The sequence below is a fragment of the Paractinoplanes ferrugineus genome (assembly GCF_016862195.1).
Classification (GTDB): domain Bacteria; phylum Actinomycetota; class Actinomycetes; order Mycobacteriales; family Micromonosporaceae; genus Actinoplanes; species Actinoplanes ferrugineus.
This window is the reverse complement of the sequence record NZ_BOMM01000049.1, coordinates 54560-110184: the sequence shown is the minus strand read 5'-3', so window position 1 is coordinate 110184 and position 55625 is coordinate 54560. Positions and strand designations below refer to the sequence as shown.

The 55625-nt window shown below is 68.1% G+C and carries 58 protein-coding genes, 1 tRNA gene and 1 pseudogene (2 of these 60 running past the window's edge); 32 read left to right on the top strand and 28 right to left on the bottom strand.

Features of this window, described 5'->3' with window-relative positions:
- A protein-coding gene (locus Afe05nite_RS26675; RefSeq protein ID WP_239118213.1) for an NYN domain-containing protein crosses the window boundary here: on the bottom strand, nt 1-586 show its 5' portion. It extends 239 nt beyond the left edge of the window; 586 of the gene's 825 nt are visible here — the first part of the coding sequence; its start codon is at nt 584-586; its stop codon lies off the left edge, out of view.
- Between the two features lie 306 nt (nt 587-892).
- Here Afe05nite_RS26675 and Afe05nite_RS26670 point away from each other — a divergent pair, with 306 nt between their 5' ends.
- The 16 genes from Afe05nite_RS26670 (at nt 893) to Afe05nite_RS26595 (ending at nt 15946) form a co-directional block, all read left to right on the top strand.
- The gene (locus tag Afe05nite_RS26670) at nt 893-1186 is read left to right on the top strand and encodes a pilin (RefSeq protein WP_092544575.1); all 294 of its coding nucleotides are present in this window, start codon (nt 893-895) and stop codon (nt 1184-1186) included.
- A gap of 6 nt (nt 1187-1192) precedes the next feature.
- Nucleotides 1193-2089, top strand: coding sequence for a conjugal transfer protein TrbL family protein (locus Afe05nite_RS26665; RefSeq protein WP_203819950.1), 897 nt, complete (start codon nt 1193-1195; stop codon nt 2087-2089).
- Nucleotides 2086-2976 carry a PrgI family protein gene (locus Afe05nite_RS26660; RefSeq protein WP_203819949.1) on the top strand — a complete coding sequence of 297 codons (891 nt, stop codon included), beginning with the start codon at nt 2086-2088 and terminating at the stop codon, nt 2974-2976. Before Afe05nite_RS26665 ends, Afe05nite_RS26660 begins: the two co-directional genes overlap by 4 nt.
- Nucleotides 2973-4724, top strand: coding sequence for a VirB4 family type IV secretion system protein (locus Afe05nite_RS26655; RefSeq protein WP_203819948.1), 1752 nt, complete (start codon nt 2973-2975; stop codon nt 4722-4724). The genes Afe05nite_RS26660 and Afe05nite_RS26655 overlap by 4 nt, the downstream gene beginning before the upstream one ends.
- Nucleotides 4721-7189 (top strand): type IV secretory system conjugative DNA transfer family protein, encoded by a 2469-nt coding sequence (locus Afe05nite_RS26650; protein ID WP_203819947.1) that lies wholly within the window; start codon nt 4721-4723, stop codon nt 7187-7189. The genes Afe05nite_RS26655 and Afe05nite_RS26650 overlap by 4 nt, the downstream gene beginning before the upstream one ends.
- A gap of 206 nt (nt 7190-7395) precedes the next feature.
- On the top strand, nt 7396-8253 hold the full coding sequence (locus Afe05nite_RS26645) for a replication-relaxation family protein (RefSeq protein WP_203819946.1): 858 nt from the start codon (nt 7396-7398) through the stop codon (nt 8251-8253).
- Between the two features lie 325 nt (nt 8254-8578).
- Nucleotides 8579-9280, top strand: a complete 702-nt coding sequence (locus Afe05nite_RS26640) for a hypothetical protein (RefSeq protein ID WP_203819945.1) — start codon at nt 8579-8581, stop codon at nt 9278-9280.
- 90 nt (nt 9281-9370) lie between these two features.
- On the top strand, nt 9371-9958 hold the full coding sequence (locus Afe05nite_RS26635) for a hypothetical protein (RefSeq protein ID WP_239118212.1): 588 nt from the start codon (nt 9371-9373) through the stop codon (nt 9956-9958).
- Nucleotides 9959-10096: 138 nt separating this feature from the next.
- The gene (locus tag Afe05nite_RS26630; RefSeq protein WP_203819943.1) at nt 10097-11464 is read left to right on the top strand and encodes a helix-turn-helix domain-containing protein; all 1368 of its coding nucleotides are present in this window, start codon (nt 10097-10099) and stop codon (nt 11462-11464) included.
- 73 nt (nt 11465-11537) lie between these two features.
- Complete coding sequence (locus tag Afe05nite_RS26625) at nt 11538-12092, top strand: DprA-like winged helix domain-containing protein (protein ID WP_203819942.1); 555 nt, start codon at nt 11538-11540, stop codon at nt 12090-12092.
- A gap of 73 nt (nt 12093-12165) precedes the next feature.
- Nucleotides 12166-13155, top strand: coding sequence for a DUF932 domain-containing protein (locus Afe05nite_RS26620; RefSeq protein ID WP_203819941.1), 990 nt, complete (start codon nt 12166-12168; stop codon nt 13153-13155).
- An 86-nt stretch (nt 13156-13241) separates the two neighbouring features.
- On the top strand, nt 13242-13646 hold the full coding sequence (locus Afe05nite_RS26615; RefSeq protein WP_239118211.1) for a hypothetical protein: 405 nt from the start codon (nt 13242-13244) through the stop codon (nt 13644-13646).
- A complete protein-coding gene (locus Afe05nite_RS26610; RefSeq protein ID WP_203819940.1) occupies nt 13646-14086 on the top strand; it encodes a hypothetical protein in 441 nt (146 codons plus the stop codon). The genes Afe05nite_RS26615 and Afe05nite_RS26610 overlap by 1 nt, the downstream gene beginning before the upstream one ends.
- A 27-nt stretch (nt 14087-14113) precedes the next feature.
- Complete coding sequence (locus Afe05nite_RS26605) at nt 14114-14332, top strand: hypothetical protein (RefSeq protein WP_203819939.1); 219 nt, start codon at nt 14114-14116, stop codon at nt 14330-14332.
- A 185-nt stretch (nt 14333-14517) separates the two neighbouring features.
- Nucleotides 14518-14847: a hypothetical protein gene (locus Afe05nite_RS26600; protein WP_203819938.1), complete on the top strand. Its 330-nt coding sequence runs from the start codon at nt 14518-14520 to the stop codon at nt 14845-14847.
- A gap of 85 nt (nt 14848-14932) precedes the next feature.
- Nucleotides 14933-15946, top strand: coding sequence for a VldE C-terminal domain-containing protein (locus Afe05nite_RS26595; protein WP_203819937.1), 1014 nt, complete (start codon nt 14933-14935; stop codon nt 15944-15946).
- A gap of 71 nt (nt 15947-16017) precedes the next feature.
- Here the strand turns inward: Afe05nite_RS26595 and Afe05nite_RS26590 are convergent, their stop codons facing one another.
- Entirely contained in the window at nt 16018-17280 is a 1263-nt protein-coding gene (locus Afe05nite_RS26590; protein WP_203819936.1) for a pentapeptide repeat-containing protein, read from the bottom strand.
- An 863-nt stretch (nt 17281-18143) separates the two neighbouring features.
- Here Afe05nite_RS26590 and Afe05nite_RS26585 point away from each other — a divergent pair.
- Together Afe05nite_RS26585 and Afe05nite_RS26580 are read left to right on the top strand one after the other, a co-directional pair.
- The gene (locus Afe05nite_RS26585; protein ID WP_203819935.1) at nt 18144-18362 is read left to right on the top strand and encodes a hypothetical protein; all 219 of its coding nucleotides are present in this window, start codon (nt 18144-18146) and stop codon (nt 18360-18362) included.
- Nucleotides 18359-18799: a hypothetical protein gene (locus tag Afe05nite_RS26580; RefSeq protein WP_203819934.1), complete on the top strand. Its 441-nt coding sequence runs from the start codon at nt 18359-18361 to the stop codon at nt 18797-18799. Before Afe05nite_RS26585 ends, Afe05nite_RS26580 begins: the two co-directional genes overlap by 4 nt.
- Here the strand turns inward: Afe05nite_RS26580 and Afe05nite_RS26575 are convergent.
- The 5 genes from Afe05nite_RS26575 to Afe05nite_RS26555 all read right to left on the bottom strand — a co-directional run bounded on the left by Afe05nite_RS26575 (nt 18784) and on the right by Afe05nite_RS26555 (nt 23899).
- Nucleotides 18784-19767 (bottom strand): hypothetical protein, encoded by a 984-nt coding sequence (locus tag Afe05nite_RS26575; RefSeq protein WP_203819933.1) that lies wholly within the window; start codon nt 19765-19767, stop codon nt 18784-18786. The genes Afe05nite_RS26580 and Afe05nite_RS26575 overlap by 16 nt on opposite strands.
- Before the next feature lie 2 nt (nt 19768-19769).
- On the bottom strand, nt 19770-20420 hold the full coding sequence (locus tag Afe05nite_RS26570; protein WP_203819932.1) for a hypothetical protein: 651 nt from the start codon (nt 20418-20420) through the stop codon (nt 19770-19772).
- Entirely contained in the window at nt 20417-20965 is a 549-nt protein-coding gene (locus Afe05nite_RS26565) for a hypothetical protein (RefSeq protein ID WP_203819931.1), read from the bottom strand. The genes Afe05nite_RS26570 and Afe05nite_RS26565 overlap by 4 nt, the downstream gene beginning before the upstream one ends.
- Before the next feature lie 576 nt (nt 20966-21541).
- A complete protein-coding gene (locus tag Afe05nite_RS26560; RefSeq protein WP_239118210.1) occupies nt 21542-22552 on the bottom strand; it encodes an acyl-CoA desaturase in 1011 nt (336 codons plus the stop codon).
- Nucleotides 22553-22663: 111 nt separating this feature from the next.
- Nucleotides 22664-23899: an MFS transporter gene (locus Afe05nite_RS26555; RefSeq protein WP_203819930.1), complete on the bottom strand. Its 1236-nt coding sequence runs from the start codon at nt 23897-23899 to the stop codon at nt 22664-22666.
- A gap of 162 nt (nt 23900-24061) precedes the next feature.
- Here Afe05nite_RS26555 and Afe05nite_RS44035 point away from each other — a divergent pair.
- A pseudogene (locus tag Afe05nite_RS44035) lies at nt 24062-24604 on the top strand (MGDG synthase family glycosyltransferase); the annotation flags it as partial.
- Nucleotides 24605-25204: 600 nt separating this feature from the next.
- On the opposite strand, the gene Afe05nite_RS44030 reads toward Afe05nite_RS44035, so the two are convergent.
- From Afe05nite_RS44030 to Afe05nite_RS26540, 3 genes are read right to left on the bottom strand one after another with little or no spacing between them, the layout of a single operon-like run.
- Nucleotides 25205-26017, bottom strand: a complete 813-nt coding sequence (locus Afe05nite_RS44030) for a glycosyltransferase (RefSeq protein ID WP_239118209.1) — start codon at nt 26015-26017, stop codon at nt 25205-25207.
- The gene (locus Afe05nite_RS26545) at nt 26014-26796 is read right to left on the bottom strand and encodes a hypothetical protein (RefSeq protein WP_203819928.1); all 783 of its coding nucleotides are present in this window, start codon (nt 26794-26796) and stop codon (nt 26014-26016) included. Before Afe05nite_RS26545 ends, Afe05nite_RS44030 begins: the two co-directional genes overlap by 4 nt.
- Nucleotides 26793-28025: a sensor histidine kinase gene (locus tag Afe05nite_RS26540; protein ID WP_203819927.1), complete on the bottom strand. Its 1233-nt coding sequence runs from the start codon at nt 28023-28025 to the stop codon at nt 26793-26795. Before Afe05nite_RS26540 ends, Afe05nite_RS26545 begins: the two co-directional genes overlap by 4 nt.
- A 118-nt stretch (nt 28026-28143) precedes the next feature.
- On the opposite strand from Afe05nite_RS26540, the gene Afe05nite_RS26535 reads away from it, so the two are divergent.
- The 3 genes from Afe05nite_RS26535 to Afe05nite_RS26525 all read left to right on the top strand — a co-directional run bounded on the left by Afe05nite_RS26535 (nt 28144) and on the right by Afe05nite_RS26525 (nt 29381).
- Entirely contained in the window at nt 28144-28341 is a 198-nt protein-coding gene (locus Afe05nite_RS26535; RefSeq protein ID WP_203819926.1) for a hypothetical protein, read from the top strand.
- A gap of 204 nt (nt 28342-28545) precedes the next feature.
- The gene (locus tag Afe05nite_RS26530) at nt 28546-28788 is read left to right on the top strand and encodes a hypothetical protein (RefSeq protein WP_203819925.1); all 243 of its coding nucleotides are present in this window, start codon (nt 28546-28548) and stop codon (nt 28786-28788) included.
- Between the two features lie 263 nt (nt 28789-29051).
- Nucleotides 29052-29381 carry a hypothetical protein gene (locus Afe05nite_RS26525; RefSeq protein WP_203819924.1) on the top strand — a complete coding sequence of 110 codons (330 nt, stop codon included), beginning with the start codon at nt 29052-29054 and terminating at the stop codon, nt 29379-29381.
- Nucleotides 29382-29451: 70 nt separating this feature from the next.
- On the opposite strand, the gene Afe05nite_RS26520 is transcribed toward Afe05nite_RS26525, so the two are convergent.
- The 12 genes from Afe05nite_RS26520 to Afe05nite_RS26465 form a co-directional block, all read right to left on the bottom strand.
- Complete coding sequence (locus tag Afe05nite_RS26520; protein WP_203819923.1) at nt 29452-30741, bottom strand: hypothetical protein; 1290 nt, start codon at nt 30739-30741, stop codon at nt 29452-29454.
- 160 nt (nt 30742-30901) lie between these two features.
- Entirely contained in the window at nt 30902-31612 is a 711-nt protein-coding gene (locus Afe05nite_RS26515; RefSeq protein ID WP_203819922.1) for a prepilin peptidase, read from the bottom strand.
- Nucleotides 31609-34362 (bottom strand): AfsR/SARP family transcriptional regulator, encoded by a 2754-nt coding sequence (locus tag Afe05nite_RS26510; protein WP_203819921.1) that lies wholly within the window; start codon nt 34360-34362, stop codon nt 31609-31611. The genes Afe05nite_RS26515 and Afe05nite_RS26510 overlap by 4 nt, the downstream gene beginning before the upstream one ends.
- Nucleotides 34363-34376: 14 nt before the next feature.
- Nucleotides 34377-34808, bottom strand: a complete 432-nt coding sequence (locus Afe05nite_RS26505; protein WP_203819920.1) for a pilus assembly protein TadG-related protein — start codon at nt 34806-34808, stop codon at nt 34377-34379.
- Nucleotides 34805-35305, bottom strand: coding sequence for a pilus assembly protein (locus Afe05nite_RS26500; RefSeq protein ID WP_203819919.1), 501 nt, complete (start codon nt 35303-35305; stop codon nt 34805-34807). The genes Afe05nite_RS26505 and Afe05nite_RS26500 overlap by 4 nt, the downstream gene beginning before the upstream one ends.
- An 8-nt stretch (nt 35306-35313) precedes the next feature.
- Nucleotides 35314-35721 carry a TadE family protein gene (locus Afe05nite_RS26495; protein ID WP_275407513.1) on the bottom strand — a complete coding sequence of 136 codons (408 nt, stop codon included), beginning with the start codon at nt 35719-35721 and terminating at the stop codon, nt 35314-35316.
- On the bottom strand, nt 35718-35912 hold the full coding sequence (locus tag Afe05nite_RS26490; protein WP_203819917.1) for a hypothetical protein: 195 nt from the start codon (nt 35910-35912) through the stop codon (nt 35718-35720). Before Afe05nite_RS26490 ends, Afe05nite_RS26495 begins: the two co-directional genes overlap by 4 nt.
- An 89-nt stretch (nt 35913-36001) precedes the next feature.
- A complete protein-coding gene (locus Afe05nite_RS26485; RefSeq protein WP_203819916.1) occupies nt 36002-36910 on the bottom strand; it encodes a type II secretion system F family protein in 909 nt (302 codons plus the stop codon).
- Nucleotides 36907-37731: a type II secretion system F family protein gene (locus Afe05nite_RS26480; protein WP_203819915.1), complete on the bottom strand. Its 825-nt coding sequence runs from the start codon at nt 37729-37731 to the stop codon at nt 36907-36909. Before Afe05nite_RS26480 ends, Afe05nite_RS26485 begins: the two co-directional genes overlap by 4 nt.
- Nucleotides 37732-37734: 3 nt before the next feature.
- Nucleotides 37735-39063 (bottom strand): TadA family conjugal transfer-associated ATPase, encoded by a 1329-nt coding sequence (locus Afe05nite_RS26475; RefSeq protein WP_203819914.1) that lies wholly within the window; start codon nt 39061-39063, stop codon nt 37735-37737.
- A 7-nt stretch (nt 39064-39070) separates the two neighbouring features.
- Entirely contained in the window at nt 39071-39763 is a 693-nt protein-coding gene (locus Afe05nite_RS26470) for a CpaE/TadZ family protein (protein WP_203819913.1), read from the bottom strand.
- Nucleotide 39764: 1 nt separating this feature from the next.
- Nucleotides 39765-40418, bottom strand: a complete 654-nt coding sequence (locus Afe05nite_RS26465) for an SAF domain-containing protein (protein WP_203819912.1) — start codon at nt 40416-40418, stop codon at nt 39765-39767.
- A 799-nt stretch (nt 40419-41217) separates the two neighbouring features.
- Between Afe05nite_RS26465 and Afe05nite_RS26460 the strand changes: the two genes are divergently transcribed.
- The 3 genes from Afe05nite_RS26460 to Afe05nite_RS44975 all read left to right on the top strand — a co-directional run bounded on the left by Afe05nite_RS26460 (nt 41218) and on the right by Afe05nite_RS44975 (nt 44947).
- A complete protein-coding gene (locus Afe05nite_RS26460; RefSeq protein WP_203819911.1) occupies nt 41218-41811 on the top strand; it encodes a hypothetical protein in 594 nt (197 codons plus the stop codon).
- Nucleotides 41799-42659, top strand: a complete 861-nt coding sequence (locus Afe05nite_RS44025; protein WP_239118208.1) for a hypothetical protein — start codon at nt 41799-41801, stop codon at nt 42657-42659. The genes Afe05nite_RS26460 and Afe05nite_RS44025 overlap by 13 nt, the downstream gene beginning before the upstream one ends.
- A gap of 647 nt (nt 42660-43306) precedes the next feature.
- Nucleotides 43307-44947, top strand: coding sequence for a recombinase family protein (locus Afe05nite_RS44975; protein ID WP_369077028.1), 1641 nt, complete (start codon nt 43307-43309; stop codon nt 44945-44947).
- On the opposite strand, the gene Afe05nite_RS26440 is transcribed toward Afe05nite_RS44975, so the two are convergent.
- Together Afe05nite_RS26440 and Afe05nite_RS26435 are read right to left on the bottom strand one after the other, a co-directional pair.
- A tRNA-Val gene (locus Afe05nite_RS26440) sits at nt 44904-44978 on the bottom strand. The genes Afe05nite_RS44975 and Afe05nite_RS26440 overlap by 44 nt on opposite strands.
- Nucleotides 44979-45031: 53 nt before the next feature.
- Nucleotides 45032-45433 (bottom strand): TIGR02611 family protein, encoded by a 402-nt coding sequence (locus Afe05nite_RS26435; RefSeq protein ID WP_203819910.1) that lies wholly within the window; start codon nt 45431-45433, stop codon nt 45032-45034.
- A 276-nt stretch (nt 45434-45709) separates the two neighbouring features.
- Between Afe05nite_RS26435 and Afe05nite_RS26430 the strand changes: the two genes are divergently transcribed.
- The 4 genes from Afe05nite_RS26430 (at nt 45710) to Afe05nite_RS26415 (ending at nt 47963) form a co-directional block, all read left to right on the top strand.
- Nucleotides 45710-46141, top strand: coding sequence for an SsgA family sporulation/cell division regulator (locus tag Afe05nite_RS26430; RefSeq protein WP_020514863.1), 432 nt, complete (start codon nt 45710-45712; stop codon nt 46139-46141).
- Between the two features lie 195 nt (nt 46142-46336).
- On the top strand, nt 46337-47191 hold the full coding sequence (locus Afe05nite_RS26425) for a helix-turn-helix transcriptional regulator (RefSeq protein WP_203819909.1): 855 nt from the start codon (nt 46337-46339) through the stop codon (nt 47189-47191).
- Nucleotides 47192-47256: 65 nt separating this feature from the next.
- Nucleotides 47257-47712: an RrF2 family transcriptional regulator gene (locus Afe05nite_RS26420; RefSeq protein WP_203819908.1), complete on the top strand. Its 456-nt coding sequence runs from the start codon at nt 47257-47259 to the stop codon at nt 47710-47712.
- Between the two features lie 77 nt (nt 47713-47789).
- A complete protein-coding gene (locus tag Afe05nite_RS26415) occupies nt 47790-47963 on the top strand; it encodes a DUF4236 domain-containing protein (RefSeq protein ID WP_203819907.1) in 174 nt (57 codons plus the stop codon).
- Here the strand turns inward: Afe05nite_RS26415 and Afe05nite_RS26410 are convergent, their stop codons facing one another.
- Nucleotides 47964-48836 carry a hypothetical protein gene (locus tag Afe05nite_RS26410; protein ID WP_203820055.1) on the bottom strand — a complete coding sequence of 291 codons (873 nt, stop codon included), beginning with the start codon at nt 48834-48836 and terminating at the stop codon, nt 47964-47966.
- A gap of 91 nt (nt 48837-48927) precedes the next feature.
- Between Afe05nite_RS26410 and Afe05nite_RS26405 the strand changes: the two genes are divergently transcribed.
- Nucleotides 48928-50676, top strand: coding sequence for a fibronectin type III domain-containing protein (locus tag Afe05nite_RS26405; RefSeq protein ID WP_239118206.1), 1749 nt, complete (start codon nt 48928-48930; stop codon nt 50674-50676).
- 190 nt (nt 50677-50866) lie between these two features.
- On the opposite strand, the gene Afe05nite_RS26400 is transcribed toward Afe05nite_RS26405, so the two are convergent.
- A complete protein-coding gene (locus Afe05nite_RS26400; protein WP_203819905.1) occupies nt 50867-51448 on the bottom strand; it encodes a TetR/AcrR family transcriptional regulator in 582 nt (193 codons plus the stop codon).
- Between the two features lie 101 nt (nt 51449-51549).
- Between Afe05nite_RS26400 and Afe05nite_RS26395 the strand changes: the two genes are divergently transcribed.
- Together Afe05nite_RS26395 and Afe05nite_RS26390 are read left to right on the top strand one after the other, a co-directional pair.
- A complete protein-coding gene (locus Afe05nite_RS26395) occupies nt 51550-52014 on the top strand; it encodes an SRPBCC family protein (RefSeq protein WP_203819904.1) in 465 nt (154 codons plus the stop codon).
- 105 nt (nt 52015-52119) lie between these two features.
- Nucleotides 52120-53685 (top strand): GGDEF domain-containing protein, encoded by a 1566-nt coding sequence (locus Afe05nite_RS26390; RefSeq protein ID WP_203819903.1) that lies wholly within the window; start codon nt 52120-52122, stop codon nt 53683-53685.
- 23 nt (nt 53686-53708) lie between these two features.
- Here Afe05nite_RS26390 and Afe05nite_RS26385 read toward each other — a convergent pair whose 3' ends face one another.
- Nucleotides 53709-54449, bottom strand: coding sequence for an endonuclease/exonuclease/phosphatase family protein (locus Afe05nite_RS26385; protein ID WP_203819902.1), 741 nt, complete (start codon nt 54447-54449; stop codon nt 53709-53711).
- Nucleotides 54450-54451: 2 nt separating this feature from the next.
- Nucleotides 54452-55625: the 3' portion of a phosphatase PAP2 family protein gene (locus tag Afe05nite_RS26380; RefSeq protein WP_203819901.1), read on the bottom strand. The gene runs 284 nt beyond the window's last position; 1174 of the gene's 1458 nt are visible here — the last part of the coding sequence; its start codon lies off the right edge, out of view — the gene reads right to left on this strand; its stop codon occupies nt 54452-54454.

Here is a 55625-nt window from a genome sequence, read left to right as displayed (position 1 = left end):
CGGCGGTCACGGCGGGTCTGGCGGCCGGTTCTACCTCGGCGACGACGGTGCCCCAGAACTTGTATTCCGAGCACACCGACACCAGTCGCTGGCTGGCGGTGGCTTGCGTGCCGACTCCGACGACGTGTTTGCCGAACCCGCGCAACCGGTGAACCAGTGGCGAGTAGTCGCTGTCGCCGGTGACCAGGATGAACACGTCTACGTCGGGATGGGTGATGAGGACTTCCATCGCGTCAACGGCCATGCGGATGTCGGCGGCGTTCTTCCCGGCGACGCCGTGGTGGGCAATTTGGACGAGATCGACGCCGTTGTTTGCCAATGCTGGCTGATACCGGCCGAATCCGGTGTTGGCCCAGTCGGCGTACGCCTTGCGAATGGAGGCGTTGCCGTAGAACCCCCGGCACAGGTGGGTCAGCGCCTTCGCAGGGATCGGTTCGCTTTGTCCTGGGAGACCCTTGCCGGCGCCGCAGACCAAATTCTCGAAGTCGATGAACACCGCCACCCGAGCCTCGGGCGAGTACCGCGTCAACGGCGGTGTCCGCATCCATCGGTCGAGCGATCCCTGCCTGGGGGTCACGTCGTCCATAAGCGCGCCTTCCCGTGCGTTCCGGATGTCTATCCGTGCTGACCGATCGTGTCAGCTCGTGACAGGAGTGGCACGAGTTCGATCTACCTGACAGCGCGGATCTGGGCGGTGCATGTCATCCACGGCATGCCCGCCCGGTGGGGACCACCCCGGCGGCGAGGCCCGATGGTCCGGCACGGCTGGCGCGGCGCACTGACACCGCAACCTTCGCGACACGCGAGGAGGAGCGCCCCCACCGGACCTCATACGACCCTTCGCCCCGGTCCCCATCGCGGCGGCCCCGCAGAACTCCTGTGGAGCCTCGCGATGCACACCAGTCTCACCCTTCTGTCCCTTGCCGCTGCGGCTGACGTGCCGCTGGCGGCGGCGAAAACCATCCCGCAGGTCATCGACGGCATCACCGGTTGGATCATGGGCATCATCGCGGTCGTCGCGACGATGTTCCTGGTCATCGGCGGCCTGCGCTACATGGCCGCCGGAGGCGATCCCGCCCAGGTCGAGCAGGCCAAGGGCAACTTCAAGTCCGCTCTGATCGGCTACGCGCTGGCGGTCTTGTCCCCGGTGGTCCTCGATGTGCTGCAAAGCATCCTCGGCGGCTGACCGATCATGACCGACTGGCTGATGGACGGCCTGGTCAGCTGGCTCGCTGAGAAGGTCGTCGACCTTCTCAGCGGGCTACTGGCCCTGCTGGCCTCAACACTGTTCGTATCGCCGGACGTCACCGTCCTGCCGCAGGTCACGTCGATCGCCGGCAAGAGCGCGCTGGTCGTCGACTCCTGCTTCGTTCTCGCCATCATCGCCGTGGGCATCGCGACCATGACCGGTGACTCGGTCCAGATTCGCTACGGCATCAAAGAGCTGATCCCGCGCTTGGTCGTCGGGTTCGTGCTCTCCGCGTTTTCCGTGCCGCTGACCGGCCAGCTCATCACCATCGCCAACGCGCTCACGACCTCCATGAGCGGCACCACGGCACCGACCACGGAGACCGTCGACTTCGTCAAGGCCCGCATCAACGCGGCGTTGGACGACGACGGCAGTGCGCTGCTGATCGCCATCATCGGCCTGCTGATCGTCGTGCTGATGGCCATGCTCATCGGGAGCTGGTTCGTGCGTGTCGGCGTGCTGCTGGTCCTGGCCGGGATCGCGCCGGTGGCGCTGGCCTGCTACGCCACCCCGTGGACCCAGGGCGTGGCCGACCTGTGGTGGCGCTCGCTCGGCGGCTGCCTGGCCACCCCGGCGCTGCAAGCCGTCGCGTTCACCACCGGCATCGACATGGTGATCAATCCGGACTCGAACCTGCCGATCGTCCTGGGAGTCAAGGGTTCGGACACGTTCAACCTGGTGCTGGTCGTCGTGATGCTCTGGCTCACGATCAAGATTCCGTCGCTGGTAGGCCGCTACGTAACGCGTAAGGGCTCGCCCAACATCGGCGGCTTCCTGCTGCGGGTCGTGGTCATGCAAGGCGTCGCCCGCCGTATCCCCCTGCTGCGGGGTGGGCGATGAGCAACGAGGACACCACGCCGCGCGCGGTGGTGCCGGCGAACGTCTCTGAACCGGACCGCATCGCCTTCGGGCTGACCTTCCGGCAACTCGCCATCATCGGCGGCCCTACCCTGGCCGGATTCGGCACCTACCGCACCTACGGCCCGCTCCTGCCGCCTGCGGCCTGGATCGCCGCCGGGATCATCGTGTTCGCCGTCGCAGTGGTTCTGGCCATCGGCCGCCGCGACGGACTGCCACTGAACGTGTGGCTGAAGCACGGCTTCACGATGTCGCACAGCCCGCGCACTCTCACCCCCGGACAGCCGAGAGCCAGCTCGGTCGCCGCCATGGCCGGCAAACCGAGCATCCCGGCGCCGCTGCGCTCCCCGGTCACGAGCATCAGCCCGCCCGGAGTGCTCACCAGCGAAGGCACCGCGAAGGTGCTCATCGCCTGCGGCACCACGAACATCCACCTGCGCACCGGCGGCGAGCAAGGCGCGCTGCTGGACGGGTTCGGCCGGTTCCTCAACTCTCTGACCGGCCCGGCCCAACTGCTCGTCGCCGCGCAACGGCATGACCTGAGCGTGTACGCGCAGGCGACCGCCGACTTCGCGCCGCGCCTGCCGCACCCGGCGCTGCAGACCGCTGCCGACGACTACGCCGGGTTCCTGCTCGACCTCGACGCCGAGCGTGATCCGCTGCGCCGCCAGGTCCTCGCGGTCGTCACCGGCGAGCACGCCGCCGACGCCGCGGTACGCGCGCTGTCCGGCCTCGGCGTCGAAGCCGCCGCGCTGGACGGGCCGGCCGTCGCCGCGGCCCTGGCGGGCGCCGTCGACCCCTTCAACCCTCCAGCGCCTGGCCCCCGCGCGGTGCCCGGCGCCCCCATCACCGTACGGAGCACACCGTGAGTCTGTTGAAGTCCACGAAAAACGTCACCGCCGCCGACGGCATACCGTCCCCGGCGGCACTGTCGGTCACCCCGGCACACGTCAAGGTCGGCGACGGCTACGCCGCGACCTTCGTCGTGTGCGGCTACCCGGCCGAGGTCGGCCCGGCCTGGCTCGACCCGCTGCTGTCCTACCCCGCACGGGTCGACGTCGCCGTCCACATCACCCCGGTCGCACCCCAATTGGCCGCGCCGATGCTCAAACGCCAGCGCGCCCGGCTCGAATCGTCACGCCGCCTGGACGCCGATTCCGGCCGCCTCGGTGACCCCCTCATCGAGGCGGCGGCCTCCGACGCCGCCGACCTCGCCGAACGGGTCGCCCGGGGCGCGGCGAAGCTGTTCGACACCGGCATCTACGTCACCATCCACGCCCGCGACCTCGACGAACTGCGTACCGTCACGGCGGGGGTGAAGTCAGCTGCTGCGTCCGTGCTGCTGGACCTGCAACCAGCCACGTTCCGCCATCAGCAGGGCTGGATCTCCACCCTGCCGATAGGCGTGGACCCGCTACGGATGCGGCGCATCCTCGACACCACCGCCCTCGCGGCGGCGTTCCCGCTCGCCTCGGCCGATCTCGCCGCCCCCGCCCCTGGAACCGTGGCCGCACCCGACGGCGTGCTCTACGGGGTGAACACCACCAGCAACGGGGTGCTGCTGTGGAACCGGTGGACGCAGGACAACCACAACAGCGTGGTGCTGGCCCGGTCCGGGGCCGGGAAGTCGTACTTCGTCAAGCTGGAAGTCCTGCGCAACCTGTACCAGGGCACCACCGTGTCGGTCATCGACCCGGAAGACGAGTACACACCGCTCGCGGAACACGTCGGCGGCACGGTCGTGCAACTCGGCCTACCCGGGGTCCGGGTCAACCCCCTCGACCTGCCCGCCGACGACCGGCCCGACACGCTCACCCGGCGCGGCCTCTACCTACACACGCTGATCTCCGTCATGCTCGGCGCGACCCCGCCGCCGGCCGAACGAGCCGCCCTGGACCGGGCCATCACCACCACCTACGCACACGCCGGGATCAACGCCGACCCAACCACCTGGAGTAAACCCGCCCCGCTGCTGCGCGACCTCGCCGCGACGCTGGCCGAGGACACCGATCCGGCCGCCGCGCAACTCGCCGCACGACTCGCCCCGTGGACGGTCGGAAACTTCTCCAGCCTGTTCGACGGCCCCACCACCGCCGCCCCGGGCGGCCACCTCGTGGTCTGGTCACTGCGGCACCTGCCGGACGAACTGCGCACGGTCGGCACGCTGCTGGCGCTGGATGCCATCTGGTCGAGCATCGACGCTCCGGCCACCAGCGGACGCCGGCGGCGACAACTCGTGGTGGTGGACGAAGCCTGGCTTCTGATGCGCGACGGCGAAGGCGCACGGTTCTTGTTCCGGATGTCCAAGGCTGCCCGCAAGCGCCTCGCCGGGCTATGCGTGATCACCCAGGACGCCGCCGACGTCCTGTCGACCGATCTCGGCCTGGCCGTGGTCTCCAACGCCGCGACCCAGGTGCTGATGCGTCAGTCCACCCAGTCGATCGACGCCGTCACCGAGGCATTCGGCCTGACCGCCGGGGAGGCACGGATGTTGTTGGCCGCGTCGCGCGGAGAGGGCCTGCTCGTTGCTGGCCGATCACGGATCCCGTTTCGAAGCGTCGGCTCGGCGGCCGAACACCGGATTGCCGTCACGGGGATCGGCGAGGTGACCGCATGATCACCGCACCGACCTGGCCCACGCACCTCGCGCAGTGGGTCGTGGCGCGGCCGTGGCTCGGGTTCGTCGCCGCCGCGATGATCGTCGCGGCGGTGTTCGGCCACGATCAACTGCTCAACTGGCGGCACCGACGGTTCGTCACCGGCGCTCGCTGGGTGACGATCGCCGCGCCGCCGGAGGTCACCGCCGAGGCCGCCGCCGCGTTCTGGACCACCCTGGTTGGCGTCCTCACGCCGTCGGTGTGGCGACGCCGGATCTACGGCTACCCGCATGTCGGCTGGGAGTACACGTGGACCGGCCGCGCCCTGGCGATCCGGGTGTGGGTGCCCGGCACCGTGCCGCCCGGCGCGGTCGAAGCCGCCGTCCGCGCGGCCTGGCCCGCAGCGACCCTCACGGTCGAAGACGCGGAAGCACCGATCCCCGCCGAGGTGGGCGAGCAGGCGGGCGGAGCGCACTGGCCGCAGCACGCCGACGTGCTGCCGCTGCGCGTGGAGCACGCCGCGGACCCGTTGCGGGCGCTGTTGTCAGCTGGGGCCGAGGTCTGGCACCGCGAATACGCGTGCGTGCAGGTGCTGGCCCGCCCGGCATCGGCCCGCCGCGTGCGGGCAGCCCGCCGATCGGCGGCCACTTCAACCAACCATCCGCATGGGCGGCCCGACCCGGCGACCCGCGCCGCCGCCGGGGCGGCCCGGCTGGCGATCGAGCCGCTGCTGTGGTTGCTCGAGGTCTTCCTTCCCGGCCCGTCGCGGACCCGTGCCCCGGCGCACACCACAGCGGCGCGGGCGGCCGAGCGGGACCCGGTCGCCGGGGCCGAGGCGCGCACGGTGGTCGAGAAGGCCGTGCGGGTGCCGCACTTCGAGATCGCGATCAGGTTCGCGGTCGCCGTACAGCCGGACAAGAATCCGCCAACGCCGCAACGGGCCGAGGATGTCCGGCGGCGGCTGATCGGGCTCGGGCACACGATCGCCTCGGCTGCCGCCGCGTACACCGGCCCGAACCGGCTGCGCCGGATGAAGATGCCGCACCCGGTTGCCACCCTCTCCGGGCGGCGCCTGAGGCGCGGGTTTCTGGCCACCGTGCCGGAGCTCGCGGCGCTCGCCGCGCTGCCGCAGGACCTTGCGGTGCCCGGATTGGATCGGGCTCGGGCCAAGGCGGTGCCGGCGCCAGTACAGGTCCCCAGCGGTGGCCGCGGTGTGAAGATGCTGGGCCGCTCGCAGGTCGGGCATCACAAGGTCGGGCTCAAGGTAGTCGACTCGCGGCAGCACATGCACGTGGTCGGCAAGACCGGCGTCGGCAAGTCGACCTTGCTGCTGAACCTGATCCTCGGCGACATCAAGGCCGGTCGCGGGACCGTGGTCATCGACCCGCGCGGGGATCTGATCAACGACATCCTCGACCGGCTCCCGGCCTCCTACGCAAGCCGCATCCACATCATCGATCCGGACCAGGAGAACCCGGCATGTTTCAACCCCCTCGATGACCAGGGCGACGCCCATCTGGCCGTGGACAACCTGGTCGGGATCTTCGCGAAGATCTTCCAGGGCCAGTGGGGGCCGCGCATGGACGACACCATGCGCGTCGCCTGCCTCACCCTGATGCGGCACGCCAAACCCACGCTGAGCCTGGTGCCTTCGCTGCTGCAGGACCGGCAGTTCCGCGGCCGGTTCACCCAGGGCCTCGACGACCCGGACGGGCTCGGCGGATTCTGGCTCTGGTACGACGGCATCAACGAGCAGTTCCGCGGCCAAGTCATCGCCCCGGTCCTCGCGCGACTGAGGGCGTTCCTGCTGCGGGATTTCGTCAAGAACGTGATCGGCAACGCCCACAGCTCGTTCGACATGGGCAAGGTCCTCGACGGCGGGGTGCTGCTGTGCCGGCTACCGAAAGGGCAACTCGGTGAGGAGACCAGCCGGATCCTCGGCTCCCTGATCGTCGCCCGGGTCTGGCAGGCCGCCATCGCCCGCGCCGCAACCCCCGAAGACCAGCGCAAGGACGCCACGTTGTACGTGGACGAGGTGCAGAACTTCCTCACCCTGCCGGGCTCGGTCGGCGACATGCTGGCCGAGGCGCGCGGCTACCGGCTCGGCCTGGTCATGGCTCACCAGGACCTCGCCCAGCTACCGAAGGACGTCGCCGCGGCGATCAGCGCGAACGCCCGCACTAAGGCGATCTTCAACGTCGACCCGGCCGACGCGCGGGAGTTGTCGCGGCACACCAAACCCGAGGTGGACGAGCACGACCTCGCCCACCTTGACGTGTTCACCGCCGTGGCCCGGGTGCTGGTGGACAACCGGGAACTCCCAGCCTTTACCTTCGTCACCAACCCGCCGCCGGAACCCGACGGGGAGCCGACCGCGATCCGGCAAACGTGCGCCGCCGCGAACACGCCCGCCGGGGAGGAGCCGCCGATGCAGCAGTTGGCTCGCACGGTGATGAAGCGGCGTATGACCGACCGGGACCGCTGACCACCGGCTGCGTTCGGGGGCTCGTCCGGGTGCGGCATCGGGGGCTCGTTTGGGGGTGTCTGCGACACGAGACCCCAGACGAGCCCCCTGTCCGTCGCCTGTCAGGTACCTGAGCTGGGCAAACCCGGCCACCGGCGACCCCAATGTCAAGATCCACACGTCCAGACTCCCTACAGGGTGTCCTTCTCCCACCGGGGGTGACGTCTATGCCGCTCTCTCGCACGGCCAGCCTGCTGTCCATCTATCCCCACATCACCAGCCGTGACCGGCTCCTGCTCCAGCTCCTCGACGACCACCAGGTCCTGACCACCGGCCAGATCCACCGCCTGCTGTTCACCGCGCGGCGCACCTGCCAGATCCGGCTCAACGAGCTGGCCGCCCTCGGCCTGATCGAACGGTTCCGGTTCTCCCGCGACGGCGGCGGCAGCCAGCCGTGGCACTGGACGCTCGGCCACAACGGACACCGCTTCCAAGCCGCCGCCCACCAACGGCCCGAGCCCACCGCCCGATCAAGCAACCAGACCGTGCAACGGCTGTCGGCAAACCCGCATCTGACCCACCTCGTGCTGACCAACGAGTTCTTCGTGCGTCTGAGCGAGCACGCCCGCCGGCACGACGACGCCCGGCTCGACCGGTGGTGGTCCGAGCAGGTCACCCACAACCAGTTCCGAAAGGTCACCGCTGACGGGCACGGCCTCTGGACCGCCGGCGGTGTCACGGTCGGGTTCTTTCTGGAGACCGATACCGGCAGCGAAGCTCTCGGTAGCCGGGTCGTGGCGAAACTCGCGAAGTACGGAACGTTCATCCGGGACAGTGGTGGCACCCGATATCCGGTGCTGTTCTGGCTCGGCAGCGAGCAACGTGAAGAACATCTGCACCGGCTGCTGCCCGGCCAGCACACTGGCGTCCCGGTCGCCACCGCCACCCACGCCGCCGATCCCGCCGCCCGCGTCTGGCTTGCCCGCGGCACCACGAGCCGGGTGGCACTCACCGAGCTACCCAGCGATCACGGCGAAGCCCTGGCAGCCAACCCCAACTACGGCGACGGCGTTTTCCTGCCCTGACAAGCGCTGACAGCTCCACACCAGGATCTGTCAGCCCAGGTCACGGGCATGATCGCGAATCCTGACAGAGGCGGTGCTGTCAGATCACGAAGCTACGGTGCAGCTTCTTCTCTTTCCTTTTTGTTCGCACCGCCGCCCGTCTCGACCCGCCTCGCGGGACTGCCGCGCCCGGCCCAGCTCACCCCTTGCCCACCTCTTCGGTCGGCTCGTGATCTGCCCCCCGCGCATTCCTTTCGGCAGTTTCCCGCCGGTCCAGACGCCGCGATCCGGTGGCACCACCCCCGGCACCACCAACCCCAACCCGCTTCGCGAAGGGAGCACCGCCATGCCCAGGCCCACGCCGCTCACCGACCAGATCGTCACCGTCTGCTTCAACCCCGGCGACGACGCCGACTGGTTCGCCGCCAGCGAGAAGGTCAACGACCTCATGAACGCCAACGGCACCCCCGCCCGCCGGTTCCGCGTGCGGCACCGCAAGTTCATCGGCTGGCTCACCCGGTTCCTCGGCTACTACCTGCTCGACGCCGCCCGCAAGTTCGGCGCCATCACCCTCGCCGCCGGAGGCCGCAAGAGCCGCCTCGACCTGCCCGGCATGTCCATGATCGCCGCGAACGAGGCCACCGCCCGCTGGCGCGCCTGGAACTACCACATCAACGCCACGACCAAGCCCGCCCGGCTCTGGGAGGACTTCCTCGCGCAGCACCACGCCGACCCGAACAAGGTCAGCCTGGCCGAAGCCCGTCGCCGCTTCGAGCAGCAGCCCCGCGTCCTGGCGATGCTCGCCTTCAACGGCGGCCATCTCTTCGACCCGTACGAGCTGTCGCTCTACCAGGCCGGCGAGGCCACCTACGCGGGCCTCTACTGGCGAGCCGCCCTCGTCGGCGACGCGCTGATCACCACTGACGGACGCATCATGCGGCCCGCCACCGACACCGCAGCCGATCGGCTCCGGTTCCTCAACGAGGCGTGCATGTACCTGCGCACCCTGCACAACCGCGCACGGCTGTGCGCCGTCGCCATCGCCTGACCCACCCCATCCACCGCGCCTCGAAGACCGGCCGCAGCTCCGCTGTGACCGGTCTTCGGCGTGCCCGCACCATGTGAAAGGAGACCCGTGATGTACCTCGACCTGGTGGAGAGGTGGATCGTCCGGACCACCGGCCGGACCCTCGATCAGCACGCCGCCGATCCCGTCCCGGCCGCAGCAGCCTTCCCGGCATCCGCCGATCAACTGCGCCTCACCCGCGAGGTGCTGCTCACGGCGGTGGACGAGTTCCGGACCCTGCTCATCAACGGCGACGACCTGACCGGCTCGCCCACGATGCTGGCCAGCACGCTCGACGAGATCAGCGGCCACATCAGCGACTACCAAGGTGCGCGCATTCACCTCGACCGGCTCATCACCGACCCCGACCGCACCGGCCACGTCGCGACGAACCCCGTGCAGCCGGTCCGGCGCCGCTACGTCAACCCCGGCGACACCGTCCTGATCGTGCTACCACACCACGAATACCTGCGCAAGCAGCAGATCGCCGGACGAGCCGTGAAGGCACAGATCAACACGGCCGACGTCGAACTCGACCCCGCCGAGTTCCCCGGCCCCGTTCGCCTGGCCCACGGCCTCGCCGGGATCTACCGCGACCGCGTCGAGGACCGCCTCTACCACCTACGGGCCACCGGCGAACGCCGGATCTCCCGCCGCTGATCACCCCGGCCCATCGCGCCGGGCGTTCACCCCTCGACTCGCGCGTTGCCACCCGTTGGTCGCACGCGCCGTCGAGAACCACCCCCAGCACCGTCCGGTGCCGGGGCGTCACCCCTTATTCCCGAGGAGGGAAACCCCATGGAATTGCAGTCCCTGACGCCTGCCACACAGGCCGTCCTCAAGGCGCTGGCCGAACTCGGCCAGGGCAACGTCCACGAACTGTCCGAGAAGTCGGGCAAGGCCCGGTCCACCACCGACAAGGCCATCCGGACCCTGGCCGACGCCGGTCTGATCGTCGAGATCGACCTCGGCGGCGACGCGGCCGAGGGCACGCCCGCCCGCTGGGCCCCGTCGGACGACACCGCCGCCGCGCTGGACGCGGCCGACATCGCCGACGAGAACACCGCTGGCCCGGACGAGCCGGCGGACGAGCCGGACTCCGACCCGGCCGACGAGGCAGCCAGCGACGAGAGTTCGCCGACCGGCGACGACGACAGCCAGCCTACGGAAACCGGTGACTCCAGCGACGAGGCCACCGGCGAGCAGGCCACGTCCGACGGTGACGGCGACGGTGACGAGGACGACGGCGATGAGGACGACGGCGATGAGGATCAGGACCAGGATGATAAGGAGGACACGGACGCCCCGGCCACGGGCGAACCGCGTACGGTCGTTGCACCGCCCCGTCCCGGCGACCGCAAGGTCATGGCCATCAAGGGTGTCCTGGCCGAATTCGGCGACGACGGCGCGACCGTCGACATGATCGTCGCCGAGAGCGGCATCAGCCACCCCACCACCATCCGGCTGCTGGACGCGATGCAGCAGGCCGACGCCGCCCGTCGCCTGCCGCCCAAGACGGGCCAGCCGGAGCGGTGGATCGCCGGGCCGACCAAGGCATCCGAGGTCGACCCGAACCCGGAGCCGCCGCGCTGCGGCCTGTGCTTCCAGGTGATCCGCGGTGTTATGAGCACCCCGGCCGCCGTCGCGGCGGTACAGAGCCTGATCCGCACCGACGGAACCCTGAACATCCTCGGCCCGGACGACGAGGTCCACGCCGTGAAACTGCCTAACCGGCTGCCCCCGCGCACGCTGAACAACACCCCGAGCACCGTGGGGCACCGCAGCGACGCGACCGCCAACGCCGACGGCAACCAGCCCTTCCAGCGCGGCGAGTTGGAGCGGCTGACCGTCGCCGAGCTGGCCGCCCGCCCCGGCCGGCCGATGACTCCGCAGGAGATCGCCACCGCGATCAGCGCGAAGCTGGGCGGTCGCAACGTCAGCTCCGGCGCGGTGCGCAACAACTGCACCAAGGCCGCCGCCGCGGGCAACATCCTGTTGGTCTCCGAAGCGCCGCTGACCTTCGTCTTCCCGAAGCCCGTCGTCAACGACGACACCGGCGACGCCGAGACGGAAGCCGAGCAGAACGGCCACGGCGACGGCGCGGGCGACGACCAGGCCGAGCAGACCGACAACAACCAGGACACCGGCGACGCCCAGCAGTCCTGACCGATTCCAACCTCGCGGGGCCGAGCGCACATGCGCCCGGCCCCGCACCCGTTCCACGGGAGGAGCAACATCCATGACCGACCTCCCCGGAGCCGGTTCCGGCGCACCGGCCGACCGACCCGCAGTAGTCGGCAGCACCGGGCAACACCACACGCCGCCGGGCGACGGTCCTCGGCAGCCGTACGACCCGCTAGACAACGAGTCGGCGCAGATCATGCGCGCGATGCCCGACCGTGGCTCCGTAACGCCGGAGCAACTGGCCGCGCGCACGGGGCTCGCGCTGCGCATCGTGCTACGGCGGCTGCCCTTGCTGGAACTGGCGGACCTCGTGCACCGCCACGACGGCGGTGTGGCCTTGGCCAAAGGCGACAGCCAGGTCGATGCGGCGTCGGCTGACCTGGTCAGCGCCTACTGCGCCGCCAACCCCGGCCAGCCGATAAAACCGTACGAGATCGCCCGAGGCATCACGGCTGCGACCGGCCGTCACCTCGGCACGGCCGCTGTCCTCAACTGCTGCCTGCTCCTGACGTCCACCGGCCGCCTCGCCCAGGTCGCCGAAGCACCGATCGCGTTCGCCTTCCCGACGGCCAGGATGCCGGCCGACGAAGACCGCACCCCTCAGCCCTGACTGACCACCCACTCATTCCATCGCGGGGCCGAGCGTCTGCTCGGCCCCGCACCTGTATCCGAAAGGAGCTTTCGTGCCACACGAACTCGAGCAATTCGCCGATGGCAGTACCGCGTTCGCCAGCGCCCGACTGTCGGCCTGGCACCGGCTCGGCACCGTCACCCAGAACACCATGAAGGCCGAAGAGATCATGGCCGCCGCCCAGCTCGGCAACTGGGGCGTCCGGACCATCCGCACGGTCGGCATCGACATCGTCGACGGCGTCGAGGTGCACATCCCCGCTGACGACAAGCAGATGACCGTACGCCGCAACCCGGTCACCGGGGCCACGGAGTATCTGGGCATCGTCGGCACCGACTACACCGTGGTCCAGAACGAGCAGTGCGCCGAGATGCTCGACCGACTCGTGGACCAAGTCGGCGGCGCCCACTTCGAGACGGCCGGCAGTCTGCGGCGCGGTAAGAGCGTATTCGTCACGCTCAAGCTGCCCGACGCGATGCAGATCGCCGGAGTCGACCGGATAGACCTTTACCTGATCGGCACCACCAGCCACGACGGGACCGCCGCACTGCGGGTGGACGCCAGCCCGATCCGGGTCGTGTGCGCCAACACCCAGCGAGCCGCGTTCGAGGCGGCGGTCGGGCACTACACCTTCCGGCACACCTCGAACGTCGGCTCCCAGATCAGCCAGGCCCGCGAAGCGCTCGGGCTGATGTGGAAATACATGGACACCTTCGAGAAGGCCGCCGAGCGGATGCTGAACACTCCGCTGCTCATGCGGGAGTTCGAGCAGGTCGTCGGGCAGGTGTGGCCGGTCAAGGACAACGCCTCCGACACCACCCGCCGCAACGCCAAGCAGCGGCTCGGCACCCTGAAGTACCTGATCACCGAGGCCGACACCCAGAAGGCCATCACGGGCAGCCGGTGGGCCGGCTACCAGGCCATCACCGAGTACCTCGACCACTACCAGCCCGCCAAGAACGAACTGGTCCGCGCCAACCGCGTGCTCACCGGCACCACCGGCGATCTCAAGCTCGTCGCCTTCGACCTGCTGAAGGTCTAGCCACCGCACCCCTTCACCCGCCCGGGGCACGTTGACCCCGCGCGGGGTCAACGTGCCCCGGCTCGTCCCCGAAAGGACACGAGCAGATGATCCCGATAACCCCTCACCTGCTGCATCCCCGAGACCCGCGCCAGTCCGTCTGCGGGATCCCCGCCGAAAAGGTCCGCCGGTGGGAGACCGGAGACCCGCCCCGCGCCCACACCTGCGAGGACTGCCTCACCCAGTACGAGGAGGCCGCCCGGCCCGACGACGCCAACCACCCGATCGGCGACGCGACCCTCATCGACACGCTGCGGCGCATCGTCGCCGAAAAGCAGTACGCCAAGATCGACGGGGTCTTGGTCGACGTCTGGTCCGCCAGCGTCACCGTCGCCATCTGGGACCTGCTGCGCGAGGACAAACGGGAACGCCTGCTGACGTTGCCGTCGCACGAGCTGATCCTGCGATGCATTCGCATCTACGCCAACGTCACCGCCGGGCGAGGCGAGTGATGGCCGACCGGCAGCCCCAGTGGTTCCACTTCGCGTGGTGGGTGTTCGACATCGATGCCGCGCTGGCCCTGATCGACGCCACGCCCCGCGACACCCGCGCCCTGGATGTCACGGCGTGGGCCGCCGCGTACGGCCTCGACCGCCTCGACGACCCCGACGGCACCACGGTCAATCTGATCGGCCCTACCTCGGACGGCCTCGACCGGCTCTACGCAATGAGCACCGACCTGACCAGGCCGGTGCTGCTCGGCATGGTCCGCATCGGCGACAACCCGCCCGCCGGACTGCTGATCGACGGCGTGCACCGGCTTTACCACGCCTGGAGCAACGGCGTACCGCAGCTGCGGGCGTACGTGCTCACCGCCGAGGAAACCCGCGCCGTCCAGCACGACAAGCTCCTCGGCCCCGGCGGCACCAGCCTTATCGCGCCCTCGCCCTGACCAGCCCCTCGACACAACGCAGGCACGATGCTGACCTACCTGGTGCCCTGGCAGCGCCCGTGCGACTGCTGCTGCCCCGTGCACTACAAGCGGACCCGCTTCACGTTCGACGAGTTCGGCTGCGCGTGCACGATCACCTGCGCCACTCAGCCCATCACGCTGCTGGCAGACCGCTGGGGCTGTGTGCTGTTCCTCGACAAGGCCGGTGACCTCTGGCAGGTCCCTGCCCTGACCGACGGCACCTGAGACTGGAAGGACGCCGGAGAGATCGACACCCGGCACGACTACTACCGCGCCAGCGTGGCCATCGAGCACCTGTTGCAGGCGTCCGCGCACCTGCTCGCGAACCCCGGCTCCTGACCCCCGACAAGGTGGGCCGCCCACGTGGGCGGCCCACGGCCCTTTGTGTTTCACGACCCTGGGAGACAGCTATGTACCAGACCGCTCGTCCCGCCTACGACTGCAGCTGCCCCATCCACCGCGGCCTGCCGCGCTCGGTCTACGACGCACCCGGCTGCCGGTGCCTGACCATCTGCGCCAGCCAGCCCTTGACCGTGCTCGCCCCGCAGATCAACGGCGCGCTGTTCCTCGACCGCGACGACATGCTCTGGTTCGTGCCCGTCTTACAGCCGGGGCACTGGGACTGGCGCTGCGCGACCACCGTCACCGGCGGCCATCCGCTGGCTGACGCCGATGCCCTGGTCTGCAGGTTGCCGTCCGAGGTGGATGTGCGGCTACGCGAGTTCACGCACTGCCTCTGACCTATCTCCGTTCGCCTTCGCTTCGGCCGGCCGCGCATCCGCGCACAGCCCGGCCTTTTTTGTTTTCACCGAAAGGCCATCGCCTATGACCAAGGCCGTCCTCAGCATCGTCGCCCTCGTCATCATCGCCTGCTTTGGGCTGCCCATGCTGCTGCTGTCCGCCGTCATGGGCGGCAGCTCCGGAGCGTGCACCGTCGGCACCTCGCCGAGTACCGACTCGTCCGGGCAACCGGCGGACACCACGAAATGGGACGCCGACCAGCTCAACATCGCCGTGACCATCATCGAGGTCGGCGTCACCAAAGGCGTCGGCAGCTGGGGGCAGACCATCGCCCTCGCGATCGCCATGCAGGAATCCGGACTGCGGAACCTGCCCTACCTCGGGGCCGACAACGACCACGACTCCATCGGCGTCTTCCAGCAGCGCCCGAGCCAGGGATGGGGAACCCTCGAACAACTGGCCGACCCCTCCTACCAGGCGAGCAAGTTCTACGACAAGCTCAAAACCATCTCCGGGTGGCAGACGATGCCGCTCACCGAGGCGGCACAGGCGGTCCAAGTCTCGGAATACGGTGATGCGTACGCGAAGTGGACCAACGATGCCGTCGCCCTAGTTGATCAATACGGGGCCGACGAGATCGCCCTCGACTGCTCGGCGATGCCGTTCGGCAGCGCCGAACCGGCGCCCCGCAACCAGGACGGCTCCTGGCCCGAGGAGACCTGCTCCATCATCCCGGACCCGACCACCGGAACCGGCTGCCTCACCCCACGCACACTCCATCTCGTTCAGCAGGCCACCGCCGCCGGCTGGCCGAAGCCCAGCTGCTACCGAGTGGACGACCACGGGGAACACCCGAAGGGCCGCGCGTGCGACTTCATGATGACCTCCGGCGGCGAAGCGTCCGGCGCGCAGAAGGCCAGGGGCGACGCGATGGCGTCCTGGGCTGTCGCCAACGCCGACCGCCTCGGCATCCAGTACGTCATCTGGTTCCGGATGATCTGGACACCCGAGCAGGGCTGGCACGCGTACAACAATCCCTATGGAGGAGACGATCCGTCCGGCTGGCACACCAACCACGTCCACATCAGCATGTACTGAAAACAGTTCGTGTGCACTGATTTAGCCGATGCGAGGCGCCGCTGAAGGCATGCCGCTCACTATTCAACCTGCTAGTCCTGCTGATCGCCGAATTGGATTGCGTTCTTCATTCGCTGAAGCCCAGGAGGCAGATCCTTCAGTTCTGGCGGCAGGACCGTCGACTGATCCCTGAAGCCTCTAACAACTTGGCTTCCAGTCAGATTTTGCGCTACTCCCTCCTCTGGAAGCGCGCTATAAAACAGTGCGCCCTCCATGCCTGTTCGATCAAGATCCACCCCTTTCAGGTTGGCACCTAGAAAATTCGATCGTTGAATTTGCGCTTTGGCCATTTTCGCATCGCTAAGGCGTCCGCGAGAAAGATTGACGCCTCTGAGTTTTGCGCCAACTAAGCTAGCTTCCCGCATGTCGCACCTAGCGAAGTCTGAGTCGTCAAACACTGCATAGTCCATGATGGCGCCCCTGAAGTTTGCCCCTTCCGCAGAGATCTCTTTGAATCCGGAATACCGAAAGTCTGCTGCGCTAAGCTGAGCACCCACTAGAGAAGCGCCATGCCCGATGACTTCCCGGAGCTGCGCCTTCTGAAGCCGGGCGCCATCTAATTTGGCAGCTCGTAAATTCGCGTTGTTTGCGACTAGTGCCGTAAGGTCGGCCTCTGTCAAGTTGGCATCACATAGCAGAGACGATTCAACGGATAGATTGGGAAAGTGCGCTTTTGAGAAGTCGGCTCCGGTAAGGTCCGTGTTGCGCAGGTCGACGCCGTTGCGCTCGGGGCGTCGAGGCCGGCGACCGAGCACGGTTAGTGCCGCCTGCACATCGGCTGGGACCTTCCGGGTCTTCGAGGGCGTTTCTGGTGCGGTGCCTGTCGCCTGCGCTTCTGCGTCGATATCATTTTCACCCGAGGAGCCAGCGTCTACAGCGACTTCACTTAGCGGGCGCCGCTCGCGTATGAATGCGGAAAGCATCTCGACTACGGCATCATGATCGCGCACGGACTCGACCATTACGTGCTCAAGCGCGTAGACCCCTGCTAGACGTTCTGTCTGCTTGTCGGAGGCGAGTTGAGCGGTCGCCTTTGAGTACCGGTCCGTCAGTTGCCCTCGACGGCTGAGGTGGAATGTCCTCCCCGTGAAAAGCAAGCCCGTCAACGCCGCAGCCCCGCCAGCCGCCGCGAGAAGGACTTGCCTGGTCCCATTCAGTGCATCGGTCTTGTCTTTGCCCTGGAGATGCTTTGAAGGCGTGGCCCACCATGCGACGGGCCCTAGCAGCAATATCAGTAAGGCAATAACAGCAAGTGCCAAAAAGCCAGCGAGCCCAATAGTCCGTAAGGTCGCCATTCGCCTGCGCGTCGTGGCACTCCATGCATTCCGGGCAAAAGGGCGCACTTATTCACATCCGATCCGCAAGACGTGGCCCAACTAGGCCTTCCCTCCCAGCGTAACCGATGGCTTCTGTGGAACCATCTTGTATAGCGTGATCGATCGCCTCATGAGTCGGTGTCCTGCAAGATTGCCAGGCTCACGCACCGATCTGCCGCCATCCGTGCGGTCGGTATTACGGTGCTGTTACTGGCGGCCGAGGCTGTTCGGGGTAGATCGCCTTGTTGGCATCCACAGCTGAACGACGTAGGGCGCGGGTCGAGGGTGCTGTCCAAAATCAGGGGTGGCTTGTGGCTGGTTTCTGCTCGTCGGCCGGCCCTATCCTCAGGCTCATGCTGCGGTGGGAAGTACCGCGCGAGTCGCGCGGTCGCACCATGGTCTGCTTTGGGTTCGCTTCGATGGCGACACTGTGCACGTTGATCCTGCTAAGCACGCTCCCGGTCGGCGACCCGAGACGGCTGAGTTCGCGGATCGTGGGACTTCTTCGGGCGGCGTTCTGCGTCACGATGGCGTGGCCGATCGCCCTAATCGGCGCCTGGATAGGCGACCGAGGCATTAAGATCAACACGGCAGGTCGAACACGTGTCGTGCGATGGCTGGAGTTCGATCAGGTCTGGCTCGTCCGGCCGCACGATACAACGCCTTGGCTCTGTGGATCTCCGTCCGCGACGGGCCGGACATTGAGACCTCGCTCCGAGGCGAATCCCTTCGCGTCATGCACCGCAATAGAACAAAGCTCCAGCATCCCACGAGCGTCGGCGTGCAGCTTGAAGCACTCGGCGTACCAGAGCCCACGTTGTTCGACGGGGCGGCCCGCGCTGGTGAACTTCATCCTCGGTGTGGCCAGACAGAACGCCGTGAATGCCCGCGCTCTGTCCGACCGGACGGCTCTGCTGGATGCCGTCGCCGCACCATGGACAACGCTGGACCCGGCAAGACACCCGAGCCTGCATAGTGCCATCGCGCAGTTGCCCGACCACGACAACCGTGGGAAGTTTCTGACCGGCTTCGAGTTGGTCTGCGCAAACGGACGCCAATGACGCCAGCTGGCCGGGACGCCGAGCATCAGGAACGCGAGGAGGAACTTGAGCGTGCGGAGGACTGCCAGGCAGCACTCGTCGGATTCGTCGACACCGCTTCCAAGCCCGGGTTCTACCAAAAGCCGGTAGAGCCAACGATCAGGGCCCAACTTCTCGGCAATCTCGACGACGCCCGCCCGGTCTTCCAAGTCTTGTCTACAAGCAACCTAATCCCGTTCATGGAACTGCTGAACAGGTTGGAGGGAACCCAGCCGATCACCCACGAAGAGCTTCTTCCCCTGGTCAACAGCGTGCTGCGCCCATTGAACCTCGCGGTGAAGCGCTTCAGCAAACGCCATCGACTCGCCGCCCAGACCGGTCGTGAGGTACTGACGGTGCGCCTGACCGATGAGTCGTTCGCCGACGAGGACGAACAGGACACTCACCCGAAGCCGTGATCAAAGTGCTGCTCATCCTCCCTATCCGGCGCAGGCCCCAGAGGGTCGAACTCCGGTTCACCTTCCGGTGTTGGGTCCTCGCCCCCAAGTTGGAGTCCAATCGTGATCGACACTTGTGCGAACGGTGAGAGATCGTCGAACTCCTCCTCGAGATCCCACCGGCGGATCCCGCGGGCGGTCATCACCCGGGCCGCGATCGCCACGGCACAGGCGAGATCCAGATCCACCACGTCGACCCGAGAGTGACCGGTCGACCAGTGGAACGAGTCGGCCATTGCGAACTCCAACTGCCGGCCGTGAGCCCGGGCGACCTCGGCGACGACCCGGTTCAGATTCGACCGGATCTCTTCGTTGTCCGGCGTCAGCCGGGAGGTCAGATCCCCGATCTGCCACCAGGTCGAGAAGGGCTGTGCAGCCGCGCCGACCGCGATCGACCGCGGAGCCCCAGGAACCTCCGTCACTTCCTGCCCAAGATCGGCTACGGCAGCGAGAAAGAGGTAGATCCGTTGTACTGGCTCGAGAAGGCGGGCCGCCCGAGCGAACAACCGGTCGGCGCTGGCGGTCGACATCCCCCGGTTACCCGTCGCGGCGACGAGGAGGAAGTCACCGAACGGCAAACCGACATCGCGATAGACATGGCCTGCACGGATCAGGTCCGCGCGACCTGCACGGGTGTCCAACAGGAGATTTGCGATGGCCGCTAGGCGAAGGGAGTCCGCGATCTCGCCAGGCCTGATCCACGGGTCGGACGGAGCGGGCCGGTACTGCTCTAAGACCTGCGCGTCCCGGCCAAAAAGGTCGATGGCACCGTCGCCGACACCTGCCGGCGGCCCGTATCGCATCATCTCCACGATGGCCCGCACGTCAAAGGGCGATTCTTCGAGATCCGCATAGGCTCGGTGAAAGCGGACCTGTGCTTCGATCGCCGGCCGGTCCAGGCTGAGGGCCTCCCACAGGTGCGCGGGCAAAGTCAAAGCATCCTCCGCTCTGCGAGCAGCGCCGCCGGGTGGCAGAACCCCGGGTTGACCAAGACCTTGGCGAGGCGCGGCGACCGACCCGGCCGCGGTTCGTAATATTCCGCGCAGAGGATCTGCGCCGACGGCACGTTGAGCTTGGCCGCGACCTCGCCTTGCCAGTACCACCCGGAGAAAGCGCGGTTGTGGTTGAGTTCCCGCACCTCCTCGGCGACGGCCGGGATCCGCACGGCGGGATTGGAGCCCACGACCACGTAGCAGTAAAGGACCCAGCCATGACACGGCGGCCGGGCTGGGTCGGCATAGTCCGTGGTGGCGAAGTCCAGCGCCGTTCGCAGTGCACGGTGCACCTGATTGGTCTTCGACTGCACGTCGCGGTCGACGCACCCCGCCGACAGCGAGATGAACGGCGTGACCTCGCAGAACGGCAGCCCGCTATCAGGATCCGGGCTACTGAAGTCGTTGACATGGCGATGAAGGCCAGCCTCGGTGAGGCGCTCCATCGCGTCTCTCACCATGAACGATCCGGTAGCCTTCCAGCTGCGGAACCAGTCCTGGCAGATCAGTCCGACGTGATTGGAGAACATCTCCAGGATCTCGGCCTCACCGACTTTTGCGAGGCCTTTGCAGCACCACTGAACGATCATGCGCCCACCTCGGATCCCAGCACGGCGATCAACGCCTGGTATCGATGCTTGACGACATCCGGCGACGTGCGCTTCTCCTCGACAGCGAACATATCGTTCCAGCCCGATTCCCAGCCATCTGCGAATGTCGTCTTCCTGCTCCCATGCTGTGAAGTAGGCCCGGTGCGAAGCCGCGCGCTCTTTCCCGGCTGGACGAACGTCTCGAACAAGACGTCGAAGAAGGCCTCGTAGGCGGTCCGAGCCTCTGGGGAGAAGAAGGGGCTGTTGGCGTGGAACAGCTGATCGAGCCGTCGCTTGCGAAGCAGGACCTCCGGCGGCGAAAGCTCCTTCCAACGGCCTACCCAGGCGAAATAGCAGTACAGGTCGTTGAGGTCAGGCAGCGCCTCGCTGAGCAGCGCGATCCGCTTCTCCACCAGTTTCTGGCTGAACCACTGACGGTTCTCCGCGCGCTTAAGGGCACGATTCAGTACATAGGCCATCACCGCCACGGCGACCGGTATGGTGCCAGCGACGATCAGCTTCGCAATCTCCAGACTGTTCCACATCGATGTGATCGTCGCAGATGCCGGTCTATCTGAGGACCGCCGTCAGTGCCATCTCTCCCGGAAATTTGCAGTAGTCGTCCGAGGGCTGGGTGGCGCGCCCGTGAGCAATGGGACATCGGCCTGAACGCCCATCGGGCGATGATCCACCATCCCGCCGCTTCATCCACTCTCATGGCCGCTGATAACGGGTGCGGGGAGATCGCCGCAGGAACCACCGGAGTGCCGGGCGGCAGCCATCGCTCCGGGAGTACCTCACGACATGGGACCGTCGCCCGGCACTCCGACAGCGTAGGCATCTCATGATCTGGTCCGGCGGGCAGAACTGCCCGCTCAATCAGCCTCAGGCATCGCGCGCCAGGTTCCTCCCGGACTGTGCTCGGTCGTCCGCCGACACTCACAGCAGTCACGCTTGGTGGTTCAGACTGGTCAGCAGGTTCGCCTGGGTAGGAGCCGAAGACCGGCGGCAACTAGCTGGGCAAACCCATTCAAACCGTCGGAATAGCCCCGTACTGTCGCGGTAAAACCATAAGCTTTTTATATGCACTGATTTAGCCGTTGGCTCAGCCGCTGGGAATTTCAGACGACCGGCTTCGCGCGCCGAGACAGCCGGTGCAGCCTGCCTTCGCTTGGCCATCGGACGTCGTGCGCCCAGCCCAGGCGTTCGCAGAGCCAGATGAGCCGCGCCGAGATGTCGACCTGGCCGCGCAGGACGCCGTGCCGCGCGGAGGACGGGTCAGCGTGGTGCATGTTATGCCAGGACTCGCCCATCGACAGCAACGCCAACGGCCAGAAGTTCGCCGACCTGTCCCGGCTGCTGAACGGCCGGGACCCAACCATGTGGCAGATCGAGTTCACCGACCAGGTGACGTGATGTTGAAAGGCGATCCGTCCCAGCCCGGCCCAGATGAACCCGGTAAGCGCGCCTCGCCAGGAATGCGAGAGCAGGCCGCCGACCGCCGCGGGGAGCAGCACGCTGAGGGAAACCCAGAGGAAGAACAACCGGTCTACCGCGAGCAGGTCGCGGTCGGCGGCCAGGTCGGGTGCGTACCGGTCGATGTTCGTCCGGTCCCGGCCGAACAACCAGCCCATGTGCGCGTGCCAGAAGCCCTTCACCAGTGCGACCGGCGACGTTCCGAAGAGCCAAGGCGAATGCGGATCACCGACCTGGTCCGAGAACGCGTGATGGCGACGATGGTCGGCGGCCCATGGGATCACCGAGCCCTGGGCTGCCATGCCCCCCGCCACCGCAAGGGCGATACGCAGCCCTCGGCTGGCCCGAAAGGCCCGGTGCGTGAAGAGGCGGTGATAGCCGACGGTCACGCCGAGCATGGAAACCACGTAGAGGACGGCGGCCATCGTCAGGTCGGTCCACCCGAATCCCCAGCCCCAGGTCCAGGGTATGACGACCGCAGATACCAGAAACGGTACGACAAGAAAGATCCGGATGGTCCACAGCTCCGGCCGACCTGCCTGATGGGAAATGATCGGCTTTACGGTCGGCGCCGGAACATCCGGGAAATACGGATCAACGTCGGACGTGGTCATCGACACACCCACCTCACCCATGCGCCAGACACCGTGGCTCACGCGGTTCGATCCTTCCGGGGCCATAGCCTAACATGCCGACTGGGCCCGACAGTTATTCGCACGGGGCAGCGGAGATCAACTCAGAATAGGCGGAAGGAATGGAACTCCCGATCACCGGACCGAGGTGATCCGGCCGACCAAAATTGCCCCACCGACCGCCACCAGGCCGGACAGCGCGTATAGCATCTGATAACCGCTTCCGGCCGTCACAATGGGCGCCGCTATTGCGGGAGCGAGCACCTGCGGCAACGAGTTGGCGATGTTGAGCGTACCCATGTTCTGCGCCCGGGAATCGGATGCCGGAAGCACCTGAGTGATGAGTGCGAAATCCACCGCAGTATAAATGCCGAAACCAATGCCGAGGACGAACGCGCAAGCCACTACCACTGGCCAGCTCGGACGGGCAGCGATCACCGCCGACGCGGCCGCCATCACCAGGCTCGAAGCGATGACGAAGACCTTCCGTCGGCCCAGCCGGTCCGAGGCGTAGCCGGCGAGCACCACGGACAGCACGATCGCCGCGAGGTTCACTCCGCCGAGCAGGAGCACCCCTTCTTCGGCGTCGGCGACATGCAGCTTGTCGCGCAAAAAGTACAAAGTGTAGGTCAGCGCCAGCGCGTTGCTCAGATTGATCAGAAACCGAGTCGACCAGGCCCAGAAGAAGTCCGGGAACCGGCGAGGATCGATCCAGAAGCCGGCCACGAAGGTGCGGAGATCCGAGCCTCGGCGCGCCGCACCGAGACCCCGCGTCAGGCGCTGCTCGGCGAACAGGAGAGGCAATATCAGGACGGCGAGGGAGGCGGCACAGGCGAGGTAGCCGGAAACCCCAGGAAATACGGTCGCGAGCAGTGCGGCGAACGCGATGCCGACGACCTGGGACAGGCCGACGTATCCGGCCACCGCGCCGCGCCGGCGGTCCGGAATCCGGTCCGGGACGAGTGCGCTCAGCGCCGACCACGAGGCGTTGAGGGCCGCCTGCACGGCACACCAGAGGACGGCGACCTGCACCACGTCGCGCGCAAAACCCAGCACTACCAACCCGGCAAGGCCCAGCAGCGAACCGCCCGCGATCCACGGCACCCGCGGGCCCGACCGCGAGACGGTCCGGTCGGACAACGCACCGACGACCGGATTGACGATCATGGAGAGCAAGGCACCCGCGCCAAGAACCCATGCCAGCGCTCGTTCCTTATCGCCTGGCGCCAGGTGTTCGAGCTGGTTGGGAAGCAGAATCTGTATCGGCCCGAATAGCGCGGTCGCGGTTCCGGCCCAGGCGAGGCAGAAGGTGAACAGCCAGCGCCGGTCCGGCCGACCGGATAAGCCCGGCTCCGAGGCGGACATTTTCATGTCGCCTCCGACGCCATAATCGGGCCTTGACGCGTCACCACGTGATGCAGCAAACCATGTGGCCAGCACTGACGCAACAACCGCACGTCGCGATACGACGACAGTTCCCTGGCAACCCGAAGGCGGTCCTCAAAGAGTTGATCTTCGTCTATACTCTGAACTATGACGCGACGTGATCCCCCGAAACGAATTGTGATCGCCACCGCGCCTTTCGGGAATGGGCACACAGCAGCTGCCGAAGCAATTTCCGACGCCTTGCGGAGCACATGGCCGGAGGCAGCGGTCGACATCATCGACGTCGCGGCCGAGCTGTATCGGAAACTTCCCCTCGGCTTCGGAATGCGCCGGTTCTACCGGTGCGCTGCAACCCGGTGGAATGGCATTTTCCATCGCGCCATCTACTGGACCTTCGACCGGCTGCCCGCACAGCTCGCCCGGTGCACCGACCTGCTGTGGGGCCGTCGGATCGTCCGCGCGATCCGGCGACCGGGAGAACCCGACCTCATCGTGGCGACCTACCCGACCATCGGGTTCGTCCTGCGTCGTCGCATGCCGCCCACGGTGCCGGTGGTCAACTACGTCACCGACGCAGGCCGCGCGAACCGGATCTGGTTTCAGGGAGCCATCGACGCGTACCTGGTCATCGACGAGACCGTCGCCCATCGCGCAGTCGCCTGCGGGGTCGACCTCGGCCGAATACACGTAGTCGGCCTGCCCGCCCCGCCGCCCCGGCTCTCGATGCCGACCACGAAGCAGGCACGCGCACTGCTCGGGATAGCGGAGGACGAATTCGTCGTACTCTTCACGGCCGGGGGTGCAGGGCTCGGCACGGGCGTATTGCGGACCGCCGAGCTGGTGGTCAAGCACGGATTGGCTGCCTTTGCAATACTGAACGCTGGCGACAACGCGCGTCTGCACCGGCATTTCCGCAAACTGGCCACCGAGGGCCGCGGGCTGGCGACGGGGCTCGTTGACGACCTGCTCGTTTACCTGGTCGCGTGCGACGTCGTCGTCGGCAAGGCCGGCATGATGACCCTCGCGGAAGCGACTGCCGTCGGACGGCCGACCCTGATCGTCGATGTCATTCCCGGGCAGGAAAGAGGTAACGCCCGGCTGGCCCTCGGCATCGGCTCGGCATTGATCACGTCGCCGGAGGACGCGGCGCGCCGCCTCGCCGGGTACCTCCCGAGCCGAGCTCTCCTCGGCGAGCACTTCGCCGTCGAGCGCGCTCGGCGCCACCTCGACGGATGGGCGTCGCGGTGCACCGATTCGCTGACTGAGGTGGTGACCCGGCAGGAACGCGGGCTACGACCCCGATGTCCTGAGGTCGCGGGGAAACCTTCTGCTCCCGGGCGCGGCATGAGCTCCGAACGCGTAATCGATCTCGCCGACCGCGTAGGTCCTGCGCCTCAGCCGACGCGCCAGATCGATCACTAGGTAACGCCAGAACAGCCTCGCCGAGGCGGCGACCGGGAGGTCGAACCGACGTGTCGAGTAGATCAGCCAGGGTCGCGCGTACAGTCGCACCCTGTACCCGGCCGCGAGCAGGTCGTCCGAGAGCATAAAGTCCTCGGATATCGCCAGGTCGTTGCGGTATCCGCCGATTTCCGTGAAGGCGCTTCTGCGCACTAGAGTAGCGAAGCCTGGCAGCGCGGCGCGGCCGAACAGATTCATGAACCGCAGGTACCACCAGGACACCCGGGTCCCCGCGCGCAGGTGCCATTTGAACGAGTCGGCGTAGAAATTGAAGGTTGCCGCCGGCGGACCGTCCCGCACTATTATTCGGCGAACGTCTGCTAGAAAACCGTCCGGCAAAATGCCGTCGGCGTCGAGAAACAGGATCCAATCGCCTACCCCGGCGGCAGCTCCCGCGTTTCGGGCCGCACCAATGCCCCGCGACGCATGGACGACGGTCAGCTCCGGCATCAGTCCGTCGGCCGCCCGACCCGCCGGCACCTCGTCCTGGTCGTAGACCACGAAGACACGCGTCCGGGTGAGGTCCTGCTGGGCGACCGAGTCGAGCAGATGTTCGAGCCAGGCACCGTCGCGGTAGGTCGGGATGACGACGTCGAGAACGCCATGCGACCCCTCGCGGTCGACGCGGTCTCCGTCCGTCATGCCCGCCACCCGGTCGTCGAGTGCGGGAACAGTTCGTGGACGGCCTGGTCGAGAAAGAACTCCCAGTGAAAGACGGCATAACTGCTGAGTACGTTCATCTGTTGCTTCCTCGGGTTTATCCGTGGGTCGAGGGTGGCCAATTGGAGCGCCATCGGTGACATGCATTTGCGTATCGTGCCCTGGTCGTAATGCGTCATCCGGGCGGTCACCTCATGCGCCGTGGACCCGGCTGCCAGCGCCCGCCAGATCGCCCGCCATTTGGTGTCGCCGAACAGCACCTCCCGGATCGGTAAAAGGCCAGGCCGTGGCAGAAACGCCTTGATGGCGCTATCGACATGGGATCGTCGCGCCGCGGCCGCCTCGATGGCTCTAGCGATCTCTTCGACGCTTGACTCCTTGGAGCAGTAGGACCGCACCCGGAACTCCTGGTGCGCCAGCACCAGGTGCAGTGCCCGGTTGGGATCGCCGCTGGTCCAGATCACGGCGGCTGGGGGCCGCTCCAGCGTGGACGCGTGGTGCAGCGTGGCGAGGCCGCTCAGATTGTATGGTTCGAGCTCGGAAAGCGAATTCCTCGCCGCCTCACGGACCGCGTTATAGCTCTCGGACAAGGCACGGTAGAGCACGTCGACCACCACGACGTCGTAGCTCCGCTCTGCCAGGCGGCCGTTCGCATCGTCGGGGGTGAGCGCCAACTCCACGTCGTACTGGAATCCCTGGGCCAGCTTTTCGCAGATGAGGCCCGCGTATTGTTGGTGATCCTCGACGACCAGGACCCTCATCCGCGGCCGGCCCATCCGTGCGGGGTGGTGGGGATGGTCACCTGTGCCGCCTTCCGCTCCGACTCCGACGTCGAGGCTTCCAGGATGAGGTCGCCTCCGGCCCGACGCAACGCCTCCCTCAGCTTGAACAGGCTACCGGTCGGGTCGTCGGCCGCCCGCGGCGGAAATGGCGGGGCGTCGTCGGCGACCTCCAGATGCACGAGTCCAGCGCTGACCCGAAAGTCGATCCAGACGGATGCCGCCCCGTGAGTGATGGAATTCTTGAGAAGATCACCGAGCGCCCTGCTCAGGAGGGCTCCGGTCGGTTGTGCCACCGTCATGACGTCCACCCGCGGGATCGCCTGCACCGAAACCACCTGACGAATCCGTCGAATGTGCAGGCCAATCACTTCCGCCACCGAAACGTATTGCTGTGCCACGGACAGCCTCATACGTTCCTCCAGAACCGCTGTAGACAGTTCCTTGAGCGCCTGTACCACCTGGTCCGGGCGATGATCACGGTAACCCATCTCCGCCAGCCGCAGTCCCGTCTCGATGTCGCTATGCAGGTAGCCGAACTGCCGGTCGTACTCCTTGCGTAGCAGCTCGGCCTGCGACGCGGCCGCCCGCCGGCAGATCCGGCCGATCGCCTCCCCCGCCGCCCACATTCCGCCCACCATGATGGCCTGCGCCAGGGTGCCGCGGACGTTGTACGACGTGATCGTTCCATTCACGACCCGCATGACGATTAGGGGCTCCAGCGCGATGGCTGCGGCAATGGCGCCCTTGATCCAGAGGCTGATCGGCTTGTATTGATTGCCGATCCAGGGATAGAAGGCGGCGATTGCCACTGGAGAGACGGGATAGCCGCAGAGCTGCGGACACACCGGACTGATGCCGTAGTCGCCGGGCGGCACGAAGGCGGCCATCATCACGGGCATCGAGAACACCGGGGCGAACCAGAGCAGCGGCCAGAATGAGCCCCGGTAGAAGGGGCCGCCGAAACGGACCGTCACGGCGCCGACGACTAGGTGCAGGACTGCGAATCCGATCATGAAGGTCTGTTCGTTGTGGGACAACTTGTCGGCGTTGATGGTGCTGAAGATCGCGAACGCCTGAATGACAAACGCAACCGACTCCACCCTGCCGACCAGCGACCGGATAGTCGTTCGGGTCATCACGGCATTCAGCGGTACCGGCGCCCGGCTGGAGGGCGAAAGCGCTTCGGCCATCGAGTCGAAAACCTCCATGCTATCGGCTCCACCAGGAACAAGTGTTCTCGATCTGGCGCCCTGATCTCCGGACTATTTCAGGTAGCGCAACGAAGCCACGGCGGTGAAACGCTGGCGGAGTCCGAGGGAGTGGGCAATGCAAAAGATCAAACGCAGGGTGAGGCGCGCGGTTGGAGTGGATGCTACCGCCGGCCGATTGGATGGGCGCCGTGCCCGCCCGTCGATCTCCTCGGCGGAGGACGATGGCCGGGTGCTCGCACTGACGCTGAAGGTCATCTCCGCGGCGGGAACATTGCTCAGCGGAGTCGCCGCCCTGATCCGGGCCCTTCACTGAAGAGGTGGCGCCAGCGCAGGAGTCGCGGCTCATGTGCCTCGGTACCGGCTCTGGCCCTTACTCGTAACCGACTCGTCCACCGGCACCCCAGCACGGTCGCCTTATGTGACGGAGAGTCGTCCGACGCTGTCCGGAGCACGAGGCGGCTAACGGTGCGGGCAGCCAGGATGAGACGTATCTGGCTTACTCGTCAGGCTCGGGCCGATGCAGACTTGCGTACAACTCGCCGACGGCCTCGGCACCCGCGGCGTCGAAGTCAGCTCTTCGGCGCCGACAGACGAGGTACTGGACGCGGATGATGAGGAAGCCAAGCCCGGCGACAAGGGCGAGCAGGATCACGATTCCCCACCCAATGGCGGTGAAGATGTGCCGGGCCGCGCCCTGCATCGACAGGACGACAAAGGTGATCGCACCAACATCGCCATGACCTCGCCGGTGGTGAAGTAGAGCGCCTGGCGCTTCAGCCGATCCCTGATGTGCGCGGTGTGATCCGCGCGATAGACCAGGGACACCTGGCAAGCGTCCCGCATCCCGGGCGGGTCGCGCGGCCCCGATCATGGGCCGCCGGGACCATTCAACCTGTCGCCGTTTGCCCTGGTGCGGGCCGGGTTCATCGCCGGATGGGCCGGGGCAGGGCTTGACGGTTCGCGCGGATGGAGCGGGACGCGTCCGTCCGGCACGAACCGATCATGCCCGTGAGGGGACACGTCATGACCCATCCGCACACGCAAGATCCGGAACTACTGATGGACGCGCTCACCGCCGTCCGTGACGCCATACTGCTCTGTTCTCCGATGATCAGGAACCCGGATCGGGAAGTGGTGACGGCCATGCTGAATACCGCGACCGCCGCCGGGGAGTTCACGGTGCTTCTGCTGCGGGAATCGGCTCCGCCCGCGGACGACGAGGAACCGGGTACGGGTGAGGCGTTGGAGCGCGCGACTGATCTCACGGGTGATGCCCGTCGTCACCTCGTCACCGGTTTCCACCTCATGGGCGGCGCCCGTGCCATCGCGACCAGCGTCGCCGAGAATCGATAGGCTGGACGACGAATGCCCTTGCTGGCCTGGTGCTTCCGCCTGTTGAGCGGGGCGCCAGGCCAGAGCTGTTTCAGCGTCCGGCCGTCGCGGTGATTCTGATGTGGTCGGGAAGGTCGGCCTCCCACTCGCGGCGTTTACGCCGTCCGAGGCCGGTACTGGGCGGAACTCCGGCGGCCCGGGACAACTCGGCTCCGGTGGGGACACGGCCTTGGGCAGTCTCGCTGTCCCAGAACCGGCGCATGGCGGCGACGGCTGAACGATCGGCCTCCTCGTCACCGCCGTGATCGTCGTCATCCTCGTCGGGACCGCCATATGGATCGGATGGTGCGGAAATCCACGGATGCGATCGGCGATCTACCCCAGAGACTTCGGCGGCCCACCGGGTGCCGCTGCTGTGATCCCGCTGCACCTCTTTGTCTGTTCCCGGTCCGGGACGAAATTCGTAACGCGGAAGCTGGGCCTGCTCGCCCTCGGCGGTGGTCGCGGCAGGAAGATCTACGTGGCCGCCCGGCGCCGGTAGGTGCGCAGGCTCGGCCGCCGCCATCACCGGCGGGTCGTCCTCGGCGGGGCCGGCCATACCGAGCTCGGATGGAACTGCTGGCGCTGGCGGGTTGCTCGTGCTCAGCCGCCAGACGTTGAACCGGGCCACGGCCTCGGGAGAGGTGGCGTCGACCACGCCGTAGAGCGTGGCTATGTAGATCTGCATGGCTTCGCGTTCGTCGGCAGCGCCGGGGAAGTCGGCGAGGCCGATGTGTTCGGCGGCATGCATGGCTTGCCGGATGACCCGGTTGTGGGCGCGCCGGATCCGCCAGGTGGCGGCTTTCTTGTTCTGGAGCAGGTAGAGGCGTAGGCGGGCGCGGCCGAGCCGGGCGCGGCGGCGGGCGCGGTCTACCTCGGTGACGTCGCGGTCCTGGGCCTCGGCCAGCCGCAGCCAGACAAGGATCCGCTCGACGGTGACAGTCCAGTGGATACGCGACATGGTGCGCCCGAGCCGGACGCTGCGCTCCGCGGCGAGCGCGCGTTCCCACATCCAGGCGGCGACCGGCGGTGCCGCCAGGCGTAGGCAGAGTTCCCGGAAGCTGCTGGCGTCGAGGGCCGACAGGCTCGCGGTCAGCCCGGCGAGAACCCAGACCGCGACGCCGTCAACGCCGGTGGTGCCTTTCTCCGGTTCCCGCAGTAGCCGTGCCCGTGCCAGCAGCGCGGACGCGAACAGGGCGACCTCGATGTAGGCGAAGAACACGATCCGCAGCGGCGATTGGCCGAGGATGTCGGTGAAGAACTTCCACATGCCCGACGCGGAGACCATCGTCGCCAGGGCCGCCGCAATGACGGTCAGGATATTCGCGACGAGCAGCGCCAACCGGTGCTCGGCCAGCCGGCGGATCCGGTGGGTGACGAGCAGGATGAGGCCGAGTCCGGTCAAGAAGGCGGCGCTGACTACGAGTGTGTGGTTCTCGTTGTAGAGGGTGCGCAGGTCGTCGAGGTTCACCATGAGATCCGGTTCTGCTGGTGTGCGCCGGTCACGGCCAGAGCACGACGGTCAGGGCGGCGCCGATCAGGAACGGGCCGAGAGGCAGGAACGCTCCCCGCGGAAGGCGGCCGATCTTGCGGAGCGTGATCGCGGCGAGGGCGGCGGACCCGAAGCCCAGCAGCATTCCGGCGTACACGGCGTGCCAACTGTTCCAACCGAGAGCGGCGGCGAGCGGGACGGCGACCGCGACGTCACCCCAGCCGAGTTGTCCGCGTACGAGGACGGCCAGGACCGCGAGGAGCACGGCGAGCGTGACCGCAGCGATGACGGCCCGGCGCCAGGCGTGCTGGTCCCCGGCGACGGCGAGCAGGCCGAGGAATCCTGCCGTGGAGGTGATGCTGATGCGCAGCGGGAGCAGCATCGCGGCCAGGTCGACGAAGACCAGCACGATCATGGTCGCGGTCCACCACGCGTACGCGGCGAGCGTCCACCCGCTCTGGCCGGTCAGCGCGAGGGCGACGGCGGCCAGGACGGTGGCCGCTTCAACCGTGCAGGGCGGTGCGCCGATACGCTGCCCGCACCCAGTGCATCGGCCGGTGGGCGCGGCGGCGCTGGCCCACAACGGTCGGCCGCATGAGCACGCGGTGCGCCAGGGCTGGTCGTCGGGAACGCTGTGCGCGGCGATGGCCCAGCGCAGCAACGGGGTGATCGCGAGCGTGAACAGCAGTCCAGCGCGGCGCGCCGTGGTGGTGGTCGTCATTTGCTGTCCAGGCTGGTGCGCAGCGTGTTGGCCAGTTCGAGGGTGTCTTCGCGCGGCTCGGCATCCAGGTCGGCCAGGGCCTTGGTGAGAGCGCGCAGCAGGGTCCGGATTCCGTCGGCGTCGGCCCGGGCGTGGCGGGCGTGCATCGCTTTGACGTAGAGAGCCTCGTTGTAGCGGTCCATCCCGATCGCCTTGTCGAGCAGGTCGGACGCGGTCTGCGGGTCGCTGTCGAGCAGATCGTCGGCCAGCATCAGGTGCGCTTCGGTACCCCAGCGGCGCACCGTCTCGCGGTGCGGCTGGATCCACTCGTAGTCCTGGCCCTCGGCCAGGGGCGCGCTGCACAGCTCGCAGGCGGCGGCCAGCAGGTCCCGGCGGTGCGGCTTGGTGGCGATGGTGGCCTTGCGCATCAGGTCTCGCAACGTCCAGACGTCGACGTCCACGGTTGCCGGATCGAGCCGGTAGCGTCCGGCCGACTTGATGACGTACGCGTTCTTGGCCTCGGCGGTGCCGGCGCGGCCGAGCACGTGGCGCAGGTTGGAGGCGTTGGTGTGCACGCGCTGGTCGGCCTGGTTAACGCGGGCATCGGGTTCCAGGTACTCGCCGATCTCCCGGGTGGCGGCCCCATCGGGATGCACCGCGAGATACACGGCCAGTTCGAGGGCTTTGGCTCGTAGCGGCCGGCCTTCCGCGGTGATGTCTTCGATGCGGGGTCGGCCGAGGACCCGCAGCCGCGCCCGGCCTTCTCCGACCGCGGGCGCTGCGCTGGCCGGTTCCGTGGAGTCTGGGCCGGGGACGGCGACGGTGGGTGGGGTCGTGTCGGTCGGGGTGTTCTCGGTGCGGCTGGCGTGCAGCGGTACGACGGTGACGGGGATTGCCGGTGAGGTGATGGCGGGTGGTTCCCCGGTTTGGGCTTCGCGCAGCGTGGTCAGGATTTGGATCGCCGCGCCCGGCTCGAGGACGGGCAGCCGGGACGGCATCGGTTCGCTGGTCTGCCCGGAGACGAGCATGGTGTGCCCGTCGGAGGCGACCTTTATGGTGGCGCCGTGGGCCCATTCGCCGAGCAGCAGCGCAGATACGTGCAGTCCTTCGCCCAGCGCGAGGGCGACCTTGGCGCGCATGCGGGCGCCGGCGGGCGGAGTCTCGGTGATGAGCATGACCGGCGGGAGAGCTTCCTCGTCGGGCGCGGCCGTGCGGAGTTCGTCGAGGTCGGTGAGGGTGTGTTCGTCCAGGATGCGGCTGCGGTGCAGTAGCCGGGCTTCGGCGGCGGTGAGGGCATCGTCGAGGTTGTCGGCCAGGTGCAGGCGCGGCCAGGGGCCGAGGGTCACGACGTCCGGGCCGAGCAGGGTGGCCATGGTTGCGGCGTCGATGATGACCTCCGCGCGTGTGTCCGGGTGGTGCGGGCCGCCGGAGGAGAGCACGGCCACGAGAGCGGCACGGGCGGCAGCGGTCGCGCCGTCGCCGACCAGGCCGGTTCCGCCGGGCGGCAGCGTTGCGAGGTCTGGCATGCCCGGCGGCTCGGCTTCGCTGTCGTCGGGGTTCGGCAGGTCGGGGTTGTGGTTGACCGCGCGGCGCAGCGCGACCACGGGCGGTGGTAGTTCGGTTGGCGGGCCGTCGTCGGGTTCGCCGGTGTAGCGGCGGCGGCGCTGGCGCCAGACCAGGAGCGTGGCGGCGCTGATCGCGGCGGCGAGGATCCACGGGACCCAGCTCGACGGTGAGAGTTGTACGCCGTGCTCGTCGTGCGACGCGGCCGTACTCGGCGTGTCCGGATCTGACGCCGCCGAGGCCGAGGATGCCGGGACGGACGCGGATGTCGGGGAGCTGGACGCCGAGGTTGGCGCGGCAGGGGCAGCGGCGGTCGCGGAACTGCTCGGTGTGGCGGCCGTCGAGGGGGCTGCCGTGCTGCTCGTCGTGGCTGAGGGCGAGCCGGGATCGGCGGCTGTCGTAGCGGGCGCGCTGCTCGGTGTTGCTGATGTTGACGCGGACGCTGACGGGCTGGCCGTCGTGGTCGGGGCCGCTGCCGGAGGTTGCGTGGTGTGGTGGGTGTTGCCGGTCTTCGCGGAGGCGGGTGGTTTGGCGTCGGCGGGTAGCCGCAGGTCCCAGCCGGGGAAGATCAGGTTGCAGTCGCGCAGGGTGCCGCCGACCGTGGCGAAGTGGCGGTGCTTGTTCAGCTGGCAGATCTCCGGCCATCGGTCGGTATTGCCGAGCCAGGCGGCGGAGATCTTGGACAGGCTGTCGGCGCGCTTGACGACGTATACGTATGTCTGGTTGCCGACGTGGATGGTGGCTGGGCCTTCGCTGACCGTTGCCAGCGCGACGGCTGGCAGGGCGCGCGGCGTCGTGGTGACGTCGGGTCCGGCGGCGGCGTGCGGGCTGGCGGTGGCCGCCGTTGCGGTCAGGACGGTGCCGAGCAGCATCGAGCTGACCAGGATCGATGCCGTGCTGCGCAGCGGGTTGCGGTGTGCCCGCAGGTGCAGGTCTTTGACGCCACGGATGGTGTCGCGCAGTTCGGCGTAGACGGCCTGTGCGAACAGCATCCAGACGAGCCAGATCGCGATGGCCAGCAGGTTGACCACCATGCGGTCGGTGACCCCGCCGTTCAGGAACGTGGTGAGGCTGCCGCGGTCGGGCATGCTGCCCGGTAGTGGCCAGCCCACGGCGATCACGAGCCAGGTAGGGACTCCGGCGACGATCGCGGTCAGGAGGCTGCCTGCGCTGATGCGGATGGCCGCACGGCCGAGCCAGGACAGCATCGTGTGTCTCCTCGTCAGGGGGTGATCGCTTCGGCGGTCGCCGTGGCGTGGACCGGGATGCTGCGGATACCGATCAGGCCGAGCAGTTGCGTCGGCTGGGAGGTGGTCACGCTGACCGTCACGGTGTCCGCGGTGACGGTGACGGTGCCGCGTAGTCCGGCGCGGGCGATCCAGCCTGCGGCGGACGTACGGGCCTTGTTCTGGTCGATGCGGATGACGCCGTTGATTCGTAGGGCGGCCAGGTCGAGTTCCCGTGCTCCGGCGCGCGCGGCGGCGTTGGCGACGGCTCGGGCGTTGACCTTCGTCGAGACGGCAAGTCCGGCGTCCAGGACGAGCCCGGCGAGGGCGAGCGCGGCGGCCAACCAGACGACGGTGAACGCGGTGACCGTCCCACGGTCGGCGGCACGGATGCGACGGCTGGCCGTAGGTGCTGGTGTGCAAGTCATGTCCCCGCCCGGTAAATGTCGATGGGTTCGGTCGCGGTGGCGTGGGCGGTCTTGGTCCCGCCGAGGCTGGGGATGCCGAGGTCTGCAATCGGCAGGACACATGCGGCGCGGACGGTGACGGACCCGCCGCGCCGGAACTGGCCGGTGTCGGTCGTCGCGGTACAGGTGAACTTGCTGCCGGAAGCCATCGCGCTGGCGGCCCGGCTGGCGGCCGTACGTGCGGCTCCCGCCGTCGGAGCGTCGGCGGCGGCACGGGCCGCAGCGGCAGCTACGGCGTGAGCGTCGATCGACACCGAGGCCGCCCGGCCGCAGAACACAATGAACATCGCCATGAGGATGAGGAACGGCACGACGAATACCGCGAGTTCGCTCGTGATCGAGCCACGGTCACCAGCCGCGAACCGGCGACCAAGCGAACCCGGCCTCATCCCCGTCCTGCGCCGCCGATCGGATCGTTGCCCCGCACACGCGCCAGGGTCTTCGATGTTCGAATCCATGGTCGTCCTTACGCGGGGCTTGCTGGATTTGCCGGAATCCGTTCGACCGGCGCGGTGACGGTGACTTTGATCGGGAAGGACAGGCCGGGGATCACGGCCTCGGCGCGGCCGGTGATCGTGATCGTGGCGGTGGTGGCGCTGCGGCTGGCGCTGACGGAGGTGCCGGACAGGACGCCGCCGGACAGGTCGGCCAGCAGCGCCTCAGTGTCGGATCGTCCGGCGGCGGCGCTGCTGCCGTAGGCCCGTGCGATCTGCACGCCTTCGTTGGCGGCGGCCTGTGCCATGTGGCTGGCGTGCTGCCAGAGGGCGAACTGGACGGCGGCCATCAGCAGGAGGCCAAGCAGAGGGGTGGCCAGCACCAGTTCGACGCTGGCCGCCCCTCGGTCGCGCCGGCGTCGGGGCGCCGTAGTGGTCACAGCGTGACGCCGTTGATCTTTTCCAGGACTTTCGGGCCGAGGATCGCCAGCGCCGCGAGGGCCAGTGCGACCACGAAGGCGGTCACGGCGATCATCTCCGTGCTGTAGCCGCCGTCGCGGTGGTGACGACCCGTGCGCTCCCGGATCTGCTGTGTGGAGGCTGCGGCGTATGCGACCAGGTAATACAACATTCGAGTACCTCCCGTGAGGGTTGACCGGCCTGGTGGATTCCGGACCGGAAGTTTGAAGACACTTCGGAATTCCTGAACTCACGGATCTCCTAGAACGCGCCGAGGATCGTGGCGAAAGCAGGGAAGATCAGGAAGATCAGGAACCCGCCGAGCAGGCAGACCAGCGGCAGCACCATCCGTTCGGTCGCTGATGCGGCGGCGGCCTCGGCCTCGGCGAGTTGGTGGGTCATCAGCGCGGACGACCGGGCGGACAGCGTCGACTTGATCCGTGCGCCTTCACTGCCTGCCATTGCCAGCGCGGCCGACAACTCGGCCAGGGCGGTCAGCCCGGCGGTCTCACCGAGCGTTCCGAGGGTCTGCCAGGGCGGGACCCGCCGCAGGTGTGCCGCTTCGACGGCCTGCCGCAGGGCGGTCTGCGCCCATCCCTCGGATTCGGTGGTGGCGTCACGCAGAGCTTGATCCACGCCCGCGCCACCGGCCAGCGAGATCACGACCAGGTCGAGCATTTCCGAGACGGCTTCACGCAGTTCGGCGCGGCGTTTGACGGCTTCGGACGCTACGGCGAGATCCGGCACGAACGCGCCGAGCGCGCCCAGGATCAGCGAGGCCCATACCGGTAGCTGCCAGCCGATCGGCGTGCCGCCGAGGGTGACCAGGGCGACGAACGCCGGGGGTAGCAGGAAGCCCAGAAACGCCATCGCGGCTTGCTCGGCCAGGTGCCGGCGGGGGTCTCGGCCGCAGATCCCCAGGTCGGCGCGGACCTTGGCACGGGGCAGGCCGAGCCGCTCCAGCAGCGGAGCGAACGGCCGCCCCAGCACGGCCAGCTGTCCCGCGTTCTCAGACGGGATGAACGGCCGCGCGTAGATCGTCATGCCGGTGGTGCGCGGATGCAGGGCGGCGAACGCCTGGGCCAGGGTGGGCCGGGCCGGGAACGTGAAGGCGACGAGCATCGCCAGGCCGAGCCCGGCCCCCGCGCCCAGCATGGTCGCCGTGATCATGTCCGGGCTCCTTCGGTCACGCCGATGCGGGCGAGGCGGGCAATGCCCAGGAAGCCGACCGCGAAGATGGCACCCACCACGACGAGCGTGAGCTGACCGGCGAGGCTGCGGTACGGGGCGAGGAACGTCGGGTTGAACAGGATCAGCCCGACCGCCATCACGATCGTGAACGCGGTGATCACCCGGGCATTGGTGCGAATCTTCGCGTGCCCGGGGGCGATCTTCAGTCGCAGGGTGGCTCGGGCACGTGCCCGGGTGGCCAGCTCGGTCAGCAGGTCGGCGAGCTGCCGGGACTGGCGGGTGGAGGCTTGGATCAGCGCTCGCACCACCAGCCGGCCGGTCCGGTCGTTGAGCCGGGCGCGCAGCTCGGCCAGGGCGATCGGTAGCCGGTGACCGAGACGCACGGCGGCGGCGAGGTCGTCGATCTCGTCCTTGATGGCGGCCGGCGCGTACGGGGCGGTGACGAGGATGGACTGTTCGAGCCCGGACGCCCCGGACAGGTTGTCGCGCAGCATCTCGGTCCAGACGGCGACGGCCTCGGTGCGCGCGAGGTCGCGGGCCGCCTTCTTGTTGGTGCCCAGCGCGATCGGCAGCGCGTACGCGCCGATCCCGGCGAGGATCGCGCCGACCGGCCAGCGGGTCAGCAACCCTGCCAGGGCGGCCACGGCCACCGCGACGGCGAGCCGGATGACGTGCTCACGGGTGAACCGGATCCCGGAGGGACGGCGTGGGTCGCCGACTGCGGGTGGCCGAAGACCGGCGACGACCGCCAGGAAGCCGAGGCCGACGCCCGCTCCGAGCAGGGCGGCGAGTGCGGTCATGAGTCACCACCCGACCCGGTCGATGAGGTGCGGGTCGAGTCCGGCGGCTTCCAGCCGGTCCAGGGTCTCGGTGCGCAGCGGCGTGTTCGGCACCGCGCGGCGTTCGTGGCCGGGCCGCCACACCTCGTTGGAGATCACGTCGCCGCCGTCGAAACCGACGACCTCCCGGACGCTGGACACCACCCGGGTCTTCGTCGGGGTCCAGTCCAGGTGCACGACCAGATCGAGAGCTTCGGCGATCAGCATGGCGCTCGCGTCGAAGTCCAGCTTCTCGGGCGACTGCTTGGCGTACAGCTTCATCCGGGTGAACACCTGCACGCTGGAGGACGCGTGGATCGTGGCGAAGCTGCCGTCGTTGCCCTGGCTCATGGCTTTGAGCAGGTCTATCACTTCGTCGCCGCGGGTCTCACCGACGATCACCCGATCCGGGTCCAGGCGCAGGGCGGTGTGCACCAGTGCCGTCATCGGGACCGCGCCGACGCCTTCCAGGTTCGGTCGCCGCGCCTGGAACATCACGACATTCGGATGCGCGACCGGATCCTTGAGTTCGAGTTCGTACTGGTCCTCGATGGTTACCAGCCGCTCGTGCGCGGGGATGGCGCGGGCGGCGGCCCTGGCGAACGTGGTCTTGCCGGTGTTGGTGCCACCCGCGAAGACCATGTTGAGTTTGGCGCGCATCGCTGCCTGGATCACCCGGCACAACGGCTCGTCCAACATGCCCTTGGCCATCAGGTCGTCGAGGTCGGCGTTGAACATCGTCGGACGGCGGATCGCCAGCGCAGGTCGACTCGACACCGACATCGTCGCGCACAACCGTTCCCCGTCGCGTAGCCGCATGTCCAGCACCGGGTTGGCCCGGTCGAACGTGCGTTCCTCGCCCTGGCCGGACAGGTCCGCCCCGAGCGCAGCCTCGGCTGCCAGCGCCCGAATCATCTCGATCATGGCCTCGTCGGATTCGGCGATCGGCGGCCCGACCTCTGACTTACCGCCGACGTAGCGGATGAAGACCTCGTCGGCGCCGTTGGCGTGGATGTTCTCGATCTCAGGGTTGCTCAGCAGGTGTTGCAGCCCGCCCGCGCCGACGATGTGGTCGATGACCGCGCGAGCCACCCGGGCTTCGGCCTCCGCCGACAGCGGGGCGCGCCCTTCGTCGAGCGCCTGCCGAGCCAGAGCGTCCAAGGCCTCGCCGGTGTAACGCTCGGCGAGCACACGCCGTTCGGTGGCGGGCAGCAGACCGCCTCCGGCATGCGCCCCCATCGCCTGGGTGACTTGCGCACGAAGCTCCGCGACGAGATCGGATTCGGACAATGCTGTGGTCAGCGGCATGGTCATGGGATCTTCACCTCACCTGGAAGTTGCCCTGGCGGACGAGGGACGCGGCCAAGGCTCGCGCGGTCGCGGGCAGGCCGAGGCGGTTCCACGCCCGACCGATCCGGCGTTTACCCGCGATGATCTCGGCGCTGTGCCGGTCCCACGGCATATGCGCGATCAGCGGGACGCCGACGAGGTGAGCCAGGTCCTCATTGGAGTAGCCGACCCGGCCGATGGTGACCAGCCGCGCCCGGTCGCTGGGGATCTCGGCCAGCGACAGGCGCAGCAGCGACAGAGCGTCGCCGCCGGCCACGACGAGGACCACATCCGCCAACTCCAGCAGCGGCAGCGCCGGAGAGCCGGGTTCCAGGCGACCGAGGTCGAGCACGATTGGGCGTTCCTTGGCCCAGCGTGCGGGCTCGGTGTCGGCCAGCAGCCCGATCGCCGCGCTGGCCTGCGGTCGCCCGGCGGCGGCGAGGACCGCGTCGATGCCGAACGGCAGGCGGGTGGTGTGCTCGCCGATGTCGGGGTGACCGCTGCGGCAGGCGTTGGCCAGCGATGCCAGGCCAGGGCTGTCGGGAAGGCCGTGCCAGCCGCCGAGGTCACCGCCGGCCGGATCCGCTTCGATCAGGAGCGCGGACTCATCCGGCCACACCGCGGCCAGCGCGCTGGCGAAACTGGTAGCCCCGCCGGATTTGACAGAGGTGACGGCGACCAGCATGTCAGCTCGCCACCAGGACCAGAGACAGGTCTGTTCCCGCCCCGGCGAGCTTCGTCGCGTCGGCGCGGGCCAGCAGCAGCGACACGATCGTCGTGCCGGTGCCGTCAGTCCCCTCGGTGATGTCGACGACGGTCGCGGCGACCGGCTGCGGTGTCGAGGTCGCGTCGGAGGTTCCGGTGACGTCGCTCTTGGCGACGGTGACGACCAGCGCATGGCTGCCGGGAGCCAGCCCTGCCGGGACAGCGCCCGGCTTGAACACCGCAGCAACAACGGCCTGACCAGCGCCGGGCCAAGACGCCGGTCCGAGCTGGGACTCCGCGAGCAGCGTGCCGGGCGCCAGCGGAACCGCCGGGCTCCGGCCGATGACCTGATCGACCTCAACAGCCTTGACCAGCGGCACGCTGGGGTCGGGCACAACGCGCACAGCCTTCAAGTCGTCGGCGGTCAGCGGTTGTCCTGCGGCCACTGCGCGAGCAATCGCCAGCACCTGGATCCGGGCGTCGCCACGAAGCTGGACCACCGCGAAAATGCCCGCGCACAGCAAAATGGATAGAAGCCCACCGACTAGCAACGACCAACGTCGCTTGGGTTGTACCGCTGGGCTCGGACTCGGCCTGGCCGGCGCTGCCCGCCGGCCTTCTGCGACCACGGTCATGGATCATCACCCCCGTAGCAAAACGCGAATCTCCGTCGTACCGGAGATCCAGAAGGCGTCGCCACGGACAAGTGCGTACGTAGATCGCCTACGTACACCGTGTACGTTCACCACGACAGTGAGTCGCTGTGCTTCTCACAGCGTTCCCACAGGTCAGGACATGTCTGGATTCGTTATCGCGCGAACAGCTGATAGATGATCGTCCAAATAGGGCAGAGCCATCAGACCTTGCGCCATCGAATCGGAAACCGTTTGCCGCTGGTGATCACCCGATGGCACGGTATTTAAGTTCTCGTGCAACTTGCAGACTCGGGGGAGTCAAGATTGACATCGAGCAGCTAATCCGTATTTCCGACCTGTTTCGCTTTCGCTGGGATCCGCCAATCCTGGCCGTGCTCGCCGAAGCGCCGTTCCGGTTCCGTGCGCTACATGGGCGCCTGGAGACGCACGTCGGCGAGCACGTAGACGACAACGCGTTGACGCGCAGTTTGTACCGCTTGACGCGTGCGGGACTGGTTCGGGTCGACACCATCCGATCGGGTAGGCGGCCGATCAAGACGTACAGCCTCAGCGACAAAGGTCGCGAGCACCTGGCGACCTACGAGGCGCTCGTCGCTGTCTACACGCACTTGCGCCTGCCATCGGCAAAGTGCGGCGGCTTATGCCCCGTCCACGAACGACGCCCGATGGAGCGCACGGAAGCTACCGACAGCATGTACGTGCCCAACTGTCAGTAGCGCACCCGGCGTGGTCTCGGGTAGGAAAGATCGCTCGGGGCCTCTCGCGTTGGAGGACAGGCATGAGACGCACAAACCCAGGACCGATTCTGGCGGTAGCGCTCGCGATGGCGGTGACGACACTGGCCGCGTGCACGGACCGCGATCCGCCGCCGGTCGAGATACCGAGCTCCAGCTCATCCGCGCCAGCACCTGCCCCTTCGAGCCCGTTACCGGCGTCGTCCGCGGCGCCGGTAACGGCCGAGGAGGCCAAACAGCAAGCACTCGCGGCGTACATGGGTATGCAGGAAGCATTCGATGCCGCGGGCCAGACCAGCGATCCTGACTACCCGGACCTTCGTAGGTACACCACCGGATCGGCGCTCGATCTGTTCACGACGGCGCTGACCAAACGGCAGAAGGAGGGCGTTTACGCCCGGGGCAAGACCGTCAGCCATGCCAAGGTGACCGAGCTGAGCCCAGCAAAGGCCCCGGCGAAGGCAGTCGTCGAGGACTGCATGGACACCCGCAAGACCGCGCTCTACAAGGCGAACGGCGAGCCGGTGTCGTCGGACAAAGGCGGATATCGCCTGGCGATCGCGGATCTCAAGATCACCGAAGGCATCTGGAAGGTGACGGCCCTCGCGGTACGGGAGGTGGGGTCGTGCAAACCCTGAGGCGTCTCCTCATCCCGCTGGTGGCGGCCGTTGTGCTGGTCGTTGCCATCCCAGGAGTAAGCCGGGCCGATGACGGGTGGGGAGGCGTCGACTGCTCCACGTCGCCCAGTAACCCCCGATGCACGGTCGAGGTCGGCTACACCGGCGGCGGCAGCGGCAATGACGGAGATGGCGGTGGGAGCATCTCGTGCACCATCGGTGGTCAGCCCGTGGAGTGCTACAACGAATTCGGCTGGCTCGGCAGCGACGGCTGCTACTACGGCAAGGACGCAGGTGGATACCTGCCGGCCAACCAGTGGATCAAGACCTGTATCAATCCCGAGACGGACGAGACGACCGACTGGGGCATCGTGATACTGGACCAGCCGCCCGCGGCGCTTGGCGTCCTCACCCAACGCGCCGTCGACAGCCTTGAGATCCCCACTCCCGCCATCGCGGCCAATCCCAAGTTCACCACCACCCAGGTCGTCTGGGTTCCGGTGTGGTGGTGGGTGCAGCCCGGATGGTGGCAGACCCAGACTGCGTCCGCCTCCGCAGGCGGACTGACCATCACCGCCAGAGCCGTACCCAAGAAGATCACCTGGGACGCGGGCGACGGCACCTCTGCCCGTGTCTGTGAAGGCCCGGGAACTCCGTGGACTGCAGCGGCCGGCATGGACACCGAGTCACCGGATTGTGGGCACACCTACACGGTCCCCTCTGGCGGAACCGGTTACACCGTCCGAGCGGTCGCAACCTGGGACATCTCCTGGAGCGGCGGCGGATTCTCCGGAACCGAACCGGCGATCACGACCGCCACCACCGCCAACGTCACCGTGACTCAACAACGCTCCGTCGTGTCCGGCTAACCGGCACGCCGAGGCGTCCCCATGCGGAACAGCCCATCGGATGCCCCAGCGTCGTTGAGCCCTCTCGCGTAACCCACTCACGACCACCGGATGGCCCGTAGAGCACTGCTCTACGGGCCATCCGGCGTTTCCGCCATCCGAGGAGGTACGAGATGAATGAAACCGCAGCCGTTCAACGACACAGAACCCTGGCCAGGACCGCCTATGGCTGACGCACCCCAGCGATCAACTCCGCGCTCCCGAGCGTCCAGCCGCCAGAATCCGATCACCGTCCGCCCACCACGCACCGCACCGCTACGCGACGAGGACCGCGAGCAGGCTGTCACCGCGCTCGCCGCGTTGATCGCCGAATGGTGGGAACGGCAACACCCCATACCGCCACCAGCCCAACGGACCCGTTCCCGGACGAGCAGTCCGGTAGAACCCGATCCCGGATGACCGCCACCAAGCTCAGTGCGGTCATTGCGAAGCCCCCGTAGACCTCCATCCAACCAGTCAACGAAGGCCGGTCCTGCGCATCTGCGCAGGACCGGCCTTCTTGCATTTCCGCAGCTCATAGCCATTCGCATGGCTTGACTACCGGCGCGGATTGACTGACGTTCAGCGATGATCCACCTCTCAAATGATCTTGAAAGGCATCGATAGATATGGCTAAGAAAACGCGCACCGCCCACCGAATACGGCAGATCGAAGAGGCGTTCACTCGCCGGGTAGCGATCTACATCCGCCGGTCCACCGACGAGGACAACCAGCCCTACAGCCTCGAAGCCCAGGAAACCAAACTGCGAGCCTTCGTCGAGTCCCAGCCGGGCGACTGGCAGATCGTGAAGATCTACTCAGACGACGCGTCCGGCGCCACCACTGACCGGGAAGAACTCCAGAACATGCTCCGGGCCGCCCGCGCCGGCCTGTTCGACACCGTCCTCGTCTATCGGGTCGACCGCTTCTCCCGCAGGCTGCGCGACCTGGTCGGCCTACTCGACGACCTCGCCGACGCCGGTGTGGCCTTCCGGTCGGCCACCGAGCCGTTCGACACCTCCACCCCGGTCGGACGCATGCTCGTGCAAATGCTCGGGGTGTTCGCTGAATTCGAGCGCGAAGTGATCATCGACCGCGTCATCGCGGGCATGGAACGCAAGGCCACGAAGGGCCTGTGGAACGGCGGCCCCGTGCCGATCGGCTACGTCAAGGACTCCAAGACCAACAACATCGTCGTCGTGGAGGCAGAAGCAGCGGTAGTCCGGCTCATCTTCGACCTCTACACCAAGGACCGGCTCGGCACCCGCGCCATCGCCAACGCGCTCAACGACCGCGGCCTGCGCACCAAACGCGGCAGAGTCTGGTCGTCGGCAGCGGTAGAAGTGGTCGTCACCAACCGCCTCTACATCGGCGAGAAGAGCTTCCGCGACATCACCGTCATCGACGCCCACCCCGCCATCATCACCCAAGATCAATTCAGCAAAGCCCAGACCATCCTCAACCGGCGCGGCGAGGAGATCGGACAGCGAGCAGCAAACCCGTCCGACTACACCCTCACCGGGAAGATCGCCTGTCCGCAGTGCGGCAGAAAGTACATCGGCACCGCCGCCAACGGCCGCAGCAACCGCTACCGCTACTACACCTGCTGGACCCGCAACCGGTACGGAACGAAACAGGGATGCGGTATCCACCGCTTCAGCGCCGACCACCTCGAGGAAGCCATCGGCCAAGCACTGATCGACTTCTACACCAGCGGACACGACGTCATCGATCAGGCAGTATCCGAGTTCCTCACCGCCCACGGCCAAGCCACCGGCAAGGTCCACGAAGAACTCGACGCCACCAAACGTCAGCTCAAAGAGGCGTCGATCGCCATCGACCGCTACCTCACCGCATTCGAGCGTGGAACCTTCGACGACCAGGACCCCGACGTCAAAGCCCGCCTGGTCGATCTACGCAAACAGACCAAACAGCTCCGAGCCGACAAGGCTCGCCTCGAATTCGAGCTCGACAAACCCCCGACCGGCCCCTCTCCCGAAGAACTCGCGCTGCTCCGAGGCCAGATCACCGAGATCATCCGATCGGGCGGGCACCGGGCCAGGAAGGCACTCTTCGAAGCCCTGATCGAGGACATCGAGATCCAGTCGGACGACAGCGTCATCCCGAGGTTCCGCATCCCGACCACGAGAGACGACGAATGGCTGACCCTGGAGTCAGCCCTTGATCAAAATCAGCCGGACGGTGCGGTTCGCGCACTGCCAACTATGGTGGGCGATACTGGGATCGAACCAGTGACCTCTCCGGTGTGAACGGAGCGCTCTCCCGCTGAGCTAATCGCCCTCAACTGGTGAGGTGACTCTACTAGACGGTGTGACTCCAGTGGTAATCCGGGGTCAGCTCAGCCAGTCGCGTGTCTGCTGGATCAGGTCGATGCCGAAGCTGAGCTTCACGGAGAGCCAGACGACGCCGGCCACGAAGATCATGCCGAGGATGCCGATGAGGGCTCGGACGCCGAGGTTCTGCCGGCCGATCCAGCTGGTCCAGGATTTGACGTGGTGCCGGGTGAAGTCGAGCAGTCGCTTGGCCCAGGTGAACTCGAGGGACCAGATGGCCAGGCCGAGGATCACGATCGCCCAGCCGGGGCCGGGGAACGGGATCAACACTATGCCGAGGGCGACGACGAGGGTGCCGAGAACGCCAATTCCGATCTTGAGGGCTAGGCGCCCGGTAGGGTTCGCCCGAATCTTGTCCAAAACGCCCACTGGTGACCGATCTTCGTCCGCTTTCGTACTCATTTCATCCCCCAGTGTCCCGGAACCCCGTCACCACCCGGGAGAAATGGACGTTACCGGAGTAAGTCAACTGCTGGACCACCCGACGCCGGGCGGAACCGAGTACTTGGGCAGAACAGGACAAGATATCGCTTTACGTCTTGTGCGAAAGGGTTTTCGGAACCGTCTTCCCACTACTGGGTGAGATCAGCGTATGGCGGAGCGTAACGACAGGGATCACCTGAGTATGGGAAACGCGGGGTTCACCAGCCTCGCAGCGGTGCCGGGGGGAGTTCGTCCATGAGTACCATTCGTCCAACGACCGTCGAGGTCGAGACCTCGCTGCGGTTAGTAGCGCCTGACGCCACGGCCCTGCCCGTGCGCGCCAGCCTCCGCTACGACCCGGCGGACCCGTATGCGGTCCATGTGTTGTTCCATGCGGAATCAGCCGGTGGGGAAGCCGTGAGCTGGTCCTTCGCACGTGAACTGCTCGTGACCGGGCTCGACGAGCCCGCGGGTATCGGCGATGTGAGGGTGTGGCCCTGGGCCACGCCGCGGGGAGATTTCGTGGCCCTCGCGCTGTCGTCTCCGGACGGCAACGCACTGTTCGAAGTACCCCGCAGTGTCCTCGTCCGATTCCTCCGGCGCACCTATGTCGTGGTGCCACGCGGCCGGGAATCAGAACATCTGGATGTGGATGCCGCGGTGAACCGCCTGCTCGCGGGCAGGTAGATAGAGCGGAAGAAGATATGACGACCCACGCGGACTCTGCCGGTCCGCGTGGGTCGTTCTTTTTCACCCGCTAACGAAAGAAAACCCGGACAAAGAACACGACAAAGGGACAATCGCCCGGGATTTCGATCAGATTCCCAACAACCAACCTTTTAGCACGTGCATCGTTGGTCATCGACAGTTACGGTCGGCGCGATGACCTCGACAAGAACGCATGTCACGGCGCTCTCGCCGCCCGGCTGGGCCGGCGTGGGCACGTGTGAGCTGCGCGAGGTCCAGCCCCTGCCGCCGGGGCGCCCGGCATTCCACGCCCTGCTGCTCACGACCGCCGGGCACGGCACGGTGGAGGTCGACTTCGAGGCGAAGGTCTGCCGGCCGGGAACCCTGCTCTGGATCCGCCCCGGCCAGGCACTCCGGCTCAAGCCGAACGGCCTGGCGGCGAGCGTCGTCACGTTCGACGGCCGGCTCGCCGGCGACCACTGGCGCGATCAGCCCGAGGCGCCCGGCTCCTGGCAGCTGGAGGGTGAGGACGAGGACGCGGTCATCAGCGAATTCGCCCAGCTGGCGGTGGACTGCGAGCGGCACCGCGCCGGCCCGCTCGCCGCCGACCTGCTGCGTCATCAGCTGGCCGTCCTGCTGCTGCGCATCGCCCTGCTGACCCGTCCGTCGGTGCAGGTCGGGGCGGAGGCCCGCACGTTCGCCCGGTTCCGGCGCCGGCTCGAGGCGGGTCATCCGCGCAGCCGCCGGGTGGAGGACTACGCCGAGGAGATGGGCTGCTCGGTGCGCACCCTCACCCGGGCGAGTCTCGCGGTGACCGGCCGCACCGCCAAGCAGGTGGTCGACGATCGGGTGGCGCTGGAGGCGCGCCGGTTGCTCGCCTGCACCCGGCATTCGGTCGCCGAGGTCGGCCGCGAACTCGGCTTCCTGGAGCCGACCAACTTCGGCCGTTTCTTCCATCGCGAGGCCGGCATGAGTCCGGGCCAGTTCCGCGCGGAGATGGGCGTACACAATGATGTGCAGGTCCCGAAACAGCGACGTCCCCCTGACTGACGGTAATTCCCATTTATCCATGGGGTATGTGCGGGTCGGCGACCTCGAGGGGGCATGATGGGTGAGTGCAGATCTCCGCGCGTGGTGATTACGCGGTCCGCGCCGCCCTCAGCTTGGCGCAGGCCCACCCGTCCCTGATGTCGGCCCAGGCGATCGCTCAGGACCAGGACATGCCCCGCAAGTTCCTCGAGGCGGTGCTCGCCGATCTGCGCCGCGCGGGTGTGGTCCGCGCCCAGCGCGGCGCCGAAGGCGGCTACACCCTGTCACAGTCCCCCCGGGACGTGACGATCGGTCAGATATTGCGAGCCGTCGATGGACCCCTCGCCGGGGTGCGCGGCCTCCGTCCGGAGGAGACTCGTTACACCGGCGCCGCGGAGAATCTTCCCAACCTGTGGGTGGCGGTGCGGGCCGCGGTCCGCGAGGTGGTCGACGAGGTCAGCCTGCAGGAGCTGATCAGCGGCCGGATGCCGGCCCACGTCCGCAAGCTGACCACCCGACCCGACGCGTGGCAGCCCCGCTGATCTCGGGAACGTTTGCGGAAATCCACGATCGGGAATCGAAGGCCCAACCAACCACGTACCCCGGAGGGACGTAGAAAATGGGCCTCCTCTTCCGCAGCCGCAAGAAGTTCGGGCCACTGATCCTGAACTTCACCGAGAACGGTTTCTCGTCCTGGAGCATCAAGATCGGCCGCTGGTCCTGGAACTCCAAGACCCGCGCGCACCGCGTCGACCTGCCCGGGCCGCTGTCCTGGAGGCAGAACAAGCGCTAGCTAGCGCTTGATAACGACGTCCCCGCCGAGCCGTCCAGCCGAGGGCTCGCGGGTGACGTCGCCCGAGTCGACGAGCGTGTGCAGCACCCGGGTGGCGTCCGCCGCGCGATAGATCGTCTCGGTCAGGGCGAAGGTCCGCAGGTCGGTCACCGTCGCCGAACCGACCCGATCCAGGTGGGCGAGCAGCTCCCGGCGCAACGGCCCGGGATGCGGCGTCAATGAGATGTCGATCAGGTGCCGGTCGGGGTCGCCCGGATCGCGGTAGCGCACCCCGGCGAACTCGTCGACCGCCCACAGTGCCTCCTTGAAGCCTTCGAGGCTTTTGCCGGAGGTGGTGGCGAACGCCAGTAACTGCCCCGGTTCCTCCCCCGTTGCCAGCTCGACCGCCGTGAACAGCGGCCAACCCGCGCGATAGGGCGAATCCGAGACCCCGGGCGGCAGCACGAGCAGAACCTCCGCCGGCTTCCCGGCGGTCAGCGCGGCCACCGTGGTCACCGCGGGCGGCTCACCCGCGCTCGAATCCAGATAACCCAGCAGCGGTACGCGGTGAGCACCGCCCGCCTTGAGGGCGACCGCCAGCCGCTCGTCGGTTCCGCCGGACACCGCATGCACCGGCAGCCCCGCGTCCCCGAGCACGGCGGCGACCCGTTGCCGTACCGGTTCGACCTGCTCCCCCACGAGCAGCATGGACAGCTCGCGCCCGCGTACGAAATCGGTCTGTTCGGCCAGCACGCGCGCCGCCGCCTCGGCCGAATCCCCGCCGTCCGCATCGGCGTAGCCGTGCGCGTAGGTCATCCGCCGGCTGCGGTGCAACGCGGTCGGAGCCCACGCCTCCAGGTGCCGGACCAGCAGTTCCCGCTTAACCGTCGCCATCACGCTCTACATTGTCGGGCCAGTCGTCCAGAACAGGCTGCGCTACCCCGAGGGTTGTACCTAGGGTGTTCAGTCGAGCACTATGGGACACATGCCTTCGGCCACGACTGCCGACCTCACGCAACGCGCGCAGACATTGACGTCCGCGGGCGACCTGGTCGGTGCCCAGCGGGTGCTCGCCTCCGCACTCGACCCGGCCTTTGCGACCGATCCCCAGCTGGCCGACGCCGATCTGGCGCTGGCCGCCGCGTTGCACGCCCGCATCCTGATCGCGCTCGGCGACGCGCACGGCGCCCGCCAGTGGGCGGCCTATGCGCACCAGGCCGAGGAGTCCCTGCACGGGCCGCACGACGACCGCACGATGGCCGCCGCCGCCACCCACGCCGCGGTGCTGCAGCGGGTCGGCCACTTCGGCCGGGCCGCCCAGGTCTACCAGCGACTGGTCGCCGCGCTGACCGCGCGCGACGGCGCCGACTCCCCCCGGGTCCTGGCCGCCGAGGCCGACCTGGCCATCGCCGAGCACGCGTCCGGCCACTGCCGCAGCGCGCGCGACCGGCTCGGCAACGCCTGGGCCCGGCACCGTGAGCGGCATGGCGACGCGTCCCCGGCCGGCATCAAGATGCTGGCCCGGCTGGGCGCGATGGAGCGCGAGTGCGCCCTGGACGCCGAGTCCCACGAGCACCTGGCGCTGGCCCAGGAGCTGTGCGCGCGCTACCTCCCGGCCGACCACCCGCTGGTGCGCCAGGTGACGAGGCTGGCCGCCGCCCCGTCGACCGGCCGGCACGTGTGCGGCCGAGTCGAGCAGTCGGCCGGTCCACAGGAGGCCGGTCCACAGGAAGCCGCTCCGCAGGAAGCCGCTCCGCAGGAAGCCGCTCCGCAGGAAGCCGCTCCGCAAGAGGCCGGCCGGCAAGACGCAGCTCCGCAGGAAGCCGGCCCGCAATACGCCGGTCCACCGGACGCCGGTCCGTGGACCGCCCGCCCGCCTCAGCACGACGAAGTCGCCGACAGCGGACCGCCCACGGTCCGCCAGGTGCCGTTCCCGCGCCGCCCCGGCGTGCCCGACCCGGGCGGCGAAGGCTTCCCACCCGAGACCGACCCGCTGCGGCCGCCACCCGACAACCGCCCGACCGACCCCAACGGCACGGTCTACCAGCAGCCGCTCTATCTGGCCGACGTCCACCAGGCGCCGGGCGACCTGATGGGCCGGCACGCCCGTGCCGACACCCCGCCGCCGATGCCCGGCCAGTTCACCGGTTTCGGCCCCGACGGCCGCCCGCAGCCGATCGGTTCCGCTCCGGCCGGCGAGGCCCTGGAAACCCCGCCCAACTCCGAGCGCCTGCTCCCGGTCCGCACCGACCGCCCCGCACGCGGCCCCCGCCGGCAGCCGTTCCTGCTGGTGGCGGTGCTGATCGCGGGCATCGCGGTGGCCATCGCGATAGTCGCCCTGACCCTGCCCGACGCGAGCGGCTCGGTCAGCCCCCAGCCCACCGCGGCCGCCCCGACCTCAGCCGCGGCCCTCGCCCCGAGCAGCGCCCAGCCCTCCGGCCCGGCAACCGCCCCACCCTTCGGCGACCCGGGCTCCCCGACCGGCGTGAAGCTCAAGGACAATCGCGACAGCGTCGCCCTCACCTGGATCTACCCGAAAGACGCCGAGGGCCCCGTGCTGATCTCCGGCGGCCGGGCCGGCCAGCAGCTGCGAGCGTTCCAGCAGCTTTCGGCGGGCACCTCGGACTACATGGTCTACGGCCTGAACGCCACCCAGAACTACTGCTTCACCGTCTCGGTGGCCTACGCGACCGACCGCATAGCCGCCTCGTCCCCGGTCTGCACCCGCCGCTGACCGCGGATTCGGTGCCGCGGCCCGGCCGAGCCCCGGGAACGGGTGGGCGGGCGAAATCTCCTCGGTGGCCAGATGGGTTCCGGTCACCGTCAGGGGCCGTCGGATGTCGTACTCGGACGAGCCGTCGAGCTTCCACCCCAGTGCCGCACAGGTCACCTCGAGCCTGCCACCTGGCGCCAAGACGGGCCGCCTACCGATCAGCGGCCGGCATTCCCGCCCCGGCAAGCAACAGGTCCACAAGTTCCTCGGCGCGCGCACGATCGAGGGGACGTCCACCAAAGGTCACACCCAGATGAACTGATCCGACCACGGCCTGCATGAGCAGCTCGGGATCCACCGCGGGTCGGATCTCACCCCGGGCCCGAGCGCGGTCGATGATGTCGCTGCTGCTTCTGAGACGGTCACGCCAGAACGTCTCCCGTGCGGTCGCCCCGTCGGCCGTCGACGTCGTGCGGGCGACGCGGAGCAACGCGCCGCCGATGGGCGACCTGACGAACGCGTCCAGTGCCAGGATCAGGGCGACGAGGTCGCCGCGGAACGAACCGGTGTCGGGTTCGGGAACTCCGCCCGCGGTCTGCTCCTGGGCTGTTTCCAGCAGCAGCGCCTCCTTCGTCACCCACCTGCGATAGATCGACGTCTCGTGGACCCCGGCGCGGGCCGCGACGCCCGCGATGGTCACGTGCTCCACACCGGCGTCCGTCAGCTCGGCTGCCGTCGCGTCGAGCACAGCTCGGCGGACAGTTTCGCCCCGGCGGCGGGGCTGCTTCGTCATGACCTCGAGCTTACGCAAGTCATCTTGCGATATGCCCCGGGCCCGACTAGCCTCGGCCTATCGCAAGATGACTTGCGATAGAGCACGATCGGAAGCGATATATGTCAGAATTTTCTGAATGGCCGGACTCCTTTCACCCCGACCAAGCGCCGGTCTTCGCGCACAATGAGATCGTCTCTGTCCGCCCCGCCGGTGACCTGTGGCCGGCACTGGTGCGAGCAGCCGAGTGGCCGGCCTGGTATCCCCATGCATCCGAGGTGCGCGGAATAGCACCGGGCGACGAGCTCGTGCTGGGCTTGACGTTCAGTTGGAAGACCCTCGGCGTGCGCGTCACCACCACGATCACGGAATTGGTCCCGTCCCGGACGCTCGCGTGGCGCGGGACGGCCCGTGGTTCCCGGGGCTATCACCGCTGGGCCCTCCACCCGACGACCGACGGTGGCTGCCGGATCGTGACCGAGGAGGTCCAAGCAGGACCCGTCCCCACGCTGCTCGCCGCGCGGCTGCGCAACAACCTCGTCACTTTTCACCAGCAGTGGCTCGACGGCCTGGTGGCCCGGGCTTGAGCGGAGCCCAGCAGACTGCTACCGGCCGGCAACCTTTCTGCTCCGGGCCTGCTCCCGGCCACCGGCACGATAAATCGTCACGGCCCCCGGCAGGAAGCAGGCGATGTGACGACGAAGGCGGCGGAACGCGATGACGTCCGTGCGGCCTTTGCGGCTGCCCTCATCCGGCTCGAGCTGCATGGGGTGAGCCGGTTCCGCGACGTGCGCGGGCCGGCCGCGGAGATCGAGGAGCAGGCGCGCGCGGCGGGCGACGAGGAGGCCGTGCAGCGGGCCGCGCTGTTGCGCGCCGACGTGCTGCTGCGGGAGGGCCGGATCGGCGAGGGTGGCCGGATCGCGCATCAGGCGCGGGCGTGGGCCGAGGCGCACGAGAGCCCGTTCGTGCTGGCTCGGGCGCACCGGGAATTGTCGATCTTCTACCGTCTCGTGGGCGACATCTCGGATTCGCTCACCCACGGCGTGCAGTGCCTGTCGAACCTGACTGACGACGTGCCGCCCGGCATCCGGGCCCGGCATCTGATGACGCTCGCGGTGGCGCTCGACGACAGCGGCTCCATCGAGGAGGGCGCCCGGCGGTCCAAGGAGGCGCTACGGATCGCCGAGGAGATCGGCGACGGCGAGCTGGCCGTGGTGCTGCTCAACAACATGACCTACACGGCGTACGAGAATGGCGATGAACCCGCCGCCCGCGCCCTGGCCCGCGCGATGGAGGTGGCCTCGATCCGGTCGGGGCGGCCGTTGGCCGCCAACGAGCTCGACACGGTCGCCCGGGTCGAGATGATGAGCGGCCATTACGAGACGGTCGAGCGCAAGCTGGCCGGCGTGCTCGGCGGTGGCATCCCGGTCAACGAGGGTGACGCGGCCGCCGAGTGCATGCTGACCCTGGCCGAGGCGCGCCGGCTGGCCGGGCGGTTCACCGCCGCGCAGGCCGTGCTCGACCGCGCGATCGTCGAGTGCGAGGCGAACGGCCTCGGCCGACTGCGGGCGCGGGCGCGGCAGGAGCAGGCGGCACTGCACGCCGCGCAGGGCGACTTCGAGAAGGCGTACGCCGAGCATCTGCTCTTCCATGCCGATGCCACCGCCCTGCACTCGAACCAGCGGGAGGCGCGCGCCCGGGCCCTGCAAGCGGTGTTCGAGGCGAACGAGGCGCGCCGGGCCAGCGAGCACTTCCGGGAGATGGCCCACCGGGACGCGCTGACCGGCCTCTACAACCGCCGGTACGTCAACGAGCGGCTGCCCGCCCTGCTCACCGAGGCGGCCGCCAGGCGCAGCCCGGTGTCGGTGGCGATCGCCGACCTCGACCACTTCAAGCGGATCAACGACACGCTCTCGCACGCCACCGGCGACGCCGTCCTGCAGCACATCGGCACGCTGCTGCAGGAGGCGGCGGGCGGCCCGGTGATCGCGGCCCGGATGGGTGGCGAGGAGTTCCTGCTGATCTTCCCCGGCATCGACGGGGCGGAGGCGCAGAAGCGGTGCGAGCTGCTGCGCCTGCGCATCCGCACGCACGGCTGGCAGCCGATCACCGGCTCGCTGCCGGTGACCAGCTCGATCGGCGTGGCCACCACACCCGACGGCCGCACCACCGTCGCGGCCCTGCTGTCCCAGGCCGACCGCAACCTGTACGCCGCGAAGCGCGCCGGCCGTGACCGCGTGGTGGCCGACCCGGCCTGAGCCCGGCGCGACCGAGGCCGGCCTCACAGGTCGAGTTCGGCCAGCAGGGGGTAGTGGTCCGACGCGTACTCGGTCTCGTCCCCTCGTAAAACCCGCAGCTCCCGCACTCGCTCGGCGACCGCGGGGTTGCCGAGGACGTAGTCGAGGCGCATCGCGCCGAATTCGCCGCCGCCCAACCCGGTGGTCGGCACCGTGTGGCCGTCGCCGGTGCCGGCGCGCTGCCACAGGTCGAGGAGGCCGCCGCTCTCGAAGGCGGCCAGCCCGCGGGTGTCGACCGTGCCGTCGCTGCGCAGGTGGCGGCGGTGGTAGCGGGGGTCAAGACCGGCCAGGGAGTGGTGCTCGTGCGGGCTGAGGCCGTTGAGGTCACCGGCCAGCAGCACCAGTGGGCCGGCGGCGTGGAATCGGGCGGCCAGCCAGGTCGCCTCGCGACGGCGCCGTTCCGGGGAGAACGGGTTGAGGTGGGTGCTGACCAGGGTGAGATCGCCGACGGTCAAAGCCGCGGCGGCATGGTGCAAGCGCCACCTGACCAACTTTTTCCGAACAAATTCGGTTCGTGACAGCACCGCTACCGGCTGCCCGAAAACGGAGCGGGCGACAACGCCGGTCAATCCGAGCGGGGCGCCGAAACGGGCGAGACGCTCCTGATCGAAACCACGCAACTCCTGCAGGCACAGCAGATCCGGGGCGAAGCGCCGCAACACCGAGGTGAGAGCGGGAAGCCGGTCGCCGCCGCCGGTTCGAATGTTCCAGGTGATCAGCCGCATCGCTACGCGGCCACCGGCTCGGCCACGGCGTGGGCTTCCTCCCGCGCCTCCGTCACCGTCTCGGCGTGGGCGTTCGGACGCACCGTGAACCACAGCACCGACAGCCAGCACACGGTGAGCAGCAGGGCGCCGGCGACGTCGGTCGGGTGGTGCATGCCGCGGTACATCCGGGACAGTGCCACCCCGGCCGGCATGATCACCGCCAGGGCCACGAAGATCCAGCGCGACCAGTGCTTGACGCGGCCCAGCACGATGATGGCGATCGCCGCCCACATGCACATGGTCGCGGCGATGTGCCCGGACGGGAACGACGACGTCGGCATCCGGCCGTCCATCTGCTCGACCCCCGGCCGGGGCCGGCCGGTCGCGGCGGCCGCGGTCAGGAACAGGGTGAGTTCGCCGACCATGGCCAGCACCAGGAACAGCACCGGCCGCCACCGGCGCCACAGGGCAAGCGCGAGCGGGCAGAAGATCAACGAGATGAGCAGGATCGCGTGGGTGTCGCCGGCCTTGCTCCACAACCAGCTCAGGTAGTCCAGGCGCTCCGTGCGGAAGGTCTGCAGCCAGCGCGGCACCCCGTCGTCGAAGGGCGGGTTCCACTTGGTCACCATGGTGCCGAAGGCCCACAGCAGACCGAACGTGAGGGCCCATCCGACAAGGATCTCGGCGCCCTTCGCCCACGGGTGCGGCAGGACCGCCTCCTCGGCGGGGGCCGGGGCGAGGTCGGTGGCGGCTTCCGGTTCCAGACCCTCGGTCAGCGGCCGGTCGGCCTGCCCCGCTTCGCGGCGCCACACCCGGAAGGCGTACGCGGTGATGCTGATCCAGGCCAACCCGAGAAGCCAACCGGCGAGTACGTCGGAGAGGAAGTGCACGCCGAGCGCGATGCGACTGAGCCCGATCGCCACGATCACCACGGCGGCGACGCCGATCAGCCACCGCCGTTTGACGAGCGACAGGAAGACCAGGGTGAGGCTGCCGTAGACGATCGTCGAGCCGAGGGTGTGCCCGCTCGGGAAGCTGGCGCCACCGCCGTACGCGATCGGGTCGGCGACCACCGGCCGGACCCGCCCGACAAGCGCCTTGAGTGCCGGGTCGAGCAGCAGCGCGCCGAGCCCGGTGACGCCGAGGTAGATCGCGAGCCGGGGCAGCCGCCGGATCAGCAGCAGCACGACCATG

Bases quoted from the DNA above. Each gene is read 5' to 3' on its own strand.
- Afe05nite_RS26555 (WP_203819930.1), bottom strand. From the start codon at position 23,899: ATGAAAATGTCCGCCTCGGAGCCGGGCTTATCCGGTCGGCCGGACCGG.
- Afe05nite_RS26415 (WP_203819907.1), top strand. From the start codon at position 47,790: ATGGGCCTCCTCTTCCGCAGCCGCAAGAAGTTCGGGCCACTGATCCTG.
- Afe05nite_RS26430 (WP_020514863.1), top strand. From the start codon at position 45,710: ATGAGTACCATTCGTCCAACGACCGTCGAGGTCGAGACCTCGCTGCGG.
- Afe05nite_RS26490 (WP_203819917.1), bottom strand. From the start codon at position 35,912: ATGTTGTATTACCTGGTCGCATACGCCGCAGCCTCCACACAGCAGATC.
- Afe05nite_RS44975 (WP_369077028.1), top strand. From the start codon at position 43,307: ATGGCTAAGAAAACGCGCACCGCCCACCGAATACGGCAGATCGAAGAG.
- Afe05nite_RS26645 (WP_203819946.1), top strand. From the start codon at position 7,396: ATGCCGCTCTCTCGCACGGCCAGCCTGCTGTCCATCTATCCCCACATC.
- Afe05nite_RS26480 (WP_203819915.1), bottom strand. From the start codon at position 37,731: ATGACCGCACTCGCCGCCCTGCTCGGAGCGGGCGTCGGCCTCGGCTTC.
- Afe05nite_RS26595 (WP_203819937.1), top strand. From the start codon at position 14,933: ATGACCAAGGCCGTCCTCAGCATCGTCGCCCTCGTCATCATCGCCTGC.
- Afe05nite_RS26625 (WP_203819942.1), top strand. From the start codon at position 11,538: ATGACCGACCTCCCCGGAGCCGGTTCCGGCGCACCGGCCGACCGACCC.
- Afe05nite_RS26605 (WP_203819939.1), top strand. From the start codon at position 14,114: ATGCTGACCTACCTGGTGCCCTGGCAGCGCCCGTGCGACTGCTGCTGC.
- Afe05nite_RS26465 (WP_203819912.1), bottom strand. From the start codon at position 40,418: ATGACCGTGGTCGCAGAAGGCCGGCGGGCAGCGCCGGCCAGGCCGAGT.
- Afe05nite_RS26590 (WP_203819936.1), bottom strand. From the start codon at position 17,280: ATGGCGACCTTACGGACTATTGGGCTCGCTGGCTTTTTGGCACTTGCT.
- Afe05nite_RS26425 (WP_203819909.1), top strand. From the start codon at position 46,337: ATGACCTCGACAAGAACGCATGTCACGGCGCTCTCGCCGCCCGGCTGG.
- Afe05nite_RS26640 (WP_203819945.1), top strand. From the start codon at position 8,579: ATGCCCAGGCCCACGCCGCTCACCGACCAGATCGTCACCGTCTGCTTC.
- Afe05nite_RS26670 (WP_092544575.1), top strand. From the start codon at position 893: ATGCACACCAGTCTCACCCTTCTGTCCCTTGCCGCTGCGGCTGACGTG.
- Afe05nite_RS26660 (WP_203819949.1), top strand. From the start codon at position 2,086: ATGAGCAACGAGGACACCACGCCGCGCGCGGTGGTGCCGGCGAACGTC.
- Afe05nite_RS26400 (WP_203819905.1), bottom strand. From the start codon at position 51,448: ATGACGAAGCAGCCCCGCCGCCGGGGCGAAACTGTCCGCCGAGCTGTG.
- Afe05nite_RS26570 (WP_203819932.1), bottom strand. From the start codon at position 20,420: ATGATCGTTCAGTGGTGCTGCAAAGGCCTCGCAAAAGTCGGTGAGGCC.
- Afe05nite_RS26405 (WP_239118206.1), top strand. From the start codon at position 48,928: ATGCCTTCGGCCACGACTGCCGACCTCACGCAACGCGCGCAGACATTG.
- Afe05nite_RS26615 (WP_239118211.1), top strand. From the start codon at position 13,242: ATGATCCCGATAACCCCTCACCTGCTGCATCCCCGAGACCCGCGCCAG.
- Afe05nite_RS26470 (WP_203819913.1), bottom strand. From the start codon at position 39,763: ATGCTGGTCGCCGTCACCTCTGTCAAATCCGGCGGGGCTACCAGTTTC.
- Afe05nite_RS26600 (WP_203819938.1), top strand. From the start codon at position 14,518: ATGTACCAGACCGCTCGTCCCGCCTACGACTGCAGCTGCCCCATCCAC.
- Afe05nite_RS26665 (WP_203819950.1), top strand. From the start codon at position 1,193: ATGACCGACTGGCTGATGGACGGCCTGGTCAGCTGGCTCGCTGAGAAG.
- Afe05nite_RS26535 (WP_203819926.1), top strand. From the start codon at position 28,144: ATGCAAAAGATCAAACGCAGGGTGAGGCGCGCGGTTGGAGTGGATGCT.
- Afe05nite_RS26635 (WP_239118212.1), top strand. From the start codon at position 9,371: ATGTACCTCGACCTGGTGGAGAGGTGGATCGTCCGGACCACCGGCCGG.
- Afe05nite_RS26610 (WP_203819940.1), top strand. From the start codon at position 13,646: ATGGCCGACCGGCAGCCCCAGTGGTTCCACTTCGCGTGGTGGGTGTTC.
- Afe05nite_RS26545 (WP_203819928.1), bottom strand. From the start codon at position 26,796: ATGAGGGTCCTGGTCGTCGAGGATCACCAACAATACGCGGGCCTCATC.
- Afe05nite_RS44030 (WP_239118209.1), bottom strand. From the start codon at position 26,017: ATGACGGACGGAGACCGCGTCGACCGCGAGGGGTCGCATGGCGTTCTC.
- Afe05nite_RS26630 (WP_203819943.1), top strand. From the start codon at position 10,097: ATGGAATTGCAGTCCCTGACGCCTGCCACACAGGCCGTCCTCAAGGCG.
- Afe05nite_RS26500 (WP_203819919.1), bottom strand. From the start codon at position 35,305: ATGGATTCGAACATCGAAGACCCTGGCGCGTGTGCGGGGCAACGATCC.
- Afe05nite_RS26395 (WP_203819904.1), top strand. From the start codon at position 51,550: ATGTCAGAATTTTCTGAATGGCCGGACTCCTTTCACCCCGACCAAGCG.
- Afe05nite_RS26435 (WP_203819910.1), bottom strand. From the start codon at position 45,433: ATGAGTACGAAAGCGGACGAAGATCGGTCACCAGTGGGCGTTTTGGAC.
- Afe05nite_RS26475 (WP_203819914.1), bottom strand. From the start codon at position 39,063: ATGACCATGCCGCTGACCACAGCATTGTCCGAATCCGATCTCGTCGCG.
- Afe05nite_RS26650 (WP_203819947.1), top strand. From the start codon at position 4,721: ATGATCACCGCACCGACCTGGCCCACGCACCTCGCGCAGTGGGTCGTG.
- Afe05nite_RS26385 (WP_203819902.1), bottom strand. From the start codon at position 54,449: ATGCGGCTGATCACCTGGAACATTCGAACCGGCGGCGGCGACCGGCTT.
- Afe05nite_RS26510 (WP_203819921.1), bottom strand. From the start codon at position 34,362: ATGCTGTCCTGGCTCGGCCGTGCGGCCATCCGCATCAGCGCAGGCAGC.
- Afe05nite_RS26525 (WP_203819924.1), top strand. From the start codon at position 29,052: ATGACCCATCCGCACACGCAAGATCCGGAACTACTGATGGACGCGCTC.
- Afe05nite_RS26515 (WP_203819922.1), bottom strand. From the start codon at position 31,612: ATGACGACCACCACCACGGCGCGCCGCGCTGGACTGCTGTTCACGCTC.
- Afe05nite_RS26410 (WP_203820055.1), bottom strand. From the start codon at position 48,836: ATGGCGACGGTTAAGCGGGAACTGCTGGTCCGGCACCTGGAGGCGTGG.
- Afe05nite_RS26505 (WP_203819920.1), bottom strand. From the start codon at position 34,808: ATGACTTGCACACCAGCACCTACGGCCAGCCGTCGCATCCGTGCCGCC.
- Afe05nite_RS26530 (WP_203819925.1), top strand. From the start codon at position 28,546: ATGCAGACTTGCGTACAACTCGCCGACGGCCTCGGCACCCGCGGCGTC.
- Afe05nite_RS26460 (WP_203819911.1), top strand. From the start codon at position 41,218: ATGAGACGCACAAACCCAGGACCGATTCTGGCGGTAGCGCTCGCGATG.
- Afe05nite_RS26485 (WP_203819916.1), bottom strand. From the start codon at position 36,910: ATGATCACGGCGACCATGCTGGGCGCGGGGGCCGGGCTCGGCCTGGCG.
- Afe05nite_RS26540 (WP_203819927.1), bottom strand. From the start codon at position 28,025: ATGGAGGTTTTCGACTCGATGGCCGAAGCGCTTTCGCCCTCCAGCCGG.
- Afe05nite_RS26565 (WP_203819931.1), bottom strand. From the start codon at position 20,965: ATGTGGAACAGTCTGGAGATTGCGAAGCTGATCGTCGCTGGCACCATA.
- Afe05nite_RS26580 (WP_203819934.1), top strand. From the start codon at position 18,359: ATGACGCCAGCTGGCCGGGACGCCGAGCATCAGGAACGCGAGGAGGAA.